This window comes from Arthrobacter sp. P1_B9 (genome assembly GCF_056406495.1).
The window spans coordinates 230,686-287,607 of record NZ_JBFUAA010000003.1; the positions used below are offsets into that span (position 1 = coordinate 230,686).

52 protein-coding genes (2 of these 52 cut by a window edge) are annotated in these 56,922 nt (G+C 67.6%); 24 read left to right on the forward strand and 28 right to left on the reverse strand.

Annotated features, from left to right (window positions below):
- Nucleotides 1-1,013 carry the beginning of a molybdopterin oxidoreductase family protein gene (locus AC1D1A_RS06005; protein ID WP_476947333.1) on the reverse strand. It extends 1,279 nt beyond the left edge of the window, so 1,013 of the gene's 2,292 nt are visible here — the first part of the coding sequence; it begins with the start codon at nt 1,011-1,013; the stop codon falls past the left edge of the window.
- Between the two features lies 1 nt (nt 1,014).
- Complete coding sequence (locus AC1D1A_RS06010) at nt 1,015-2,406, reverse strand: MFS transporter (RefSeq protein ID WP_476849155.1); 1,392 nt, start codon at nt 2,404-2,406, stop codon at nt 1,015-1,017.
- Nucleotides 2,407-2,726: 320 nt separating this feature from the next.
- Here AC1D1A_RS06010 and AC1D1A_RS06015 point away from each other — a divergent pair, with 320 nt between their 5' ends.
- Entirely contained in the window at nt 2,727-4,139 is a 1,413-nt protein-coding gene (locus AC1D1A_RS06015) for an MFS transporter (protein WP_476856529.1), read from the forward strand.
- A 105-nt stretch (nt 4,140-4,244) separates the two neighbouring features.
- Here the strand turns inward: AC1D1A_RS06015 and AC1D1A_RS06020 are convergent, their stop codons facing one another.
- From AC1D1A_RS06020 to AC1D1A_RS06030, 3 genes are all read right to left on the reverse strand, one after another.
- Nucleotides 4,245-4,976, reverse strand: coding sequence for a glutamine amidotransferase (locus tag AC1D1A_RS06020; RefSeq protein ID WP_476851866.1), 732 nt, complete (start codon nt 4,974-4,976; stop codon nt 4,245-4,247).
- A gap of 96 nt (nt 4,977-5,072) precedes the next feature.
- Nucleotides 5,073-6,926, reverse strand: a complete 1,854-nt coding sequence (locus tag AC1D1A_RS06025) for an acetyl/propionyl/methylcrotonyl-CoA carboxylase subunit alpha (RefSeq protein WP_476859105.1) — start codon at nt 6,924-6,926, stop codon at nt 5,073-5,075.
- A gap of 147 nt (nt 6,927-7,073) precedes the next feature.
- A complete protein-coding gene (locus tag AC1D1A_RS06030) occupies nt 7,074-7,778 on the reverse strand; it encodes a Maf family protein (RefSeq protein ID WP_476947334.1) in 705 nt (234 codons plus the stop codon).
- A 134-nt stretch (nt 7,779-7,912) separates the two neighbouring features.
- On the opposite strand from AC1D1A_RS06030, the gene AC1D1A_RS06035 reads away from it, so the two are divergent.
- The 5 genes from AC1D1A_RS06035 (at nt 7,913) to AC1D1A_RS06055 (ending at nt 12,587) form a co-directional block, all read left to right on the forward strand.
- The gene (locus tag AC1D1A_RS06035) at nt 7,913-8,080 is read left to right on the forward strand and encodes a hypothetical protein (RefSeq protein ID WP_223914108.1); all 168 of its coding nucleotides are present in this window, start codon (nt 7,913-7,915) and stop codon (nt 8,078-8,080) included.
- Entirely contained in the window at nt 8,077-8,835 is a 759-nt protein-coding gene (locus tag AC1D1A_RS06040; RefSeq protein WP_476872729.1) for a cytochrome b N-terminal domain-containing protein, read from the forward strand. The genes AC1D1A_RS06035 and AC1D1A_RS06040 overlap by 4 nt, the downstream gene beginning before the upstream one ends.
- Entirely contained in the window at nt 8,832-9,785 is a 954-nt protein-coding gene (locus AC1D1A_RS06045) for a hypothetical protein (RefSeq protein WP_476947335.1), read from the forward strand. Before AC1D1A_RS06040 ends, AC1D1A_RS06045 begins: the two co-directional genes overlap by 4 nt.
- Nucleotides 9,786-9,867: 82 nt before the next feature.
- Nucleotides 9,868-11,514 (forward strand): HNH endonuclease, encoded by a 1,647-nt coding sequence (locus tag AC1D1A_RS06050; protein WP_476947336.1) that lies wholly within the window; start codon nt 9,868-9,870, stop codon nt 11,512-11,514.
- A 455-nt stretch (nt 11,515-11,969) separates the two neighbouring features.
- On the forward strand, nt 11,970-12,587 hold the full coding sequence (locus AC1D1A_RS06055; protein WP_028276890.1) for a uracil-DNA glycosylase family protein: 618 nt from the start codon (nt 11,970-11,972) through the stop codon (nt 12,585-12,587).
- Between the two features lie 61 nt (nt 12,588-12,648).
- Here AC1D1A_RS06055 and AC1D1A_RS06060 read toward each other — a convergent pair whose 3' ends face one another.
- Together AC1D1A_RS06060 and AC1D1A_RS06065 are read right to left on the reverse strand one after the other, a co-directional pair.
- Nucleotides 12,649-13,947 carry a type II toxin-antitoxin system HipA family toxin gene (locus tag AC1D1A_RS06060; RefSeq protein ID WP_476947337.1) on the reverse strand — a complete coding sequence of 433 codons (1,299 nt, stop codon included), beginning with the start codon at nt 13,945-13,947 and terminating at the stop codon, nt 12,649-12,651.
- Nucleotides 13,944-14,240: a type II toxin-antitoxin system Y4mF family antitoxin gene (locus AC1D1A_RS06065; protein ID WP_223914978.1), complete on the reverse strand. Its 297-nt coding sequence runs from the start codon at nt 14,238-14,240 to the stop codon at nt 13,944-13,946. Before AC1D1A_RS06065 ends, AC1D1A_RS06060 begins: the two co-directional genes overlap by 4 nt.
- Nucleotides 14,241-14,637: 397 nt before the next feature.
- Here AC1D1A_RS06065 and AC1D1A_RS06070 point away from each other — a divergent pair, with 397 nt between their 5' ends.
- The 8 genes from AC1D1A_RS06070 (at nt 14,638) to AC1D1A_RS06105 (ending at nt 23,350) form a co-directional block, all read left to right on the forward strand.
- Nucleotides 14,638-15,258 carry a hypothetical protein gene (locus AC1D1A_RS06070; protein WP_476947338.1) on the forward strand — a complete coding sequence of 207 codons (621 nt, stop codon included), beginning with the start codon at nt 14,638-14,640 and terminating at the stop codon, nt 15,256-15,258.
- Between the two features lie 119 nt (nt 15,259-15,377).
- Entirely contained in the window at nt 15,378-16,121 is a 744-nt protein-coding gene (locus AC1D1A_RS06075) for a YcnI family copper-binding membrane protein (protein WP_476851858.1), read from the forward strand.
- Between the two features lie 140 nt (nt 16,122-16,261).
- On the forward strand, nt 16,262-16,957 hold the full coding sequence (locus AC1D1A_RS06080; RefSeq protein ID WP_476851857.1) for a FadR/GntR family transcriptional regulator: 696 nt from the start codon (nt 16,262-16,264) through the stop codon (nt 16,955-16,957).
- 126 nt (nt 16,958-17,083) lie between these two features.
- Nucleotides 17,084-18,145, forward strand: a complete 1,062-nt coding sequence (locus tag AC1D1A_RS06085; RefSeq protein WP_476947339.1) for an asparaginase — start codon at nt 17,084-17,086, stop codon at nt 18,143-18,145.
- A 9-nt stretch (nt 18,146-18,154) separates the two neighbouring features.
- Nucleotides 18,155-19,570, forward strand: a complete 1,416-nt coding sequence (locus tag AC1D1A_RS06090; RefSeq protein WP_476947340.1) for an aspartate ammonia-lyase — start codon at nt 18,155-18,157, stop codon at nt 19,568-19,570.
- 27 nt (nt 19,571-19,597) lie between these two features.
- Nucleotides 19,598-21,181, forward strand: coding sequence for an amino acid permease (locus tag AC1D1A_RS06095; RefSeq protein WP_476857715.1), 1,584 nt, complete (start codon nt 19,598-19,600; stop codon nt 21,179-21,181).
- 121 nt (nt 21,182-21,302) lie between these two features.
- Nucleotides 21,303-22,619: an ATP-binding protein gene (locus tag AC1D1A_RS06100; RefSeq protein ID WP_230008091.1), complete on the forward strand. Its 1,317-nt coding sequence runs from the start codon at nt 21,303-21,305 to the stop codon at nt 22,617-22,619.
- Between the two features lie 107 nt (nt 22,620-22,726).
- Nucleotides 22,727-23,350: a transmembrane-type terpene cyclase gene (locus AC1D1A_RS06105; protein WP_476947341.1), complete on the forward strand. Its 624-nt coding sequence runs from the start codon at nt 22,727-22,729 to the stop codon at nt 23,348-23,350.
- Here the strand turns inward: AC1D1A_RS06105 and AC1D1A_RS06110 are convergent.
- From AC1D1A_RS06110 to gluQRS, 3 genes are read right to left on the reverse strand one after another with little or no spacing between them, the layout of a single operon-like run.
- Nucleotides 23,340-24,341 carry an NADP-dependent oxidoreductase gene (locus AC1D1A_RS06110; RefSeq protein WP_476947342.1) on the reverse strand — a complete coding sequence of 334 codons (1,002 nt, stop codon included), beginning with the start codon at nt 24,339-24,341 and terminating at the stop codon, nt 23,340-23,342. The two genes, AC1D1A_RS06105 and AC1D1A_RS06110, sit on opposite strands and share 11 nt — an antisense overlap.
- 2 nt (nt 24,342-24,343) lie before the next feature.
- The gene (locus AC1D1A_RS06115; protein WP_476947343.1) at nt 24,344-25,039 is read right to left on the reverse strand and encodes an HD domain-containing protein; all 696 of its coding nucleotides are present in this window, start codon (nt 25,037-25,039) and stop codon (nt 24,344-24,346) included.
- A 9-nt stretch (nt 25,040-25,048) separates the two neighbouring features.
- Complete coding sequence (gene gluQRS, locus AC1D1A_RS06120) at nt 25,049-25,996, reverse strand: tRNA glutamyl-Q(34) synthetase GluQRS (RefSeq protein ID WP_476947344.1); 948 nt, start codon at nt 25,994-25,996, stop codon at nt 25,049-25,051.
- A 333-nt stretch (nt 25,997-26,329) separates the two neighbouring features.
- Here gluQRS and AC1D1A_RS06125 point away from each other — a divergent pair, with 333 nt between their 5' ends.
- On the forward strand, nt 26,330-26,788 hold the full coding sequence (locus AC1D1A_RS06125) for an Lrp/AsnC family transcriptional regulator (RefSeq protein WP_176803545.1): 459 nt from the start codon (nt 26,330-26,332) through the stop codon (nt 26,786-26,788).
- A gap of 14 nt (nt 26,789-26,802) precedes the next feature.
- On the opposite strand, the gene AC1D1A_RS06130 is transcribed toward AC1D1A_RS06125, so the two are convergent.
- Nucleotides 26,803-27,258 (reverse strand): Lrp/AsnC family transcriptional regulator, encoded by a 456-nt coding sequence (locus tag AC1D1A_RS06130; RefSeq protein WP_079555658.1) that lies wholly within the window; start codon nt 27,256-27,258, stop codon nt 26,803-26,805.
- A gap of 117 nt (nt 27,259-27,375) precedes the next feature.
- Between AC1D1A_RS06130 and AC1D1A_RS06135 the strand changes: the two genes are divergently transcribed.
- Entirely contained in the window at nt 27,376-28,038 is a 663-nt protein-coding gene (locus AC1D1A_RS06135) for a LysE family translocator (RefSeq protein WP_230007336.1), read from the forward strand.
- 21 nt (nt 28,039-28,059) lie between these two features.
- On the opposite strand, the gene AC1D1A_RS06140 is transcribed toward AC1D1A_RS06135, so the two are convergent.
- The 6 genes from AC1D1A_RS06140 to AC1D1A_RS06165 form a co-directional block, all read right to left on the reverse strand.
- On the reverse strand, nt 28,060-28,416 hold the full coding sequence (locus AC1D1A_RS06140; RefSeq protein ID WP_028277562.1) for a nuclear transport factor 2 family protein: 357 nt from the start codon (nt 28,414-28,416) through the stop codon (nt 28,060-28,062).
- 81 nt (nt 28,417-28,497) lie between these two features.
- A complete protein-coding gene (locus tag AC1D1A_RS06145; protein WP_476947345.1) occupies nt 28,498-29,547 on the reverse strand; it encodes a hypothetical protein in 1,050 nt (349 codons plus the stop codon).
- Nucleotides 29,548-29,580: 33 nt separating this feature from the next.
- On the reverse strand, nt 29,581-30,081 hold the full coding sequence (locus tag AC1D1A_RS06150; RefSeq protein WP_230007333.1) for a DUF456 domain-containing protein: 501 nt from the start codon (nt 30,079-30,081) through the stop codon (nt 29,581-29,583).
- A 178-nt stretch (nt 30,082-30,259) separates the two neighbouring features.
- Nucleotides 30,260-31,453, reverse strand: coding sequence for an NAD(P)-dependent malic enzyme (locus AC1D1A_RS06155; RefSeq protein ID WP_476947419.1), 1,194 nt, complete (start codon nt 31,451-31,453; stop codon nt 30,260-30,262).
- 302 nt (nt 31,454-31,755) lie between these two features.
- A complete protein-coding gene (locus AC1D1A_RS06160) occupies nt 31,756-32,313 on the reverse strand; it encodes a TetR/AcrR family transcriptional regulator (protein ID WP_476857711.1) in 558 nt (185 codons plus the stop codon).
- A 181-nt stretch (nt 32,314-32,494) separates the two neighbouring features.
- Entirely contained in the window at nt 32,495-33,760 is a 1,266-nt protein-coding gene (locus AC1D1A_RS06165; protein WP_476888072.1) for an MFS transporter, read from the reverse strand.
- Between the two features lie 132 nt (nt 33,761-33,892).
- On the opposite strand from AC1D1A_RS06165, the gene AC1D1A_RS06170 reads away from it, so the two are divergent.
- From AC1D1A_RS06170 to AC1D1A_RS06185, 4 genes are all read left to right on the forward strand, one after another.
- Entirely contained in the window at nt 33,893-35,032 is a 1,140-nt protein-coding gene (locus tag AC1D1A_RS06170) for a thermonuclease family protein (protein ID WP_230009036.1), read from the forward strand.
- 51 nt (nt 35,033-35,083) lie between these two features.
- Entirely contained in the window at nt 35,084-35,593 is a 510-nt protein-coding gene (rraA, locus tag AC1D1A_RS06175; protein WP_476947346.1) for a ribonuclease E activity regulator RraA, read from the forward strand.
- A gap of 102 nt (nt 35,594-35,695) precedes the next feature.
- Nucleotides 35,696-37,354 (forward strand): MDR family MFS transporter, encoded by a 1,659-nt coding sequence (locus tag AC1D1A_RS06180; RefSeq protein ID WP_476947347.1) that lies wholly within the window; start codon nt 35,696-35,698, stop codon nt 37,352-37,354.
- A gap of 201 nt (nt 37,355-37,555) precedes the next feature.
- Nucleotides 37,556-39,031, forward strand: a complete 1,476-nt coding sequence (locus AC1D1A_RS06185) for a sugar porter family MFS transporter (protein WP_476947348.1) — start codon at nt 37,556-37,558, stop codon at nt 39,029-39,031.
- A gap of 120 nt (nt 39,032-39,151) precedes the next feature.
- On the opposite strand, the gene AC1D1A_RS06190 is transcribed toward AC1D1A_RS06185, so the two are convergent.
- The 5 genes from AC1D1A_RS06190 to AC1D1A_RS06210 form a co-directional block, all read right to left on the reverse strand.
- Nucleotides 39,152-40,378: an MFS transporter gene (locus AC1D1A_RS06190; protein WP_476872292.1), complete on the reverse strand. Its 1,227-nt coding sequence runs from the start codon at nt 40,376-40,378 to the stop codon at nt 39,152-39,154.
- 38 nt (nt 40,379-40,416) lie between these two features.
- Nucleotides 40,417-40,881, reverse strand: a complete 465-nt coding sequence (locus AC1D1A_RS06195; protein WP_223914957.1) for a MarR family winged helix-turn-helix transcriptional regulator — start codon at nt 40,879-40,881, stop codon at nt 40,417-40,419.
- Between the two features lie 184 nt (nt 40,882-41,065).
- Complete coding sequence (locus AC1D1A_RS06200) at nt 41,066-42,214, reverse strand: mannitol-1-phosphate 5-dehydrogenase (RefSeq protein WP_476857708.1); 1,149 nt, start codon at nt 42,212-42,214, stop codon at nt 41,066-41,068.
- Nucleotides 42,214-44,184, reverse strand: coding sequence for a PTS mannitol transporter subunit IICBA (locus AC1D1A_RS06205; RefSeq protein WP_476947349.1), 1,971 nt, complete (start codon nt 44,182-44,184; stop codon nt 42,214-42,216). The genes AC1D1A_RS06200 and AC1D1A_RS06205 overlap by 1 nt, the downstream gene beginning before the upstream one ends.
- A gap of 58 nt (nt 44,185-44,242) precedes the next feature.
- A complete protein-coding gene (locus tag AC1D1A_RS06210) occupies nt 44,243-44,971 on the reverse strand; it encodes a TetR/AcrR family transcriptional regulator (protein WP_028277575.1) in 729 nt (242 codons plus the stop codon).
- Between the two features lie 184 nt (nt 44,972-45,155).
- Here AC1D1A_RS06210 and ptsP point away from each other — a divergent pair, with 184 nt between their 5' ends.
- From ptsP to AC1D1A_RS06225, 3 genes are all read left to right on the forward strand, one after another.
- Nucleotides 45,156-46,841: a phosphoenolpyruvate--protein phosphotransferase gene (gene ptsP / locus AC1D1A_RS06215; RefSeq protein ID WP_223914954.1), complete on the forward strand. Its 1,686-nt coding sequence runs from the start codon at nt 45,156-45,158 to the stop codon at nt 46,839-46,841.
- 22 nt (nt 46,842-46,863) lie between these two features.
- Nucleotides 46,864-47,286 carry a helix-turn-helix domain-containing protein gene (locus tag AC1D1A_RS06220; protein WP_476947350.1) on the forward strand — a complete coding sequence of 141 codons (423 nt, stop codon included), beginning with the start codon at nt 46,864-46,866 and terminating at the stop codon, nt 47,284-47,286.
- Nucleotides 47,287-47,360: 74 nt separating this feature from the next.
- Nucleotides 47,361-47,630 carry a hypothetical protein gene (locus AC1D1A_RS06225; protein WP_230006918.1) on the forward strand — a complete coding sequence of 90 codons (270 nt, stop codon included), beginning with the start codon at nt 47,361-47,363 and terminating at the stop codon, nt 47,628-47,630.
- A gap of 8 nt (nt 47,631-47,638) precedes the next feature.
- Here AC1D1A_RS06225 and AC1D1A_RS06230 read toward each other — a convergent pair whose 3' ends face one another.
- A complete protein-coding gene (locus AC1D1A_RS06230; protein WP_223914951.1) occupies nt 47,639-48,859 on the reverse strand; it encodes a PucR family transcriptional regulator in 1,221 nt (406 codons plus the stop codon).
- 245 nt (nt 48,860-49,104) lie between these two features.
- Between AC1D1A_RS06230 and ald the strand changes: the two genes are divergently transcribed.
- Nucleotides 49,105-50,223, forward strand: coding sequence for an alanine dehydrogenase (gene ald / locus AC1D1A_RS06235; RefSeq protein ID WP_079555133.1), 1,119 nt, complete (start codon nt 49,105-49,107; stop codon nt 50,221-50,223).
- 171 nt (nt 50,224-50,394) lie between these two features.
- On the opposite strand, the gene AC1D1A_RS06240 is transcribed toward ald, so the two are convergent.
- The 5 genes from AC1D1A_RS06240 to AC1D1A_RS06260 form a co-directional block, all read right to left on the reverse strand.
- Complete coding sequence (locus AC1D1A_RS06240) at nt 50,395-51,450, reverse strand: Gfo/Idh/MocA family protein (RefSeq protein ID WP_476859597.1); 1,056 nt, start codon at nt 51,448-51,450, stop codon at nt 50,395-50,397.
- Between the two features lie 139 nt (nt 51,451-51,589).
- The gene (locus AC1D1A_RS06245; protein WP_476947351.1) at nt 51,590-53,287 is read right to left on the reverse strand and encodes an ABC transporter family substrate-binding protein; all 1,698 of its coding nucleotides are present in this window, start codon (nt 53,285-53,287) and stop codon (nt 51,590-51,592) included.
- 69 nt (nt 53,288-53,356) lie between these two features.
- Entirely contained in the window at nt 53,357-55,525 is a 2,169-nt protein-coding gene (locus AC1D1A_RS06250; RefSeq protein ID WP_476851441.1) for a dipeptide ABC transporter ATP-binding protein, read from the reverse strand.
- Nucleotides 55,522-56,532: an ABC transporter permease gene (locus AC1D1A_RS06255; protein ID WP_230010032.1), complete on the reverse strand. Its 1,011-nt coding sequence runs from the start codon at nt 56,530-56,532 to the stop codon at nt 55,522-55,524. Before AC1D1A_RS06255 ends, AC1D1A_RS06250 begins: the two co-directional genes overlap by 4 nt.
- A 2-nt stretch (nt 56,533-56,534) precedes the next feature.
- Nucleotides 56,535-56,922, reverse strand: partial view of an ABC transporter permease gene (locus tag AC1D1A_RS06260; RefSeq protein WP_028277582.1) — the end only. 599 nt of this gene lie beyond the right edge of the window; 388 of the gene's 987 nt are visible here — the last part of the coding sequence; its start codon lies off the right edge, out of view; it ends in the stop codon at nt 56,535-56,537.

Genomic DNA, 56,922 nt, shown 5'->3' on the forward strand with positions numbered 1-56,922 from the left:
GCCGTGGCGGTGTCAGTGCCGTCCACGTGCTGTTCGACGCCGCGGCCGGTGAGGATGTAGCTGCCGCCCTTGCCGGCGCCGTCGGCCAGCCGCCGGGCGGTTTCACGGATCAGCCCGGCGGGGACGCCGGTGATCGACTGGACCCGTTCGGGCCAGAAGCTGGCGACGCTGCGGACCGCGGCGTCATAACCCGTGGTCCGGTCCGCGATGAATCCCGCGTCGGCGAGGCCCTCGTGGATCACCGCGTGGGAGATGCCCAGGAGCAGGGCGAGGTCGGTGCCGGGCAACGGCTGCAGGTGCAGCCCGCCGCCGTCGGAGGTGAAGGCGGCGGTGGCGGAGCGCCGGGGGTCGACGACGATCAGGCCGCCGGCGTCGCGCGCCCCCTGGAGGTGCTGGACGAAGGGCGGCATGGTCTCGGCAACGTTGGAGCCGAGCATCAGGATGGTGCTGGCGGTGTCGAGGTCCGCGAGCGGGAACGGGAGCCCGCGGTCCAGGCCGAAGGCGCGCATGCCGGCCGCGGCGGCCGAGGACATGCAGAACCGCCCGTTGTAGTCGATCCGTGAGGTGCCCAAAGCCAGCCTGGCGAACTTGCCCAGCTGGTAGGCCTTCTCATTGGTGAGGCCGCCGCCGCCAAACACGCCGACGGCGTCAGCCCCGTGCTCGAGGCGGGCCTGCTTTACGGCGGAGACGATCCGCATGAGGGCCTCGTCCCAGCTGACCGGGTGGTGGACGCCGTCGGCGCCCTTCAGTAGGGGCTCCGTGACGCGGCCCGGGTGGTCCAGCAACGAGGCGGAGGTCCAGCCCTTGCGGCACAAGCCGCCGCGGTTGGTGGGGAAGTCCCGTCCGGCGACTGTCAGGAGCGGCGCGGTCGTTGGGGTAGTGGCGGGGCCCGGTGCAGCGTCTACGGGGTCTGACCCCGGCTGGACAGCCGGGGTCAGAGCCGCTGGAGATGTGAGCGTCATGGCGCACTGCAGAGCGCAGTAAGGGCAGTGCGTGTCGGCGCTTTTGGTCATGTTAGACGTGTCCCATCGCATTTCGGTTGGCGTTGCGGATGTAGCAGAACCAGCAGACCACCAGCATCAGCACGTAGGCCCCCACGAAGCCGTAGAACGCCGAGGTGTAGGAACCGCTGGCGGTGTTGGAGGCGTTGAGGACCTGGGGGATGATGAATCCGCCGTAGGCGCCGATGGCCGAGATCAGGCCGAGGGCCGAGGACGCGAGCCGCTGGGTGGTGTGCGTGCTGGCCCCGGCGCGGGCGGCCCGGCTGGAGGTGGCGAAGATGATCGGGATCATGCGGTAGGTGGCGCCGTTTCCGAAGCCGCTGGCAGTGAAGAGGAGCAGGAACAGGAAGAGGAAGAGCCAGAAGTTCTTCAGCGGCAGGGTCCAGAGCATGGTGAGGGTGATGACGGCCATGGCGGCGAAGGCGGCGACGGTCATGCGGGCCCCGCCCATCCGGTCTGCCATGCGTCCGCCGTACGGGCGGGCCAGGGAGCCGACCAGCGGGCCGAGGAAGGCCAGGGACAGGGCCACGGTGCCGACGGAGATGGAGGAAAATGCCGGGAAGTAGTCCTTGATGAGCTTGGGGAAGACGCCGGCGAAGCCGATGAAGGAGCCGAAGGTGCCGATGTACAGCAGCGCCATGATCCACAGGTGCGGCTCTTTGACCGCGGCCAGCGAACCTGCGACGTCGCCCTTGGCGCTGGTGAGGTTGTTCATGTACTTCCAGGCACCAAAGGCTGCCAGCAGGATCAGCGGAACCCACATGAACCCTGCGACGGGCAGGTTCACGGTGCCGGCTGCCAGCAGGGTGATGGCGATCGGCACGGCCAGCTGTGCGACGGCGGCACCGAGGTTTCCGCCGGCGGCGTTCAGGCCCAGGGCCCAGCCCTTTTCCCGTGCGGGGTAGAAGAAGGTGATGTTCGCCATCGAGCTGGCGAAGTTGCCGCCGCCGAAGCCGGCCAGCGCGGCCACGAACAGCATGACGCCGAACGGGGTGGCCGGGTTGGCGACGCACAGGCCCAGGCCGATCGTGGGGATCAGCAGCAACAGGGCGGACACGATGGTCCAGTTGCGGCCGCCGAAGCGGGGAACCATGAACGTGTAGGGGATCCGGAGCGTGGCGCCGACGAGGCTTGGCATGGAGATCAGCCAGAAGATCTCGTTGGTAGAGAATTTGAAGCCGGCGGAGGGAAGCTGGACCACCACGATCGACCACAGCTGCCAGACCACGAAGCCCAGGAACTCGGCGAAGATGGACCAGTTCAGGTTGCGCCGGGCGATCGAGCGGCCGGCCGACTCCCACTGCTCCTTGTTTTCCGCATCCCAGTTGGCGATCCAGCGGCCGGGCCGGTGGTCGAGGGTAAGGGTGCCGCCGGTACTGGCGGCGCCGACCTCTGCGGTGCCGATTTCGGCGGTGCGTTCAGCAGTCACTTGGGAGACCTCCTTGGGGGGGTGATGTCCTTCAAAGGTAGGGACGCCGCGTTTCCGGGACGGACGCGGTTTATTAACGCGCTGTGACTTTTGCCTATCGGGGCTTTTATGACGGTGTGAGAATAGGTGTGACGACCACCACGTGAGACAACGACACGAAGTCCAAATAGCGGACTATTTGTCCATTGACTGGACGGTGGGAACTATTATCAGACGTATACGAATCCCTAGCCGGCGGTCCCGGGCATCGGGCTCTTGGGGAAATATCCGACCGGTCTTCATGAAAGCGTTACTACATGTCATCCACTGCCACCTCCGCGGAGCATGGGTCCACCAAGCAGGTGAATTCGCGCGGCCGCGTGATTGTCGCCAGTCTGATCGGTACCACCGTCGAGTTCTATGACTTCTACGTTTACGCCACTGCGGCCGTGCTCGTTTTCCCGAAGCTCTTCTTCCCCGGGCAGAACGAGACGACCCAGCTGCTGGCATCCTTCGCCGTGTTCGGCGTCGCCTTCATCGCCCGCCCGCTCGGCTCGGTCATCTTCGGCCACTTCGGTGACAAGTTCGGCCGCAAGGGCACGCTCGTGGCCTCGCTGCTGACCATGGGCATTGCCACCTTCCTGATCGGCTGCCTGCCGACGGCAACCGTCCCTGGCTGGACCTTCCTGGCCCCGGCACTCCTCGTGGTCCTGCGCTTCTGCCAGGGCCTGGCCCTCGGCGGCGAATGGAGCGGTGCGGCGCTGCTGGCGACCGAAAACGCCCCGTCGAACAAGCGGGCCATCTACGGCACGTTCCCGCAACTGGGGGCCCCGATCGGCTTCATCATCGCCAACGTGATCTTCCTGGTCTTCAGCTACACCCTGACGCCGGAGGCCTTCATGGAATGGGGTTGGCGGGTGCCGTTCCTGCTTAGTGCCGTCATGGTCATCATCGGCCTCTATGTTCGGCTCAAGCTGATCGAAACCCCCGCTTTCACCAAGGTCCTCGAATCCAATGAGGTTGCCAAGCTGCCGCTGGCACGGGTCTTCAAGACCAGCTGGCGCCCGCTGATCCTGGGCACGTTCATCATGCTCGCCACCTACGTGCTCTTCTACCTGATGACCACGTTCACGCTGACCTACGGCACCCGGGCGTCCAGCCTGGACACGGCGAAGGCCGCCGCCGAAAAGGCCGGCAAGCCGATGACCGAGGCCGCTGCCGCTGCGTTCGTCCCGGGCCTGGGCTACAGCCGGAACGATTTCCTCTGGATGCTGATCGCCGGTGTCGTATTCTTCGGTATCTTCACGCTGGTCTCCGGCCCGCTGGCCGAAAAATTCGGCCGCCGCAAGATGCTGATTGTTGTAACTTTCGGCATCCTCGCCTTCGGCCTGCTGTTCGTTCCGCTGTTCAGCGCCGGATTCGTGGGCGCCATGGCATTGCTGATCATCGGCTTCTCGCTCATGGGCCTGACGTTCGGTCCCATGGGTGCGCTCCTGCCGGAGTTGTTCCCGGGCAATGTCCGCTACACCGGCTCCGCCATCAGCTACAACGTCTCCAGCATCCTGGGCGCTGCCGTGGCTCCGTTCATCGCCGTCTGGCTCTGGGAACTGGCCGGTGGCAGCACCGTGCTGGTGGGTGTCTACCTCGCCGCCATGGCGGTGCTGACGCTGATCGCCCTGTTCGTGAGCAAGGAAACCCGGGACCTCGACTACACCAACAACGTAGCCTGACGTCCGGCCCTCTTTCCTGACAGAGGAAGCCCGGTGTGTTCATTGAACACACCGGGCTTCTGCGTTTTGCGGGGCTGCGGGGCCAGGCTTCAGCGTTGGCGGGGCTCAGCTCGCGTAGCGCTCCACAAAGTTCCGCAGGATCTTCATCGGTTCTGTCGCAGTGAACTGCCGGGCGTCATCCATGAGCATTTCGGCCGATTCCGGCGGGAAGTAGCCGGCATGGCGGTAGATATCGATCCTGGTGACGAGCCCTTCAGCATCGAGCTCGGGGTGGAACTGCGTCGCGTACAGGTTGGTCTTGATCCGGAACATGTGCACCGGGCAGGCGGCCGAGCTGGCCAGCAGCACCGCATGGGAGGGCAGGACGGTGCAGGCTTCCTTGTGGCCGGTGAACGCCGTAAAGCTCTCCGGCAGCCCGCGCAGGAGGGGATCCTGCAGCCCCTCCGCCGTCAGTTTGATGGTGACGCCGCCGAGCCCTTCACCGTACGTCCGGTCGATCACGGCGCCCTGGTGCAGTCCGAGGGTGCCGACGCCGTAGCAGGCGCCGAGGAACGGGAAGTCCTCGGCCACGATCCTGTCCAGCAGCCCGGCGAGTTCGCGCTCCACCCGGTGCTGGGTGGCGCTCTTGTGCTCGGCCGGGTCGCTGGACGTAAAGGGACTGCCGCCCACAATGACGCCCGAATAGTCGGACAACTCAAGCGTTGGCAGCGGGGCGGCTTCCATCCGGATGCGGTGGAGCTGCTCGGGCCGGAGTCCGCAGTAGCGAAGGTAGGCGCGGTATTCGTCCTCGGCGGCGGTGTCCTCCGCGCGCGAGGCGAGGAGCAGGAATGGCTTCACACTCCAAGTCTCTACTGGCCGGTTGCGGACGCGCCAGAGGCGCGCCCGCAACCGGCAGCGGCGCCGGCCGTCCGCCGTCGCCGTACCGTGTGCCGCTTACTCTGCGGCGCCGTCCTCGATCATGGCGATGATGGCGCCGGCGGACACGGTCTCGCCGGCCGCTGCGGCGAGGCCGATGACGATGCCGGCGCGGTGGGCGGTGAGCGGCTGTTCCATCTTCATCGCCTCGAGCACGACGACGAGATCGCCCTCGGCGACCGTGTCACCCTCGGCGACGGCCACCTTCACGATGGTCCCCTGCATGGGGGAGGTCAGGGCGTTGCCGCTCGCGGCCGCGGGTGCGCCGCCACCCCGGGAGCGCTTCTTGGCCTTGGCCGGCTTTGCGCCTGCGGCGTTGCCGACTGAGCCCAGCGACGCCGGCAGCACGACTTCCAGGCGCTTGCCGCCGACCTCGACGACGACGCGCTGGCGGTCACCGGCGTCGGCCGCTTCAGCCTCGGTGCCGGTCGGGGTCCAGGCCGGAATGTCATTGACGAAGGCCGTCTCGATCCAGCGGGTGTGGACCTTGAAGGGGCCTTCGGCCGGTGCGAAATCGGGATTGGAAACCACCGCGAGGTCGAACGGGATGACGGTGGGGATGCCCTCCACCACCATTTCCTCCAGTGCCCGCCGGGAGCGCTGCAGGGCCTGGGCGCGGGTGGCGCCGGTGACGATCAGCTTCGAGAGCATGGAGTCGAAGTTGCCGCTGATGACATCGCCCTGCTCCACGCCGGAATCGACGCGGATACCGGGACCGGTGGGGTTTTTCAGTACCGTGATGGTGCCGGGGGCGGGCATGAAGTTCCGGCCCGGGTCCTCGCCGGTGATGCGGAATTCGATCGAGTGGCCGCGGACTTCCGGGTCGCCGTAGCCGAGCTCCTCGCCGCGGGCCAGCCGGAACTGTTCGCGGACGAGGTCGATCCCGGTGACTTCCTCGGAGACGCAGTGTTCCACCTGAAGGCGGGTGTTGACCTCGAGGAAGGAGATGGTGCCGTCCTGGCCGACGAGGAATTCGCAGGTGCCTGCGCCGAGGTAGCCCGCCTCCTTGAGGATGGCCTTGGAGGATTCGTAGAGCCGGCGGTTCTGTTCCTCGGTGAGGAACGGGGCCGGGGCTTCCTCGACGAGTTTCTGGTTCCGGCGCTGGAGCGAGCAGTCGCGGGTGGAGACCACCACGACGTTGCCGTGGGCGTCGGCCAGGCACTGGGTCTCGACGTGGCGCGGGGCGTCCAGGAAGCGCTCAATGAAGCACTCGCCGCGGCCGAAGGCGGCGGTGGCCTCGCGCACGGCGGATTCGAAGAGTTCGGGGATTTCTTCGCGGGTGCGGGCCACCTTGATGCCGCGTCCGCCGCCGCCGAAGGCCGCCTTGATGGCGACGGGCAGGCCGAACTTGTCCACGAAGTCGAGGATTTCCTCGGCGGATTCGACCGGGTCGGCGGTGCCGGGGACCTGCGGGGCGCCAACCTTCTCGGCAATGTGGCGGGCCTGGACCTTGTCGCCCAGGGCAGAGATCGCTTCGGGGGAGGGGCCGATCCACGTAATGCCGGCATCGATCACCTTGGCGGCGAACTCGGCGTTCTCGGCCAGGAACCCGTACCCGGGGTGGATGGCGTCCGCGCCGGACTGGCGGGCGACGTCGATGATCTTGTCCATCACCAAGTAGGACTCCGCGGCGGTGTTGCCACCGAGCGCGTAGGCCTCGTCCGCGAGCCGGGCGTGCAGCGCGTCGCGATCGGGGTCCGCGTAGACAGCCACCGAGGCGATGCCTTCATCGCGGGCGGCGCGGATGATGCGCACCGCAATTTCTCCGCGGTTGGCGATCAGCACCTTGGTCAGCCGGCGGATGCCCGCGGCTGTAGATGACTGCGTTGATCCCGGCACGGTGGGTGCGGACTGCTCCGAATTTGCTGACAAGGCGTCTCCTTCTTTCCTTCAGGGAGCCTAGCGCGGTTTTGAGGGTTCCGCCGATATTACTTGCGGATTCCGCGCGTATACGGCCCTTCCTTTGTAGGGTTGCCACAAAGGGCGGCGAATTGGCTCACTCCGCCACGCATTCCGTCGTTACTCGGCGCGGACGTCCGCCGGGTCCACAGCCCCGCCGGTCCAGAGCTCGGTGATGCCCACATTCGCCTGGCCGAGCAGGGCACGCAGGGTGGAGATGGAGAGCCCGACGACGGTGTGGGGATCGCCGTCGACCTTGCGGATGAATGCCCCGCCGTAGCCGTCGATCGTGAAGGAGCCGGCGCACTGCAGCGGCTCGCCGGTGGCGATGTAGGTCTCGATTTCCCCGGCGCTCATCTCCATGAAGTGCACCTCGGCCGAGGACACGGAGCCCAGGGTGGCGCCGGTGCCGCGCGCGCCGTCGTCGCCGTCGGTGTCTGCGTCTGTGTCAGCGTCTGCGACGGCCGTGTCGCGGCAGTCCACGAGCCAGTGGCCGGTGTGCAGGACGCCCATGCTGCCGCTCATGCGGAGCATACGCTCCCGGGCGACGTCGGCCGTGTAGGGCTTTCCGTGGGCCTCGCCGTCGAACTCGAAGACCGAGTCGCAGCCGATCACGATTGCGCCGTCCGCCTCGGGCAGGGACGCGACGGCCTCTGCCTTGGCCCGGGCAAGCAACAGGGCCGTGTCATGCGGATCCGTCACGCCGTAGCGGGCCTGCACGGCGTCCTCATCCACGTCCGAGACGAGGACCTCGTGGGCGATGCCGGCGTTGTGGAGCAGCTTGGTGCGGGCGGGGGACTGGGAGGCAAGAATGAGGCGGGTCACGGCTCCAGCCTAATCCACCGCAGCACAGCAACACGGGGTCCCGGAAGGGCGCCTAAACGGGGCAGAAGACCCTGTCTGCGGATACGTGACAGTGGTGGAGTTGAACCGGCATCCTAAAAAGAATCGAGCAGCTCATGTCTGGATGGCTCGTGGCAAGCGTTGGCATGGTTGGTGATGGAACATATTTTGGCTGGGACGGCTTCACCATCCAATCCGGAAACCTGATCGTGATCGTCGTGATGATCATCTTGTTCATCCTGGCCTTGGTCCTGCCTTTTCCCGGAGGGAAGCGGCGGAAATGACTGCCCCCGCAACACCGGGACACGGTGCGCAGGTCGATGAAACAGACGCCCGCACCTTGACCGGCAGGGCCCGCCGGTGGCTCCTGAGGAAGCTTCCGCCGGACAAACTCTTGCCCGAGGACCAGCCAAGCTTCGTGGCATCCTGGGCGTACGTATTCGGCATGGGGGCCATCGCGTCCCTGCTGTGGATCATCGTTTCCGGGATCGTGCTGGGACTGAACGGACCCCAGTGGTATCACGTGTCCTCGCTGGGGAGTTTCGTCAACAGCACGCATTTGTGGAGCGTGGAGTTCTTCTTCATCTTCATGGTGGTGCACCTGTGGCTGAAATTCTGGATGGCGGCCTGGCGCGGGGGCCGGGTGCTGACCTGGATCACCGGCGTGATCTCCTTTGTCGTTTCCATCGTGGCGGCCTTCACCGGGTATCTGCTCCAGACGAACTTCGATTCGCAGTGGATTGCCTTTGAAGCGAAGGATGCGCTGAACGCAGTCGGCGTAGGCGCTTGGTTCAATGTGGCCAACGTCGGTCAGCTCTTCACCTGGCACGTCACGCTGCTGCCCTTGGCCGTGGGCGCCGTGGTGGTCCTGCACGTCCTGCTGGTCCGGGTCCACGGCGTTGCACCTCCACTGGATGCCGCGGAGTCCGACGCCCAGCTGCTTCACAACCGCCCGGAGGCCACCGAACCTCCGGAGGCCACCGAACCTCCGGAGGCCACCGAACCCAGGGGCACAGAATCCGGGGGCGCAGTGCAATGACCAGAAAAAACAGCAGTACCTCCTGGCGGAAGGCAGACGACGTTGCCAGCCGGCCCTGGACGGGCAGCGTCCGCGAGTATGACCTCATCAAGGAACTGATCATCGGCGTTGTGGTGGTCGGCCTGCTCGTGCTCGGTGTGTCCGCCATCTTCGGGTCCCCTGATGAGCCCAGCGTGAGCCCCAAGGCGTGGGCCACGGCCGCCCCGGCGGATTTCGTTGGCACCGCTGCAAAGGAACTGGCCGGCACCAGCGATACTGCCGGATACGGGCCGCCCTACAACTCGACCCCGGACGCGACGCAGAACATCGGCCCCGTGGACCTTCAAAGCCTCTCCGGCGTCCGCCTCCCGGTTGATACCGCCAATGACTTCGTGATCGCCCCGCTGGCGTCGCTGCCGTCGCCGCCGGCAGAGCTGGCGAGCTGGACGGCCGCCACGGATCAGCAGCGCTCAGCCTGGGCAGCTGCCTATTCGGACGCCCTTGCCGCTGCGCCGGATAACGACCCGGCCCAGGTGGGCGACGGCGACTATGGCCCGGTCCCTGCACTGACCGGAGCGCTGCTGGAGATGGCGCGCCAAGGCAGTCTGGACGGCGTGCTGCAAAGCGGCGGAAACTTCTACAACATGGACTACACGCGCGGCCTCCTCTTTTTGGGCGACGGCGGCTACTTCCCGGATCTTGCGGCCAGCCAACACCTCTCCGGGGATCAGTGGGGCGTGATGAACGAAACCGGCGATACGCCTGGGCAGTCCTGGTTGTGGCTCTTCTCGCTCCTTTACCAAGTGGAACCGTTCAAGTCCGCGCCTAATGCCGATGCCCTCGTAGTCGTCACGATGTTCGTGCTGACGGCGTTGCTGGCCCTGCTGCCGTTCATCCCCGGACTACGGTCGCTGCCGCGGGTGATCCCCCTCCATCGCCTGGTCTGGAAGGACTACTACCGCAACCGCTGAGTCCGCCGGCAATCCGTGACGCCTAGCTTCGGCTGAGGAGTACAGGCGCGTTATTGTCGGGGGTCTCTGAAACACTGGATTCATGGACGGCAATCAGGGGCCCGAAGTGGCTCCGGCAGGATACGGCGACGGTGGCTTCAGTCGCGCCGCGGGCGATTCCGCCGCCATTCCGGGCACCGCAGAGGCGGCCTTGGCGGGCCGAGTGGCCGCCGGACCGATGGGCTTAGGCTGTCCGCCCACGGACAGTGCCGGGATCATTGACCGGCTCCGGGAACTGGAAGACTGGAAATCCGCCGCGTCCGCGGAACAGGCCCGGCTCGCCGTGGCCTTCGACCTGCTCCAGCGCCGCGAACAAGCCCGGCTCGGGGTCCCGGCCGAGAGGCTTGGCGCCGGTGTCGGCGCGCAGATCGCCCTGGCCCGGCACGAATCCCCCGCCAGGGGCGGCCGGCTCCTGGGCCTGGCCAAAGCCCTGATCACCGAGATGCCGCACACCCTCACCGCCCTGGAAACCGGGCAGCTGAACGAATGGCGCGCCACCCTGCTCGTACGCGAAACCGCCTGCCTGACCGCCGCCGACCGGGCCGCCGTCGACGAGGAATTGGCGCCCGACGCCGGGACGTTCGCCGGGGCCGGTGACCGGTCCCTGGTCGCCGCGGCCCGCACCGCCGCGTACCGGCGTGACCCCCGCTCCGTCACCGAACGCGCCGCCCACGCCGCCACCGAGCGGCACGTCAGCCTCCGCCCGGCCCCCGATGCGATGACCTGCCTGACCGCCCTGCTGCCCGTGACCGCCGGCGTCGCCGTCTACAAGGCGCTGAACGGGCACGCCGACACCCTCCGCGCCGCCGGGGACCCGAGGGGCCGCGGGCAGCTCATGGCCGATGCCCTGGTCGAACGCACCACCGGCACCCCGGGCGGGATCACCGGCGTCGAAATCCAGCTCGTCATCACCGACCGCACCCTCTTCCAGGGAGACTCCGAACCGGCCGTCCTGCCCGGCTACGGGACCGTCCCCGCCGGCTGGGCCCGCACCCTCATCAACGGCACAAGGGGTGCACACAGAGGTGAAGGCGGCCGTCCCCCCGGACCCGGCCGTCCCCCGGGATACAGTGGTCCCCCTGCACCCGGCGCCGCGGCCCCAAACACGGACAGAAACACGGACAGAAACGGTGACGGCCAGTCCGGCGGTCCGGGGCACAGTGGTCGCCCTGGACCGGGTGGCACCGGAGGGAGCGGCGATGACCCCGCGTTCAACCTCTGGCTCCGGCGGCTCTACACCCACCCCGGGAGCGGGGAGCTCGTGGGGATGGACTCCCGCGCCCGGCTCTTCCCACCCGGGCACCGCCGCTTCATCAAGGCCCGCGACGACACCTGCCGCACCCCCTACTGCGACGCGCCCATCCGCCACCTGGACCACATCATTCCCTGGCACACCGGCGGCCCGACCACCACGGACAACGCCGCCGGACTTTGCGAAGCCTGCAACCACACCAAGGAAACCCCCGGCTGGAAAGCACGCCCGGCCCCCGGCCCCCGCCACACGCTCCAGCTGACGACACCGACAGGCCACAGCTACTACTCCACGGCGCCACCCCTGCCGGGCACGCCGCTTCGCCTAACGGCCACAGACCAGCCGAGGTCCCAGCCGGGCTCCCGCCATCGGCGCCAGCTCCGGCACCAAGCCAAAACGCTCAGGCGTGGAAAGCCCAAAGTTGGGGCAGCGGCATAGGGACCAGTCCGCTGGCTGCCGTGCAGGCCCGAACGAACATTGGCTCGGCCTCGGGGCACAGTTGCCGGGCGACAGGCCGCTATTCGAAGCACTCGATTCGCGGCTCTTGCCCTCGGCTCCGCCACGCTTCATCGCATCCAGCAGGTCGGCGGCGAAGAAAAGCGCCCGACCACCTGGGCGGCGGCGGACGTCAGGCCTGCAGGTACCTTCGCGATCTCGCTAAGAGACGGCTCGGACACTTCCGTGTCCCGAACAACCCGGAGTCATCAGATGGTTACCTGCAGGCGCTTTAAGCCTACGCCCGCCTCACGGCCGTCACCAGAGGGCGCGTTGACTCAGGGCAAACCCCCGCGCAGCCCCGGCCGAATAGGTCCCGGCCGAAACACCCCCTGCCGCGAAAGCGTAGAGTGGAGGAAGCCGCCTGATTCTGGACGCCAAGTGCTGAGGGAGAAATCGTGACGATTGACTGGGACGAAAAGAAGACCCTGCTGCAGGAGCCGAACATCGCCGCCGTGACGCAGCTGTGTGACGAACTCATGGAAAAGAAGCCTGGATCCGTGGTCCCGTACATCGACCCCATCCACGACGAGGACGAATGCCGGATCGTCAGCCTGCATATCAGCCCGGGCAAGGGCACCGAATCGGGCTTTGTCTCGCACTTCAACGACGATGAAGCCGCCCGCCGCGCCACCTCCATCTACGAGGCCGCAGAGCTGGACCCCCGCTATGTGATGCCGTGGAACGCCTACCCGTGGATCCGCGATCCGGAGGCATCCTCGGCCCTGAACGTCCAGGAGAAGACGGACGGCCTCCGGCCCTTCCGCCAGTTCCTCAAGATCAACAAGCGCGTCTCGGCCGTAATTGCGCACGGCGCGGACGCCCACTCCTTCCTGACGCTTTTCGAGAAGACCTACCATTCCTCGCTGAAGAATCATGGTGTCAAGATCTACAAGGCCACCGCACTTGGCGGCCGCGCCTTCGCGGTATCTCCGGCCAAGCAGGAAGAGCTCCTCGCCAAGAACGTCGAGGTCTACAAAGACGCCATGCAGCGGGCGGGCATCCAGCACCTCTGAGGCTCCACGCAACCCCGTCCGGCAACGGCATCCGGCGCAAGCCGAGCCGGCGCCGGCGGCATCACCCGGCCAGCAGCCTGCGCCGGTGTTTGAGTTCCTTGACCCAGTCGCGGGTGACCATCGCTGAAAACGGCGAGGCGCCGTCGTCGGTCATGGAGCGGAACGCCGTGCCCGCCTGAAGGTCCACCAGCAGCGGTTCCGAGGCCTTCAGCGCCAGTTCCAGCACCTGGACGGCGGCACGTTCAGTCAGCCCCATCCCCGCGGCCCAGCCCAGGAAGTGCTTCCGGGAAATCCCTGTGCGCTTGCCGTCCAGGGTCAGGGCGAGTGTCTTGTCCCCGTAGACGACCGTGGACGGGATGTCGTATACCGGCGCGATGGACCACTCCCCGGCCGGCTGCTGCACCATGGAAACGTTCTTCGCGTGCAGGTCGCCGTTGCCCGTCAGCCACGCAAATGCCGCCTGGAGGGCCAAATTCCGCACCGCGGGCAGCGGTGCCGCGCAATACGCCGCAAGCGCATGGCACACCTGCCCGTATCCCACGTTGTACTTGTCCGCAGGGTAGAGGCCCAGCACCTGCGCACCGTCCTCGACGGCGAGCCGCTGCACGGCCCGCGGCGACCTGGCCGCCGCCTTGGGCCCCGACGCGCCGGCGACAGGCCCACCGGATACAGTGCCACCGGCTACAGTGCCACTGGCTAAAGGCACCCGGTCGAAGCGTTCCACGAGCAACCCGGGCCGCCCGGCGACGTCGCGGATCAGCTGGACCCGGCTCAGAGGGATCCGCAGCCGCGCTGCGTACCGGAACATCGCGTACTCGTTTTCGACGACGTGCGGGAACTCGGGCGCGTTGAGTTTGAGGATGTAGCGCCGGCCGGCGCTGGCCACCGGCATGGAGATCATTCCAGCGGACAGCTTGTCCTGCACCCCCGCCAGGGCCACCGGGTCGATCAGCCCGGAGTCGCCCAGCAGGGCATCGAAATCCACGGGCGTTGCGGGGTCAAGCTCGACGGCGTGCTCGTCCGGGTCCAGCTTCTCGCCATGGCCAACGATTTGCACGTCACCCACCGGGTTGGCACCGGCCGCGATGAGCAAGGACAGCTCATCATCCACGCTGGTCTTGATGGAACGGCGCAACGCATTCAGCCGCCGGCCCTCCGGCAGAAGCCCGGTGAAATACGGCGGGGCTGCCCCCGCCGCGGACAGTACGGGTTCCGGCGTTAGCGGCAGGGAGCTCGCGACGGCGGGGCCCCCGGACGCCAGATAGGCCGGCAGGTAGCTGAACCTGGTGCCGCCGTCGTGCCGCTCCAGCCGGGCCGCCAGCACGCCGGCCTTGTAGATATCCGCGATCCGGTGCCTCATGGCCGGGCTTCCGGCCCGTCCCGCAGTTCACCGTCGGCCCGCAGGCCGGCCACCGGGCCTGCGAGGGCACGGGCTGCGGCGCTGGTCCGGGTCTGGACCCGGAGTTCCAGCCCCAGCGTGTCCAGGAGCGCCAGCAGGGAGTCCAGCTGCACCGTGCGTTTTCCCTGTTCGACGAACCGGACGAAGCGCTCTGAGACTCCGGCCAGTTCGGCCAGCTCACGCTGGCTCAGACGGAGCGACCCGCGCCGGGCCCGGGCCTCGGCAGCGAGTTCGCCCGGAAATGCGTTCCCCATGGCCACCTCCCGTTGATCAAGATACGTCCGAGGGTCCGGCGTTCGTGCGTACGAACCTGCGGGATCGAACCTGTGTGCGTACCAACCTGTGAGATCGAACCCTGCGGGATCGAACCATGGCGGTACGAACGTGCCGCTTTGCAGGCATTTCCAGTATAGGACGGGCCAAGATGCCTGCACAGGGCTATAACGGCACGTACGTACCGGCGCACTGGGCAGGCAGAGGCAACTGCCGGCGACCGAAGGCACCCGCCATCACTGCACGGCTGGCGCAGCCCTGCCTCCACAGATTGGGCGGTTCAGCCGCGCGCGGGCGTGACGGTTCGCAATGGCCCGTAGGATTTAAGGGACTTAAGCGACAACCAGACCCCACGGAATCCGGAAAGGACTGCACACGATGACGCGCGCTTCCTTCCGGCTGTTCCGCACCGGCCTGATCGGATCCATCATCGTGGCGCTGGCAGCCGGTGGCCACCTGGCCGGCGGCGGACGGCTGCCCGAGCCGGCGATCGTGACGGCGTTGTGTGCCGTGGCGATGGTCCCCGTGGCCGTACTGACCCGCGTCCGCCTGTCCTTTCCGGCCCTGGCCGGCCTGCTTGGCGCAGGGCAGCTGTGGCTGCACTGGTCCTTCGGCACCTTGTCCTCAGGGGCGCCCGCGGCCCTCCAGGCCCGGATGGCTGCGGGTCATCCGGGCCATCCGGGCCATTCGGCGGCTGCCATTGCCCCGGCGATGTCCGACCCTTCCATGGCGGTTTCGGCGGCCGACATGGGCGGAGCCATGTTCGCCGCACACGCGGTGGCGACGCTCGGGACGGCACTGTTGCTCGCCCACAGCGAGCGTGCCCTGTCCGGACTTGCTTCCTGGCTGCGCCCGCTCGTGCAGCTGCCCCAGCCCTCCGCCGCCGCGCCCGTGCACGTCCCCCGCCCCCGCGCGGTCAACCTGGTCCTCCCCAAAGCCCGGGCTGGCCTCCGCCTGCCGACCAGGCGCGGACCTCCGGAGCTGTCGCCCGCCGCCTGACATCATTCCCTTTCACATATGGACGGGGACAGCAGGTGGCCACCCCACTGCTACCGCCGGAAGGACAACGCACCGGACGGCTCCCCACCTGATATCCGTTAGTGAAAGGCACCCTTGCCATGAAGTCCCCCCTTCGCCGTACCCTCAAAACCGCCGCTGCCGCCACGATGACCGCGGGCCTGCTCGCCGCCGGCGCAGCAGCCGCCTCCGCCCACGTCCACGTCGACACCGATGATCCGGCCGCGGGCGGCTACAGCCACCTGACGTTCAATGTCCCCAGCGAGTCCGAGTCGGCCAAGACCAGCAAACTCGAAGTCACGCTGCCCACGGACACCCCGTTCACTTCGGTGTCGGTGAAGCCTGTCGAGGGCTGGAAGGCCGTCATCACCACGAGCGACCTGCCGAAGCCGATCACGATCGCCGGCGCCACGGTCACCAAGGCCCCGAGTTCCGTGGTCTGGACCGCGGACGAGGCCCACCAGATCGGACCGGACGAGTACCAGGCCTTCTCACTGTCCGTCGGCGTCCTGCCGGACGCGGGAACCACAGTGACGCTGCCGACGGCCCAGACGTACACCGATGGAACCGTCGTCAAGTGGGACGAGAAGACGGTCGAGGGCCAGGCCGAACCCGGGCACCCGGCACCCTCCTTCGTGACCACGGCCAAGGACGCCGACGCCCACGGCGCAGCCGTCCCCGCCGCAGCCACGACGACCGCACCCTCGGCGCCCCCGGCAGCGGCAGCGGGCATGTCCAGTGACGGCGGATCCGCCGCCGGCTGGATCGGGCTGGCCGCAGGGCTGATCGGACTGGCCGCGGGCGTCACCGCGCTGGTCCGCACCCGCCCGTCCAAGGTCCAGTAGTCCCGGCCAGCAGCCCGGACACAAACCCAGGCAAGTAGGCCGCCGCCGGAACTCCGGCCCGAGCGGCGACGGCGGCCCCGGACCCCCGGGGCCGCCGTCATACTTGACACCCCGGTGTGATCCCTGCCATATTTTAAAGCGTGAACCTGTCAGACAGCCGGACAGCAGGACAGCCATTGGCTCGCCTCAGTGCCGCCGAAGCCGTTTTCAACGTCCTCCGCACCGAGATCGAATCCGGCAGGCTCGGCATCGGCGCCAAGCTGAGCTCCGAGGCCACTCTTGCCCAGCAGTACGGCGTGAGCCGCTCCGTGATCCGGGAGGCCCTGCGCTCCTGCACCGCCCTGGGCTTGACGGTCACCAAGACCGGGCGGGGCACGTTCGTCGTCGCCAACCGCGTGGCAAAGGACCTGGTCCTGGGCCAATACTCGGCCCGCGACCTCACGGAGGCGCGTCCCCATATCGAGGTTCCCGCCGCCGGACTGGCTGCAGAACGCCGTTCGGCCGAGGAGCTGGCAACGCTGCGCGACATCGTCGCCGCGATGAGCGGCGAGGACGACCCCGAAGTCTGGGTGGGCCTGGACTCCAGCTTCCACGCGTTGATCGCGCGGGCCAGCCGCAACAAGGTCTTCGAGAACGTCGTCGCGGACATCCGGGACGCCCTCGCCCACCAGTCCGAGACCCTGAACATGGTGGCGGACCGCCAGCACGCGTCCGACGAGGAGCACCGGCGCATCCTGGCCGCGATCGAAGCCGGCGACGCGGCGACGGCGCGCATCGCCATGAGCCAGCATCTGCACGCCGTTGGCATTGCCCTCGACTCGATCCTCAACGCCTGACGTCAGGCGCCTGGTGCCTGGTTCCGTCAGCAATGCCGGAAGCAATCTGGTCAGCACCGGCAAAACCAGCACCAACACAGTGACCAGCCACCACAACCGCATCAACCGCCACCGCCAAAGGACGCAATGACTTCCCCTGCCCTCGACAACACCCCGACCCCGCTCGCCCCGGAGTGGCTGCCGCAGCACGTCCCGCTTGCGGTCCAGACCCGGGACGGGCTGGTCGAGAGTGTCCACTACGGCTCGGTCATCGCCACCGCAGCGGACGGCCAGATCCTACTCACTGCCGGGGAGCCCCTCGCCCCGTTCTACCCGCGGTCCGCCCTGAAGCCCCTGCAGGCCGTCGCCATGGTCCGCGCCGGGCTGGACCTCCCGGACGAACTGCTCGCCCTCGCCGCCGCCAGCCATTCCGGCGCAGCCAGCCACCGTGACGGCGCCCGGCGCATCCTGGAGCTGCACGGCCTGACGCCAGCGGACCTCGAGAACAGCACCGATCTCCCCTACGGCGCCCGCGAACGCGAAGACTGGCTCGGCGGCGGCGGCCGGGCCACCCAACTGACGCAGAACTGTTCCGGAAAGCATGCCGCCATGGCGGCCACCTGCGTCATCAACGGCTGGCCGGTCCAGGGCTATCTGGACCCGGCGCACCCGCTGCAGCAGCTGGTGGCCCAGACCGTGGCGGACCTCACCGGTGAAGACCCCCAGCGCACCACCACTGACGGCTGCGGCACCCCGCTCTTCGCGCTCACGCTGCGCGGCATGGCCCGCGCCTTTGGCCGCCTGGCCGCGGCTGCCGCGACCGGATCCGGCGAAGCGGACGCCGCCGAAGCGGAAGCCGCCGTCGGCCGCGCCATGCGCCGCCACCCCGAGATGGTTGCGGGCGAGGACCGGGACGTCACCGCGCTGATGCGCCTGGTCCCCGGCCTGCTCGCCAAGGACGGCTTCGAGGGCGTCCAGCTGGTAGGCCTCCCGGACGGCCGCGCCCTCGCCGTGAAGGTTTCCGACGGCGGAGACCGCGCCCGGATGCCCGTCACCGTCCGGGTCCTGGCCGCGCTCGACGTCGACACCTCCCCCTTGGCGCGCCTCGCCGCCACACCTGTGCTGGGCGGCGGCCGGCCCGTAGGGCTGCTGCAGGCCACCGATTTCCTCGCTGACCCCAAGATCTCCCCCGCCCCCAAAGACCTGTAAGGGACCGCCATGACCTCGCTCGACGAACGCGCAGAATTCCGCTCCGAACACGACCTCCTGGGCGACCGGGATGTTCCCGCCGGCGCCTACTGGGGCGTCCACACCCTCCGGGCCGTGGAGAACTTCCCCATCACCGGCCAGCCACTGTCCTCGAACATGCACCTGGTCCGCGGCCTGGCCGCCGTGAAACTCGCCGCCGCCCGCACCAACCACGAGCTCGGACTGCTCGACGCCGGGCGTGCCGCCGCCATCGGGCAAGCCTGCACCGAGGTCATGAACGGCAAACTCAGCGARCAATTCGTCGTCGACGTCATCCAGGGCGGCGCCGGGACCTCCTCGAACATGAACGCCAACGAGGTCATCGCCAACCGGGCCCTGGAAATCCTCGGGCACCCGAAGGGCGACTACGCCCGGCTGCACCCCAACGACCACGTCAACCTCAGCCAGTCCACCAACGACGTCTACCCCACCGCGGTCAAGCTCGGCACGATCTTCGCGGCCCGGGAACTGCTCCAGGCCCTCACCGAGCTCGAAGACGCCTTCGCCGCAAAGGCCCTCGAGTTCCGCACGGTGGTSAARATGGGCCGCACCCAGCTCCAGGACGCCGTCCCCATGACSCTCGGCCAGGAGTTCGGCACCTACGCCGTCACGATCGGCGAGGACCGGCTCCGCCTGGCCGAGGCCGACCTGCTGATCCACGAAATCAACCTCGGYGCCACCGCGATCGGCACCGGCCTGAACGCCCCCGCCGGATAYGCCGAGGCCGCCTGCCGGCACCTGGCCGAAATCACCGGCCTGCCGCTCGTCACGGCCGYGGACCTGATCGAGGCCACCCAGGACGTCGGCGCCTTCGTGCACCTCTCCGGYGTGCTCAARCGGGTCGCYGTGAAACTYTCCAAGATCTGCAACGACCTCCGGCTGCTCTCCTCSGGCCCGCGCGCCGGCTTCGGCGAGATCAACCTCCCCGCSGTGCAGTCCGGCTCCTCGATCATGCCCGGCAAGATCAACCCGGTCATCCCGGAAGTGGTCAGCCAGGTCGCCTACGAGGTGATCGGCAACGACGTCACCATCACCATGGCCGCCGAGGCCGGCCAGCTCCAGCTCAACGCCTTCGAACCCATCATCGTCCACAGCCTCCACAAGAGCATCTCCCACCTCGAAGCCGCGTGCCGCACCCTCACGGCCCGCTGCGTCCGGGGCATCACCGCCAACACCGAACACCTTCGCCTCACCGTGGAACAATCCATCGGCCTCGTCACCGCCCTGAACCCGCAGCTGGGCTACGCCACAGCCACGGCCATCGCCCAGGAAGCCCTCGCCACCGGCAAGGGCGTCGCGGAACTAGTCCTCGAACACGGCCTGCTCACCGACGAGCAGCTCACCGAGCTCCTCAGCCCGCACCGCCTGGCCAACCTGAGCAAGTAGCGCCCCTCCGAACCCCGAAGGACCCCCATGACTTCTCCTGACACTGCCCGCGCCCAAAAACTGCCCGCTCAACAGCAGACCCAGCCACAATCCGCCGTCACCGACCACACCATTCCGGCGCATGCCCACGCCTCGGGGGCTGCGCTCCACGCCGAGGACCAGGGCTACCACAAAGGCCTGAAACCCCGGCAGGTCCAGATGATCGCGATCGGCGGCGCCATCGGCACCGGCCTGTTCATGGGCGCCGGCGGCCGGCTCGCCACCGCCGGTCCGGCCCTGATCATCAGCTATGCCGTCTGCGGGTTCTTCGCCTTCATGATCCTGCGCGCGCTCGGCGAACTCGTGATGCACCGGCCCTCGTCCGGCTCGTTCGTGTCCTACGCCCGCGAATTCTTCGGCGAGAAGGCCGCGTTCGTCACCGGCTGGCTGTACTGGCTGAACTGGGCCATGACCGCGATCGTGGACATCACCGCCGTCGCGCTGTACATGAACTTCTTCAAGAAATACTGGGCGCCCATCGCGGACGTGCCGCAGTGGACCTGGGCGCTGGCGGCCCTGATCCTGGTCCTGGGCCTGAACCTGATCAGCGTCAAGGTGTTCGGCGAGCTGGAATTCTGGTTCGCGCTCATCAAGGTCGTGGCGCTCGTGTCCTTCCTGCTCGTCGGCATCTACTTCGTCATCTTCGGCACGCCCGTGGCCGGGCAGGAGGTCGGCTTCAGCCTCATCGCTGACAACGGCGGCATGTTCCCCAATGGCCTGCTGCCGGCCATCGTGGTGATGCAGGGCGTCGTGTTCGCCTACGCCTCGATCGAACTGATCGGCACCGCCGCCGGCGAGACCGAAAACCCCGAAAAGATCATGCCGCGGGCCATCAACACGGTGATCGTGCGCATCGCTGTGTTTTACGTCGGCTCGCTCGTGCTGCTCTCCCTGCTGCTGCCCTACAGCTCCTACAAGGCCGGCGAAAGCCCCTTCGTGACATTCTTCGGCTCCATCGGGGTCGACGGCGTGGACGCCATCATGAACCTCGTGGTCCTTACCGCGGCGCTGTCCTCGCTCAACGCAGGCCTTTACTCCACCGGCCGGATCATGCGCTCGATGTCCATTTCCGGTTCCGCGCCGAAATTCGCCGGCCGGATGAATAAGTCCGGTGTCCCCTACGGCGGCATCGCCCTCACTGCCGCAGTGGCTGTCCTGGGCGTGATCCTGAACGCCGTGGTCCCGGCCGAGGCCTTCGAGATCGTCCTGAACGTCGCATCGCTCGGCATCATCAGCACCTGGGCCATGATCGTCCTGTGCCAGATGCAGCTCGCCCGGCTCGCAGCCCGCGGAGAACTGCTCCGGCCCGCGTTCCGTATGCCGGGCGCACCCGTCACGGGCTGGATCACCCTGGCCTTCCTCCTGGCGGTGCTGGTCCTCATGGCCTTCGACTCGCCAGTCGGAACGTGGACCATCGCCTCCCTCGCGGTCATCATCCCGTTGCTGATGCTCGGCTGGCGCCTCTGCCGGCACCGCATCCTGGAGATCGCCGCCGTCCGCGACGGGTTCACCGGCCCGTATCCGCTCGTGGCCAACCGACCCGTGCGTGGGACCGGCGGGGATTCGGAGTAACATCCCGGCAGTCCGGGTCCGCGTAACGCAACGTCCCCGCAACCTCTCCTGCACGTGGTTCGCATATGCTCAGCGGACAGACTCAACATGGCTCAGCGACGAACCACCCGGGAGACAGCTCATGACCAATTGGCGGATCAGGGATTTCCATTCGGCCGATCTTGACGGGATCCTGCACCTCTGGGAATCCCTCAAGGCCACCAACGTCGAGCCGGTCTACGCCCTCTCCGAGGTGCTCGCCTCCTGCGAAAAGGACCACGCCGTCGTCGCGGTGCAGGGCGAGCAGGTGGTGGGCGCCGCCGTCGGACGCGCCGCCCACGACCAGGGCTGGATCGTTTTCCTGGCCACCCTGCCCGATTACCGGGGCCGCGGCATCGGCACCTCGCTGCTGGCCTCAGTCGAGAACCGGATGGCCCCGCACGGGCTCAACAAGCTCTCGGCCCTGATGCCCGAATCCGAAACCCGGGTGGAGGCCTTCCTGAGCCGCGGCTTCGCCCTGAAGAAGAACCTGCGCTACTTTGAGCGGAAAATCCCGGTCCAGCGCCAGGAACTCGAGCCGCTCAGCCAGCTCGGCGGCCGGATCCTGGCCCGCGACCTCTGGGAAAACGTGGCGGGCATGCGCAACGAGAAGGAACTGCTGGAACGCCGGCTGGTCCTTCCCCTCGCCGAGGCCGACCTCGCCGACGAATACGGGGTGGTGCCGCCCCGGGCGGTGGTCCTCTTCGGCCCGCCCGGTACGGGCAAGACGACCTTCGCCAAGGCCATCGCCTCCAGGCTGGAGTGGCCGTTCGTGGAGGTCTTCCCCTCCCGGCTGGCCTCAGACCCCAAGGGGCTGGCCGGGGCGCTGCGCGAGACCTTCCTGGAGATCGCCGAACTCGAGCACGCGGTCGTGTTCATCGATGAGGTGGAGGAGATCGCCTCCCAGCGCTCCGGCGAACCGCCGTCGCCCCTGCAGGGCGTCACCAACGAACTGCTCAAGATCATCCCGGCCTTCCGCGAACAGCCCGGCCGGCTTCTGGTCTGCGCCACCAACTTCATCCGCGCCCTGGACTCCGCATTCCTGCGCCACGGCCGCTTCGACTACGTCATCCCGATCGGCCTGCCGGACCGCCAGGCCCGCGAGGCCATGTGGCAGCGCTTCATCCCTGCCACCGTGGTGGACGACGTCGATGTCGAGCTGCTGGTGGACCGCACCGAGGGGTTCTCCCCCGCGGACATTGAGTACGCGGCCCGCAGCGCCTCCCAGCGGGCGCTGGAAAAGGCGGTGTACGACGACGGCGGCGCGGCGTCCGGCGGCAGCGCCTCAGTCCGCGAAGCCGTCCGGAAGGGTCCGGCCACCCAGGACTACCTCGACGCGATCGCCGACACCCGGACCACGGTCAGCGCCGAAGTGCACCAGCAGTTCCTGGAGGACATCGACGACCTAGGCCGGGTGTAGGGGAAGCAACGCGGGGTCAGTTGCGGCCCATGTTGGGGCTCTGCATGGGCGCCAAGTGACCCCGCGTTGCAGTCATTGCCGAGCCGTCATTGCCTAGTGGAGGCAGCGTGATCCTGTTTCTCACAATTGTGAGCGGTCTGGCCTGGACCGTGGTCTACGTCGATGCCATCCGGATCGGCTTCAGGGACCGGAGCTACGCGATCCCGGCCGCCGCGCTGGCCCTGAATTTCGCCTGGGAGGCCATCTACGCCACGCGCTCCATCGCGACGGGAATCACCGCCCAGGGGGTCTTCAATATCGCGTGGGGACTGGCCGACGTCGTGATTGTGTACACCTTCCTGAGGTTCGGCCGCTCCGAGCTGCCGGGCTGGGTGACGCGGCGGCTGTTCATCGGCTGGGCGCTCCTGCTGGGCGTCACGTCCTTCGCGGTCCAGCTGCTGTTCGTCGTCCAGTTTGGCTGGGACGACGCGGCCCGCTACGCGGCGTTCCTGCAGAACCTGCTGATGTCCGGGTTGTTCATCGCCATGTTCGCCGCCCGGGGCGGCACCCGCGGCCAGACCCTGCTGATCGCCGTGGCCAAGTGGGTCGGCACCCTCGCGCCCACGATCGCGCTGGGCTGGTACGGCAACTCGCCCCTGATCCTGGGCGTGGGGGCGCTCTGCAGCGTCTTTGACCTGGTGTACATCGGCCTGCTGTGGCGGGCCCGGCAGCCGGGAGCCGCTAGAGGGTGACGACGATCTTGCCCTTGGCGTGGCCCTGTTCGAGCGCTGCAAAGGCCTCCGCAATCTCAGAGAACGGGTAGGTGCGGTCCATGACCGGCTGCACGTGGCCGGCGTCGACGAGGGCCGCCAGAGTGCGCAAATCATCCCCGCTGGGGTGCATGAACAGGTAACGGTAGCTGGCCTTCGCCTTCCGGGCGCGGCGGCGGATGCCCATGCTCATCAGCCAGAAAGCGGCCGTGATCATCGGCGGCGAGCCCAGGTCTTTCGTCGCGGTGAGCGGCTCGGGAACGCCGGCGATGGATACCACCCTGCCGCCGGACTTAAGAATGCGGAAGGAATCCCTGAGGGTCACGCCGCCGACCAGGTCCAGGACCGCATCGAAATCATGCAGTACCGCGGAGAAGTCCTCCCGGTTGTAGTCGATGACGGCGTCCGCCCCCAGCCGGCGCACCAGCGCCTCGCCGCGGGCCGATGCCGTGGTGGTGACCTGGGCGCCGAGATACTTGGCGAACTGGATGGCGAGTGTTCCCACCCCGCCGGCGCCGCCGGAAATGAAGAGCCGGGTGCCGCGGCCCACGGCAAGTTCATCGCGGAGGGCCTGCAACGCCGTGAGCCCGGCCAGCGGCAGTCCTGCGGCCTCGGCGAATCCGAGCGACGCCGGCATGGCGGCCACCAATTCCTGCTGCACGCACACCAGCTCGGCGAAGGCTCCAAGCCTGGCCTTGTCCACCCGGGCGTAGACGCGGTCGCCGATGGAAAAGCGGTTGGGCCCGGGTCCGATTGCATCCACCGTCCCGGCGAGTTCGCAGCCGGCCACGATCGGCAGGCGGACATGGCTGATGGGCCGGAGCGCGCCCCGGCGGAACTTGAAGTCCACCGGGTTCAGCCCGGCCGCGGCGACCTTGATCCGGACGTCACCCGGGCCGGGCTGCGGAACCGGAACATCCCGGAGTTCCATCGCGTCCGGGCCGCCGTAGCGTGTGAGGACGTAGGCGCGCATGCTCAGTCCCGCGCGGACCCGGTGTCGCCGGCCGGAGCATCGCCCGGCGCAGCTTCCGCGTCTGCTGCAGCGGCCGTTGCCGGGGCGTCTGTTGCCGCGTCTGCTGCCGGGGCGTCATAGGAGAGGAACTCGTAGTCCGTGTCGTCCGCCTCGTCGAGCATGTCGTCGAGTTCGTTCAACAGCCAGGGATTGATCCGGGCCAGGATTTTCCGGGTTTCCTCGACAGGAACGGCGGCGTAGAGCACCGGGCGGGCATCGTCGTAGCGGGTGACCGGGGGCTTGTCCGGCCACTTCTCGGCCAGCGCCTTGACCCGTTCGGGCAGCGAATTGTACGCGTTGTCGGCAATCTTCACGAGCGTGGCGTCGTGGTCCTCGGCGATGTACCGGATGCCGGCCTGGTAGTCGTCCGGGTTCTCATGCAGGCGCTTAGTGACCCGTTCGATGATGTCCGCGGCACGCTCGGAGACCCCCATGTCCAGCAGTGCCTGCCGCGTCATCGGGGTGTCCTCCGCGATGTCGTGGAGGTACCCGGCGATCCGGATGTCGTCGTCGAAGTCCGCCAGGGAGTCCCCGACGGCGAGCACATGTTCCCGGTATGGCCGCTTGAGCTTGTCCTTCTGGCGGTTGTGGGCCACCTCGGCCAGGACCTTGGCTGTCTCGACGGTGAAGCGGGGCTGAGGGTGTGCAGGCTCGGTCATGAATCCAGCCTACGCGCCGCGGCTGTCCGTCCCTGCCCGGAGGCCGGTTCCCGGATGCGCCCCCTTGTGCGCTCCCGGTACCCCGGGCCACACCCAGGGCTCGCGGGGCAGGGCCGCCGGGTCGAAGGCGGCGAGGACTTCGTCGAGGCGGCCCGGCGGGAGGCCAAGGGAGTCCAGCAAAGTGTCCCGGACCTGGTCCGCGCCCACCCCGGCCAACGCCAGGTCGGCCAGCGTGACGGCGCCGTCACGCTTGGCCAGCCGGGCGCCGTCGGCGTTCAGTACCAGCGGCACATGCGCATATTCAGGAACAGGCATATTGAGCAGCGACGCCAAATAGGCCTGCCGCGGCGTGGACGGCAGCAGGTCATCGCCGCGGACCACCTGGTCGATGCCCTGCGCGGAGTCGTCCACCACCACGGCCAGGTTGTAGGCGGTCACGCCGTCGTTGCGCCGGAGCACGAAGTCGTCGACCACCCCGGTGTAACTGCCGTGGAGCACGTCCCGCACCGTCACCTCGGCCACGGTGGAGCGGAGCCGGACAGCCGGCGGCCGGGCGGCCCGCTTGGCCTCGCGCTCGGCGCCGCTGAGGTTCCGGCACGTTCCCGGGTAGGCGCCCAGCGGAGCGTGCGGTGCCGAGGGGGCCTCCTGGATTTCGCGGCGGGTACAGAAGCACTCATAGGTCATGCCGGCCGCCGTCAGCTCCGCGATCGCCCCGTCATACAGGTGCTCACGCTCCGTCTGGCGCACGACGCCGCCGTCCCAGTTCACGCCGATCGCCGCCAGGTCGCGGAGTTGCTCGGCCTCGGCGCCGGCCCGGGCACGGTCCAGGTCCTCCACCCGCAGCAGGAACCGCCGCCCCGTGGACCGGGCGAACAGCCACGCCAGGATGGCCGTCCGGAGGTTGCCGACATGCAGTTCGCCGGAGGGACTGGGGGCGAAGCGGCCAGCTGAGGTCATGGGATAAGCCTATGCGGAGCAGCACAAGAGCCCCTCAGCTACCGATGACTTCGGGAAATCCGGCGTCGGTGGCTCAGGGGCTCTTGCCGCGAGTGCGTTGTGCGGAATGACGATGCGTGAACAAGAGTCAGTCAGCGGCTGGTTCCTTGCGGGAGCCTCGTCCGGGGTCCGGGTGGTGTGCCGGGATGTCCGTAGCCTTCGGGATCGTGGCGGTGGCCTCGTCCCCTTGTTGTCACCATTTGAGCAGAAGCCCTACAGTTGGTGCAACGGACCGGCCCCAGAGTAGTCAATCTGATCAACCACAGCCCGGACCGCCAACAGGAAGTGGTCATTTTGCAGGAGCTCGACGCGACGGACCGGCGGATCCTCGCCGCGCTGGACGAAGATCCCCGCGTGCCGGTCATGGTGCTGGCGCAGAAGCTGGGCCTGGCCCGCGGCACCGTCCAGTCCCGCCTGGAACGGATGTCGGCGTCGGGCGCGCTCCGGCCGAACAGCAGCCGGGTGCTGCCGTCCGCCCTGGGCCGCGGCGTGGCGGCCGCGGTCAGCGCGGAACTGGACCAGAGCCACCTCAACGAGGCAATCGCCGCCCTGCGCAACATCCCTGAGGTGCTCGAATGCCACGCCCCGGCCGGCGACACCGATCTCCTGATCCGGGTGGTGGCCAAGAGCCCGGACGATCTCTACCGCGTGTCAGAGGAAATCCGGCTGTGTCCCGGAATCGTCCGGACCTCAACGAGCATGTTCCTGCGCGAGGTCATTCCCTACCGGACCACGGGACTGCTCGGCGCCTGAGCAGGCGGACGCGTCTAGACCGGCGGCCCGGCGTTGGCCTTCAGGTTCTTCATGACCAGCGTAGACGTCAGTCGCTCGACGCCGGGCAGCGAGGTCAGTTCACTGTCGTAGAAACGCTGGTAGGAGGGCAGGTCCTCCGCGATGACCTTGAGCAGGTAGTCCGGCGACCCGAAGAGCCGCTGGGCCTCGACGATGTTGGGATTGCCGGCCACCCGGCTCTCGAAGATCTCCATGGTGGAACGGTCCACCTGGCGCAGGGTCACGAACACGATCGCCTCGAAACCGAGCCCCACCGCGGCCGGATCAATATCCGCCCGGTAGCCCCGGATGATCCCGGCGGCCTCCAGATCCCGCAGCCGGCGATGGCACGGAGCCACGGTCAACCCCACCTTGGCCGCCAGGGCCGTGGCAGTCATCCGGCCGTCCGATTTGAGGTAACGCAAAATACTTCTGTCAATGGCGTCAATCACGCAATTATCTTACCCAATAGCGGTGATTCTTCAGTAAATAAGCGAGCACTTCCCGGCCGAATTTGCCTAGAGTTTTTCTTGTACCCGCCACGGGGTGCCGCACTCCTGGAGCCCGCCATGAACCCCCAGCTTTTCCTCGCCTTCCTGGTTGTCGCCGTCGCCCTGGCATGCACCCCCGGCGTCGACTGGGCCTATTCGATCGCGGCCGGGCTCCGGCAGCGCAGCTTCGCGCCCGCCGTCGCCGGTCTCTGCGGGGGCTACGCCCTCCACACGGCGTTGCTTGTGCTGGGCCTGGCGGCACTGCTCGCCGGGATGCCCGGCGTGCTGGGCTGGCTGACCGCGGCGGGCGCCCTCTACCTGCTGTGGCTGGGCTTCAGCACCCTGCGGTCCTGGCGCGGGGCCAGCTTCAGCACCGGTACCGCTGCTCCCGGTGCCGCCACACCCGCGAGCCAGTTCCGGGTCTTCCTCCAGGGCATGGGCATCAGCGGGATCAACCCCAAGGGCCTGCTGTTCTTCGTGGCCCTGGTGCCGCAGTTCGTCAGCCCTGACGCCGCGTGGCCGGTTCCGGTCCAGTCGGGTCTGCTCGGGCTGACCTTCATCCTGCTCGTGGGCGTCATCTACAGCTGTGTGGCACTCCTGGCGCGGAAACTGCTGCAGGCCAGGCCGGGCGCAGCGCGCCAAGTGACGCTGGCCAGCGGGATCATCATGCTGGCCCTGGGCGCCTTGCTGCTCGCCGAGCAGATCGTGCCCGCCGTCAGCGCAGCCATGACGCACGGGTGAGGACGCGAATCCGCCCTGGGGCTACTTGCGCTGCATGTACCACTCGGTGAAGGACGACGCGCGGCCGTCCGCGGTCAGTTGGATGACCCACAAGTTGTCATAGCTCCGGCTGTTGCCGCGGTACGTCGTCAGGCCCTGCACAAACGCCCGGCCGCCGTCGACCCCCAGCAGCTTCCATTCAAACATCCAGTCATCCGGCTCATCACGCCCGGCAAGCCAGTGCTCCACGATATCGTCCCGGCCCTGCCACGGTTCGGCTTCCTGGGGGCTGGTCGCATAAATGGCGTCCTCGGTAAACAGCGCCCGGATGTCCTCCGGATCGTTCGTCGTCCACGCTGTGATGTAGTGCTGCATCCAGCGCTCCACCGCATCTCTCATGCCTCGTTTGTACTCCCCGCCCCAGGGGCCCGCAAGAGTAGTGGATACGTGGATTTGGCCGCGATCGGGCGTGGAAGCCCGTCAGTCGTCGTCAGCGCGCCCGTATTCGCGGTCCCAGAGTTCGTGCATTTCGGCGTCTTTGCGGATGGCTTTCACGGCCTCCAGCTGTGCCGGTTTGTGGCGCTGCCAGTCCCGGCCGCCGAGGGTCTTGCGGCCCGCCTCGAGGAGGAGCAGGGCGGTGTCCGTCAGCGCGTCGCTGCGGAGGGTGAAGTCAGTCTTCCTGCGCCGCAGGACTTCCTGCAGGGCCGAACGGGAAGCGGTGTAGGCGCCGAGCCTGCGCAGCGACCGGGCACGCACCAGCAGCAGCGCCGCGGACAGATCGTCCGCGTTCAGCAGGCCCTCGGTCTCTGCCACCACGTCGACGTCGCGTCCCAGCTCGGCCTCCAGCGAACAGCGCGCCAGGGCGAGCGGCAACGACGGCGGCAGGCCGGCCAGCGCCGCCAGCGCCGCCTCCGTCTGGCCGGTCTCGCGCAGGGAATGGGACAACGCCAGGAACACGGCCTCCTCGGAGAAGAGCACCGGAACCTCAATCCGCTCGGCCACCTCCACCCTGGTGACCACGCCGGCCAGGTATTCGCCGGCGTAACGGTTGGCGTCCTCGTCGTTCCGCAGTCTCAGGCCGTGCTGCAGGAGTTCGGACGCGCGCAGGTGCCCGCCGTGGGCGTACGCCAGCAGCCCGGCCATGAGGTAGCACACCCCCGCCCAGCCGGGGTAGGAGCGGGCCAGGGTTATCAGGCGGTCAGGATCGGTGCTGCCGAAGACGGCGGAGTGCACGGCTTTCAACCTCTTGGCGGAGGTCCGGCCCCCTACCCTGCCCAGCCGGGGCACCCCGCCTTCGGCGGCCAGCGTCCCGGGTGCCCGGCCCGCCATGAGTCCGGCCACCGCGCCGCCCACGGTGCCGGCCAGGCCGCGGACGGGTGTCCGGACCACTACCTTGCGGAAGGGCGTCAGGTCGCGGGTGTCCGTGTACGGCCTGCGCTGGCCGTCGGGACTTTCGCCGTCAGCAAGCCGGCCAGCGGGAATGCGGCCGTCAGGAATTTGGGGGGCGGATTCGCCAAGTCCGGCGCTCATTCCCCCATGGTAGTAGGCTCCGGCAGGCCGCTGCTAGGCCGCCGAGGCCACCCAGAGGCCGATCACCCAGGTGCTCGCGGCGAGGCACGCGAGGCCGAATTCCACGATCATGCCCAGGCCCGTGGCCTTCAGCGCGGCCCAGCTCGAGGCCACTGCGGTGCCGAACACGCGGGTGCGCTGCAGCTCGCTGAGCAGGAGCCCGGCGGCGAAGCCCACAAAGAGCCCCACCACGGGGATGACGAACATGCCGGCCACGCCCAGCACGAGGCCCACCACCACGGAACGGCTCGGGATGCTGTGCTGCTTGAGCTTCCGGCCGGTAAGGACGGTGCTCGCGGCCAGGCCGGCCAGAACGAAAAGCATCCCGATCCCGAAGACCACCCAACCGGTGGTCCCGGCGCCGCCCCACAATGCCCAGGCAAGCAGGCTCGCCCCGATCAGGATGCTGCCGGGCAGAACGGGAATGATCGTCCCGGCAACGCCCACCACGATGGCGAGGCCGCAGAGCACTGTCACGACAATCTCGGGGTTCATGGCCCCAGTCTATGGCCGGGCCCGGGGCTGCCGTTGACGGCCCCGGGCCCGGTATGCCGGCGCCTAACTTCCGGACGGAGGGCTGGTTGATTCCCGCCGAACGACAGCGGCGGCGCTCCCCCCTCAGGGAAGCGCCGCCGTCGTCGTCCGGTGTCGGATGCCTTCTGACGCGGTCCTGCTACTCGGCGGCCACCGCCGCGGCGACTGCGGCGGAGACGGCCGGGGCCACGCGCGGATCCAGCGGGCTGGGCACGATGTAGTCCGCGGAAAGGCCATCCTCGGCCAGTTCCGCGATGGCCCGGGCCGCGGCGAGCTTCATGGCCGGCGTGATCCGGCGGGCGCCGGCGTCGAGGGCGCCGCGGAAGATGCCGGGGAAGGCCAGGACATTGTTGATCTGGTTCGGGAAGTCGCTGCGTCCGGTGGCGACGACGGCCGCGTACTTGCTCGCGACCTCCGGCAGGACTTCCGGGTCCGGGTTGGACAGGGCGAACACGATCGAGCTGTGGTTCATCAGCTTGAGGTGCTCCTCGTCCAGCTTCGAAGAGGAGACCCCGACGAACACGTCGGCGCCGAGCAGCGCCTCCCCCGGGCCGCCTGTCACGCCACGAGGGTTGCTGCGGGCGGCGAGCTGGGCCTTCTTGCTGGCCGGATCGGCGGCGATGTCCGCGCGGTCCTTGTTGATGGTGCCGCGGGAGTCCAGGAGGACGACGTCGCCGATTCCGGCCGTCAGCAGGATTTCGGCGACCGCGATCCCGGCGGCCCCGGCGCCGGAGACCACCACACGCAGGCTGTCGAGGGTCCGGCCGGTCACCTTGGCGGCGTTGGTCAGGGCGGCGAGGACGACGACGGCGGTGCCGTGCTGGTCATCGTGCATGACCGGGCAGTCCAGCGCCTCGATGAGTTTCTCCTCTAGTTCGAAGCAGCGGGGCGCGGCGATGTCCTCAAGGTTGACGGCGCCGAAACTGGGGCGCAGCCGGACAAGTGTCTCGATGATTTCGTCGACGTCGGTGGTGTTGAGGACCAGCGGGATGGAGTCGAGTTCGCCGAAGGCCTTGAACAGCGCGGACTTGCCCTCCATCACGGGCAGCGAGGCGCTGGCGCCAATGTTGCCCAGCCCCAGCACGGCCGTGCCGTCGCTGACCACCACCACGAGGCGCTGGGCCCACGTGAGCGTCTTGGCGAGCTCCGGGTTGGCGTGGATGGCGCGGCTGACCTGGGCGACACCGGGCGTGTAGGCGATGGAGAGGTCGCGCTTGCTGGCAAGCGCGACGGTGCTGGAAATCGACAGCTTGCCGCCCTCGTGGGATGCGAAGATTTCCTCGTCGCTGAGCACGGCTACTGGCTCAGCCGGGGAGGTGGAATCGGCGGGAATGATCGTTTCAGTGGACACGTCGTTGTCTCCTGGGGCTCACCGTGGGCGCACGGCTCATGGAAGCTCAAGCAAGGATGCTCAAGTTGGTCTGGCAGGGGCGGCGGCGACCAGAGGTGGCGGTCGCCGGTGTTTCCCCGATTTGCCGGCATCAGCCGGCTCCGGTCCAGCAATGGTAAACAGGGCATCGCGCCCGTTACGCCCGCGGGGAGCGTTACCCACCCGTGGTGAAACGTTTCTTCTCCAGAATATGTGACCCGGATCACGCGCGGGAGGGCATATTCCGGGCCGCTGGTCTAGACCAGTTACGCGGCCTGCGGGGTCCGCTGCAGGAGGGAACAGGCCTTCTTCAGGTCCTCCTCCGCTTCGAAGAGGGACAGCCGGCGGCAGCGGACGGCCTGGACCAGGCCCGTAACCGTCAGCAGCAGGACCCGGGCCACGGCCGGGTCGCCGCACGCCGCCGTGACTGCCTTCTCGGCCGTCGCATCGATCTCGCGCAGCAGCCGCGTTGTGTCGTTGTCCTTGACGTAGACCGCCCGGTTGAGGGACTGCTCCACGGCGGGCTGCATCAGGCGCATGTGGAAGATCTCCATCACCACTCCCGCGAGGGCCTGGGCCGCGACCTTGCCGGCCGCCGGCGAGCTCCCCGCGAGCAGTTCGCCCAGTTGCTTGCGGTACAGCGCCAGGACCAGCTGGGTGGCCGACGGGAAGTAGCGGTACAGCGTCCCCAGTGGCACGTCCGCCTTGGCCGCCACCTCGGACAGGACCACGGAGTCCAGGCCCTTGCGGGCAAACCCCGCGGCGACGTCTAGGATCCGCACGTAACGGAGCCGCTGCCGGGGCAGAGTGGGTGGAGGGGCCATCGGTGGAAGATCTGAGTGAAAATCAGGCATCAGCAGCGTTCCGGGGGTCGTTTTTCTCGGCAGCCGGGCGCGATCCGCCCACCGCGCTGCCGCGGCAATTGCCGTCCACTATACGCCACGAATCCGGGCGCCCGGCGAGGAGACCGGGGCTCCGAGGCCCCCTGCACGGAACGCGGGCGGCTCAGTCCACGCCCTTGATCTTCACCACGAACACGGCCCCCAGAAGCCCAATCACGGCGGCCGCCAAGTACAGCGCCACATAGCCGCCCCAGAAGGCAACAAAGGGGTACGCGATCAGCGGGGCGAGCACTTGCGGCAGCGAGTTGGCAATGTTGATGACGCCAAGATCCCTGCCCCGGTTCAGGGCCGTGGGCAGCACCTGGGTAATGAGGGCAAAATCCACCGCCAGATAGCAGCCGAAGCCGATGCCGAGCACGGACGCGCCGACCAGCGCACCCGGCCAGGTGGGCGCGAACGCAAGAATGAGGGAGGCTGCGGCGATCACGGCGGAAGAGATGATGACCAGCGGCTTCCGGCGGCCCAGGCGGTCGCTCAGCCGGCCGCCGACCACGCTGGTGATGATCACCATGACGGCATACAGGCCTGTGAGGATCAGGACGCCAAACTCGGGCTCGATACCCTGGGTTTCGCGGACGCGGACGGCGTCGTTGAGGAAAAACAGCAGGTAGAGGGTGATCATATGGTTGCCGATGTTCACCAGGAGCCGTGTCAGCCAGGCCCAGGCAAAATCCGGATGGCGGGCCGGGGAAATCCAAAAACCCCGCACAAAGCCGCCCAGACTGAACGGCGGACGGGCCTGCGCAGGCAGCGGAACGTCGTCGTTCTTGAAGTAATAGAGCACGACGCCGGCGAGCAGCGCCACCGCGCAGACAACATACCCCGCGGCGAAGTTTCCGGCGACGGCGGCGGCGATCACCGCCCCTGCCAGGATTCCCGCTGTCTGTCCCATGGCGGCAAGGCCGCCGACGGTGCCGCGCTGGGGTACCGGCACGCGGTCCGGGATGGCCGCCGTGATGGCCGCATAGGCGCCGTTGCAGCCGGCCTGGACGAGGCACCAGAGCAGCGTCATGGCGGCAACGCCCGGGGCGCCGGCCAGCGCGATCAGGGCCGCGGCACCCAGGACCGCACCGAAGAGCACCCACGGCACCCGCCGCCCCCGGCGCGCGGTGGTCCGGTCGCTGAAGGCGCCGAAGAGGGGGTTGGCCACCAGGGACACGGCCGCACCCGCACCCGTCACGAGGGCGAGGATGGCTTCCTTGTCCGGTTCGCTGAAGGCTGCCGCCTGTTGGCCGAGGAGCACCTGGAGCGGGCCGAAGAATGCCGCGTTGATGCCGACGTTGACCAGCACCACCCCTGCCGTCCAGACAGGCCGGACGCGGCGTTCGGGTTCGGCGAGCGCCGGCGCGGTGGTATCGGACATGCTCATGGCTCCCCCTGGAACTGATGATCAGGCATATGTATCAGTGCGCAGCCAGACTACCGGGACTCGGCAGATCTGGGACGACACTGGCGCTCATTGGCGGGCCGGCGCAGTAAGGTCATCGTTGAACCTCCAGCTATGGAGAAAATCATCATCACTCATTCCGTGGGGGAATACATCTTGTTGTCACAAATGTCGGGCTCTGCTGCCCGAACCAAGGCCATAGGGATTGCTATGGCAGCACTGCTTGCCCTCAGCGGCTGCAACTCCGGCGCGGCCGCCGAGACAAAAGCATCCGAGCGCCCGGGTTCCGAGTCGGGACGAGATCAGGCAACTGTCGTACGAATTATCGACGGCGACACATTCAAGGCTTCAATGAACGGTGAAGAAAAGACTATTCGTCTGTTGAATGTCGACACTCCGGAGACCAAAGACCCCAACACGCCTGTGGAATGTATGGGCCCCGAAGCGACCAAAGGCCTCGAAGAACTTCTGCCCGTTGGTGCCAAAGTCACGTTAGAACTGGACCTCGAGCCCTTGGACAAATACGGACGCACCCTAGCTGCGGTCTTCGACTCAGGCGGAAAGCTGGTCAACGCTGAGATCGCCCGGCTCGGACTCGGCGTACCCGTCTTGATCGAGCCCAATAAGAAGTTCTATCCGCCGGTGGTTGAGGCCTTTGATGAGGCCCGCACTCGGGGGGTAGGCCTGAACTCCTCAAACGTCGCATGCCTGCCGTCCCAACAGGTTGCAATTGCGGCGCAAGCTGTTGAAGCTCTGGCCGCCGATCCCCTTTCCGATTCCGTGTCCGACCTGGACCGGGGCCATGCCGGGCTGGTCGCAGCCCTCGCAACTGTAGCTGCGCTCAAGGTAGCGGCAAAGGCCAAAGACGGAATCCAATGGGCCGCATACAAGCCGGCGCAGCTGGCGGCGATGACGAGCAGGTTGGATTCAGCGGCTACGGTCGGGGCCGCCAGGCAGACTGCCATTGGCGCGAAAAAGAAGCAACTCGCGGACGCAGCCTCAGCCGCGGCGGCAGCAGTGTCTGCCCGCCAGGCCGCCGAAGCCGCTGCAGCAGCCGAGGCCGAGCGGATCCGTAACCTGCCCCCCGCACCGGCGCCCTACGTGCCCCCGGCACCTGTCCCGTACGTCCCGCCGGCTTATGTCCCGCCCGTTTATGTGCCGCCCGCTCCGGCACCCAATCCATATCCGGGATACAACGGTCCCCGCTGTTATGCCCCCGGCGGAAAGACGTGGACTCCTTGTAGCAAGAGGTAGTTCTGGTCCCCGGGACTCGGCGGATCCGTTCGGAATGTGCCAGTCTCGGGGATGAGCCCCGCCGTTAACACTCAAGGAGTCACTGTGAACGCTTCCGCCCTGAATACCGCAGACCTTTACGACGAGCGCGGCGGGGAGCTGGAATCCGTGTCGGTGCAGTTCCAGTCCCTGGGCGGGCACACGCATTTCAGCGGGCCGGTCCGGACTATCCGCTGCTTTGAGGACAACGCGCTGGTCAAGTCCGTGCTGGCCGCTCCCGGCCACGGCTCCGTCCTGGTGGTCGACGGCGCCGGCTCCCTTCGCACCGCACTGATGGGGGACATGATCGCGGCGAGCGCCGTCGCGAACGGCTGGGCCGGCGTCGTTATCAACGGTGCCATCCGGGACCGGCTCGCCATCGCGGGGCTGCCGCTCGGGGTCAAGGCACTGGGCAGCAACCCGCGCAAGAGCGCCAAGGACGGCGCCGGGGCAATCGACGTGCCCCTGGAAATCGACGGCGTGGCCATCCGCCCCGGCGTGATGATCTGGTGCGATCCGGACGGGATCCTGGTCGAACGCTAAGGACTTTCTTCTCCCCGAGGTAGTGGCGGGAACAATTCAGCCAGTAACATAGTTACTGAAAGCAACTATCCGCTTAATCCCCCACTTCACCTTGGAGCAGTCATGTCCAAAACCACCTCCGTGCGCGCCGCGGGAGAGGTCCTGACCCACCGTCAGACCATCACCGTCATGGTGGGACTCATGCTCGGCATGTTCCTGTCTTCGCTGGACCAGACGATCGTGTCCACCTCGATCTACACGATCGCCAACGACCTCGACGGCCTCTCCCTGCAGGCCTGGGCCACCACCGCCTACCTCATCACCTCCACGGTGAGCACGCCGCTCTACGGCAAGCTCAGTGACATCTTCGGGCGCCGCCCGCTGTATCTCATCGCCATCGTGATCTTCCTCGCCGGTTCGCTCTACGCCGGCTCGGTCCACTCAATGACCGAGCTCGCCATTGCCCGCGGCATCCAGGGCATGGGCGCCGGCGGCCTCCTGGCCCTCGCCCTGACCATCATCGGCGACATCGTGCCGCTCAAGGACCGGGCCAAGTACCAGGGCTACTTCATGTCGGTCTTCGGCATCTCCTCCGTCCTGGGCCCGGTTATCGGCGGCGCCTTCGCGGGCACCGAAACCATCCTCGGGATCGACGGCTGGCGCTGGGTGTTCCTGATCAACATCCCGATCGGTCTCGCGGCCCTCACGGTGGTGTTCATGTACCTGCACCTCCCCGCCAAGCACGTGAAGCAGAAGATCGACTACTGGGGCGCCGCGGCCATCACGCTGGCCATTGTGCCGCTCCTCCTCGTGGCCGAACAGGGCCGCACCTGGGGCTGGAGCTCCGCGAACTCCTACCTCTGCTACGGCCTCGGCGTCGTGGGCATCATCGCGTTCCTGCTGGCCGAACGGCACGCCGCCGACTACGCGCTGATCCCGCTCCGGCTGTTCCAGAACATCACCTTCGGCCTGTCCTCGCTGCTGAACTTCATCATCGGCATCGGCATGTTCGGCGCCATCGCGATGCTGCCCATGTACCTGCAGCTGGTCAAGGGCCTGACCCCCACCGAGGCCGGCCTCATGATGATCACTTTCACCGTGGGCATCCTCACCGGCTCCATCACAGCGGGCCGGACCATCTCGGCCTCGGGCACCTACCGGATCTTCCCGATCCTTGGCACCGCAACGCTGACGGCGGCCGCCGTCGTCATGGGCCTCTCCCTCGGCGTGGACACCCCGCTGTGGGTCCCCGGCGCCATCGCCGTGTTCTTCGGCCTGGGACTGGGCTTCTGCATGCAGCCCCTGACGCTGGCCATGCAGGTCTCCGTGCCCTCGAAGGACATGGGCGTGGGCACTTCCTCCGCCGCGTTCTTCCGTTCCATGGGCGGCGCGGTTGGCACGGCAGTGTTCATCTCGATGCTTTTCAGCCTCGCGGCGGACAAGATCGCCACGGGCATGAAGGACGCCGCGCAGAATGCTGACTACCTCAAGGTGCTCAAGGATCCGGCCGTGGCCGCCGACCCGGCCAACGCCCAGCTCTACGACTTCTTCAAGAACGGCGCCAGCAACGACTCGCTCAACGACACCAGCTGGCTGCACACGGCCAACTCGACGCTCACCCGTCCCATCGTCGAGGGCTTCGCGCAGTCGATCGACGCGGTCATGCTCACGGCCGCCGTGCTCACCGGCATCGCCTTCCTGATCACGTTCGCCCTGCCGAACAAGAAACTCACGGACCCGAAGGCGGTTGCCCGGGAGGGCGCCGTGGCCGCCGCCCACTAGGCGGTCCCGAGGTCTGGAACACGACGACGGCCGGCAGTCTTGTGGACTGCCGGCCGTCGTCGTCTGTCCTCAGCCGCAGCAGCGGCAAAGTGTATGTTTCGTCTCACTTTCCAGTGGTTGTGACAGGGGGCACGCGGGGGCGGGTGTAAGACTGGGTAGTTGCGGCGAAGGCCGTGGACCGCGAACTGCCAAGGGAGCCGTATGACCACCACCCATGACCAGACCGCCGCCAAGATCCCAAAAAGGGTCATTTGGCTGGCCGTAGCGGGCGCCGTCGGCGGCTTCCTCTTCGGCTTTGACTCCTCCGTCGTCAACGGCGCCGTCGACGCGATCAAGGACGAGTTCGCCCTCAGCGAGACCGTGACCGGCTTCGCCGTCGCCGTGGCCCTCCTCGGCTGCGCGGCAGGGGCCTACCTGGCCGGCAAGATCGCCGACCGCTACGGCCGGATCCCGGCCATGAAGCTGGGCGCGCTGCTGTTCCTCGTCAGCGCCATCGGCACCGGGTTCGCGTTCGGCGTCTGGGACCTGATCTTCTGGCGTCTGGTGGGCGGGCTCGGCATCGGCCTGGCCTCGGTGATCGCGCCGGCCTACATTTCCGAAATTTCCCCCCGCCACGTCCGGGGCCGCCTGGCCTCGCTGCAGCAGCTGGCGATCACCACCGGCATCTTCGCCGCCCTGCTCTCCGACGCCGTGTTCGCGACGTCGGCCGGCGGCGCGGACCAGGCCCTGTGGCTTGGTTTGGAAGCGTGGCGCTGGATGTTCATGGCCGCCGCCGTTCCCGCGGTCGTCTACGGCTGGATCGCCTTCACCCTGCCCGAATCGCCGCGGTTCCTGGTGTTCCAGGGCAAGGACGATGAGGCCCTCAGGGTCTTCAAGTCGATCGCCCCGGACGAGGACTCGGACCGGCACCTGCGCGACATCAAGAAGGCCATCGACGAGGACAAGCTTGCCGGCCAGAAGGGATCCCTGCGCGGCAAGGCCCTGGGCCTGCAGCCGGTGGTCTGGATCGGCATCATCCTGTCCGTGCTGCAGCAGTTCGTCGGCATCAACGTGATCTTCTACTACTCCACCACGCTGTGGAAGGCCGTGGGTTTCCAGGAAAAGGATTCGCTCACCATCTCCGTGGCCACCGCCGTCACCAACATCCTGGTCACGCTCGTGGCAATCGCCCTGGTGGACCGGATCGGGCGTCGTCCGATCATGCTGGCCGGCTCCATCGGCATGGCCCTCTCGCTGGGCACCATGGCGCTGGCCTTCGGCTCGGCCACCGGGTCCGGCGACGCGATCTCGCTGCCCGGGGCGTGGGGTCCGGCGGCGCTGGTCGCCGCCAACGTGTTCGTCATCAGCTTCGGCGCCTCCTGGGGCCCGCTGGTATGGGTGCTGCTGGGGGAGATCTTCCCGTCCCGGATCCGCGCCCGGGCCCTGGGCCTGGCCGCGGCCGCGCAGTGGATCGCCAACTTCGCCATCACCCTGAGCTTCCCGGTCATGGCCGCGGCCTCCCTGCCGCTGACGTACGCCATGTACGCGCTGTTCGCGGCGGCGTCGTTCTTCTTCGTCATGTTCAAGGTCCCGGAGACCAACGGCATGTCCCTGGAGCAGGCCGAAACCCTGTTCGTGCCCAAGGGATCCGCAAAGGAAGCCGCCAAGGAATCCGCGAAAGAGTCCGCCAGGGCCTGAGCCGGCGCTTCTGTGAGGGCCGCCGCGCCTTCAGCGTTCCGACAAAAGAACGCCCATGCTTGCGAGGAAGCATGGGCGTTCTTTGTCACCTCAGCGGGTTCTGCGCAACACCGGGTGTTGCTACACCACGTGCGGCTCGTGCGCCGCCAGGTAGCGGCGTCCGCCGAAGACGACGGCAATGGCGGCCACCATGGCCAGCGCGCCGGCGAAGAAGGGCACCTGCGGGCCGAAGTGCTCGCCCAGCTGCGCGGCGGCAAACGGTGCCAGGGCGCCGCCCATCCAGCGTACAAAGTTGTAGCCGGCCGAGGCCACCGGCCGCGGCGAGTCGGACACGCCCATGGCCAGCTCCGTGTAGATGGTGTTGTTGATGCCCAGGAGCGCCCCGGAAATGACCACGAGGACGACGACGGCCGGCACCGAGTGCCCGGCGGCCAGGCCCAGTCCCACAAGGTCGAGCATCAGCAGGACGAGCGTGCCGGTGAGGATCCGGACCGCTCCGAAGCGGTTCTGCAGCACGGGGGCGGCAAACACTGAGAAGACCGCGACGGCCACACCCCAGCCGAAGAACACCCCGCCGATCCCGTAGGCGTCCATGCCGAGGATGAAGGGCGTGAAGGCGAGGACGGTGAAGAAGCCGTAGTTGTAGAACAGGCCGCTGGCCGCCGTCGTCCGCAGCCCCTTGTGCCCCAGGGCCAGCAGCGGATCCCGGAGCCGGACTTTCCGTTCGGGCAGCGGCGTCTTGGGCAGCAGGGCAATGAGCGCGATGAACGCGGAGGCCATCAGCACGGCCGTACCGAAGAACGGGGCGCGCCACTGCCAGCCGCCCAGCAGTGCGCCCAGGAGCGGGCCGAGGGAAATGCCCAGGCCGAGTGCGGCCTCGTAAAGGATGATCGCAGTGCCGGCGCCGCCGCTTGCGACGCCGACAATCACGGCCAGCGCCGTGGCCACGAACAGGGCGTTGCCCAGCCCCCAGCCGGCGCGGAAGCCGATGAGCTCGGCCACGCTGCCGGACGTGCCGGACAGGGAGGCGAACACGACGATGACCGCCAGCCCGATCAGCAGCGTCCGCTTCCCGCCGATCCGGGAGGAGACGTAGCCGGTGATCAGCATGGCGACTGCGGTCACCAGGAAATAGCTTGTGAAGAGCAGCGACACCTGGCTCGGCGAGGCGTCCAGGTTCTTGGCGATCGCCGGCAGGATGGGGTCCACCAGCCCGATCCCCATGAAGGCGAACACCGCCGCGAGGGCCGTGGCCCACACCGCCTTGGGCTGTTTGAGCAGTGAGGCCTTCTCGGCCTCGAGGGTTACTTCCGCTGCCGGCAGGGTGTCGGCGGGCTGGCCGTGCATGGGGGCACTCCTAAGTGATTGGAATTGTTGGGTGAAGATCAGGCCAGGAGCGTCGCGTTGATCCTGCCGATGACCGGGAGGGCGGCCGCGAGGGCGGCGCGGTCTTCGCCCGAAAGGGACGAGAGGACGCCGGCCATGACGGTGTTGCGGCGCTCGTTGGCGGATGCGACGGCGGCGAGGCCGGCGTCCGTGAGGGTGACCCGGACGGCGCGGGAATCGTCGGGGTCCGGCTCGCGCCGGGCGAGGCCGGCGCGCTCGAGCTTGATGATCTGCTCGGTGGCACTGGGCACCTTGACGCCCAGGTTCCGGGCGATTTCGCCTACCCGCACGCCGCCTGCGGCGGGCCCGGCGTCCAACAGCATCTTGAGCATGCTGAGTTGGGCGGCGCTGAGTTCGCCGTCGGCGTCCAGGCGGCGGACGAGGTAGATGCTGTGGCGGAGGGCCTCGCGGAAGTCCTCGGCGAGAGCGAGGAGGCCGGGGTCAGCCGGTTCACTGGCGTTCATAGTTAGGTAGCCTAACAGTTAGGCAACCTAATGGTCAACAGTCAGTCCCTCCCTCACTTTTCGCGTCAAAAACACAGACCCTCCCTCACCAGAAGTGAGGGAGGGTCTGTGTATCGGACAATCATCTGAGGGAGCGTCGTCCAAAACCCGCGCGATCTGAGGGAGCGTCGTTGGGCTGGGGCGGCTAGACGACCGCCTTGGCCTCCTCGATGAGGGAGGAGACGGCGGCAAAAAGCGGGTGGTCCGCCGGCAGGCCAGTGATCTTCTCCGTGGCCTCGTCCGGCGTGGACGCGGAGAGGATTTTCGCCAGCTCCACGGCCTCGGCGTCGGCCGGATCATTGAAACGCAGGGCGGCGGCGATGGCCCCGAGCAGCGCCTCGGGGACAATTCCGCGTTCGGCCAGCTCGGCAGCGGGACCGATGAAGCGCTCATGCCGGCTGAGTTTGCGCAGCGGCGCACGGCCCACCCGGGTGACGGTGTCCGGCAGGTGCGGGTTCGAGAAGCGGCCCAGGATTTTTTCCACGTACGCCTCCTGCTCGGCCCGGTTGAAGCCGTGCTTGGCCACCAGCAGCTCCTTGGTTTCGTCCAGGACGGCGCGCACATCGGCCGCGACATCCTGGTCGGCCATGGCCTCGGAAATCTTGCCCAGGCCGGCCTCGAATCCGAAGTAGGCCGCCGCCGCGTGCCCCGTGTTGACGGTGAACAGCTTTCGCTCGATGTACGGTGCGAGATCGTCCACGAACGTCGCGCCCGGGACCACCGGCTCCTTCCCGGCGAACGGGGTACGGTCGATTACCCACTCATAGAACGTCTCCACCGTGACGTCCAGGCCCTGCCCGGCCTCCTGGTTCGGCACAATCCGGTCCACCGCCGTGTTGGCAAACACGGCGGCCGCGTCCAGGGCGCCCGCGGCCGGATCCCACTGGGCAACGACCTCGGACTTCAGGATGTCCGTGGCGTTGATCGCGTTCTCGCACGCCATCACCTGCAGCGGCGCCAGCCCGGCGGCACGGGCGGCAATCCCCTTGGCGATCACGGGCGCCACGAACTTCAGGATGTGCGGCCCCACGGCGGTGGTGACGATGTCCGCCGTCGCGATTTCCGCGACGACGTCGGCTTCCTGGGTGCCGGAGTTCAGCGCCCGGAAGTTGTTGACGGTACGGACGGCGGGGTTCTCTCCGACTTCGTGGACCTCGTAGCTGTCCGCGGCGGCCAGCTCGGTGATGAGGGCGTCCGCGACGTCGGCGAACACCACCTCATACCCTGCGTCGTGCAGCAGCAGGCCCACGAAGCCGCGCCCGATGTTTCCGGCTCCGAAATGAACAGCCTTCACTAGGAGTTGACCTTTCCGAGCAGGGCCAGCACTTCGTCAACCGTGGTGGCCGCCTCGAGCTGGGCCACCTGGGCCTTGTTGGTGAAGACCTTGGCGATTGAGGACAGGATGTGCAGGTGTTCGTTGTTGACGCCGGCCACACCGACGACGAACTTCACTTCCTTGCCGTTCCAGTCGATGCCGTTCGGGTAGCGGATAACGGAGACCGCCGACTTCATGATGTGGTCCTTCGCGGCGTTGGTGCCGTGCGGGATGGCCAGGAAGCTGCCCATGTACGTGGAGACGGATTCCTCGCGTTCGTGCATGGCGTCCACGTAGCCGGAGTCGACGGCGCCGCGGTCCAGCAGAAGCTGCCCGGCCTCGTCGATCGCGGCGTCCCGCGTAGTCGCATGGCCGTTGAGGACGACGCTTTCGGCCACCAGGATGCCGGCGGGACCCTGCTCGGCTTCTGCCTCGGCAGCCGCGGGGGCGGTGCCGGCGGCGGCCGTGGCAGGGGTCGTTTCCGTGGTGCCGGCTTCCGTGTTGCTGGCCTCGACCAGTTCCACGATCTCGTCGTACCGCGGGCTGTTCATGAAGTTGTCCACAGAGACATGCACGGCGCTGGCGGTCGCGGGCTTGGCCCGTTCGGTCAGGTCCTGGTGGGTGATGACGACGTCGTACGTGTCGGTGAGGTTGGCGATCGCGGAGTTGGTGACCTTGACGTCCGAGAAGCCGGCGGCCTTGATCTTGTTGCGGAGCACCGAGGCGCCCATCGCGCTGGAACCCATGCCGGCGTCGCAGGCAAAGACGATGTTCTTGATCGGGGTGGCGAGGACGGCGACGCCGCTGGCACCCACGCCCTCACCGATCAGGGCTGCGGACACCGAGCTCTTCTTGCCCTTCAGGGCCTCCATCCGGTGGGTGGCCTGATCGAGGTCGTCTTCGGCGGGCGCCTTGCTGGCTTTCAGGACCACCGAGGCGATCAGGAAGGACACCGTGGTGGCAAAGAGGACGGAGAGCGTCACGCCGACGTAGCTGTCGCGTGCCGTTGAGGCGTAGACCGCAATGATGCTGCCCGGGGCTGCCGGGGACCGGAGTCCGGCGCCGGTGACCACGAGCGTGAAGATGCCGGTCATGCCGCCGCCGATTGCGGCGAAGATCGTCATCGGCTTCATCAGGACGTACGGGAAGTAGATCTCATGGATACCGCCGACGAACTGGATCACGGCTGCGCCCGGCGCGGACGCCTTGGCCAGACCCTTGCCGAAGAATGAAAAGGCGAGCAGGATGCCGAAGCCCGGACCGGGGTTGGCTTCGAGCAGGAACAGGATGGACTTGCCCTGCTCGAGCGCCTGCTGCGTGCCCAGCGGGGTGAGGATGCCGTGGTTAACGGCGTTGTTGAGGAACAGGACCTTTGCGGGCTCGATGAAGATGCTGGTGAAGGGCAGCAGGCCGTTGGTGACCAGGAATTCGACCACGGCGCTGGCGCCATTGCTGAAGGCCTTCACGATCGGGCCGACCACCAGCATGCCCACGACCGCCATGGCAGCGGCAACGATGCCTGCCGAGAAGTTGTCGATCAGCATTTCGAAGCCGGGCTTGACGCGGCCTTCCCAGATCTTGTCCAGCTTCATCATGATCCAGGCAGTGAGCGGGCCAAGGATCATGGCGCCGATGAACATGGGGATGTCGGTACCGACGATGACGCCCATGGTGGCCACCGCGCCCACCACGCCGCCGCGCACGCCGTAGACCATCCGGCCGCCGGTGTAGCCGATCAGCAGCGGGAGCATGTACGTGATCATGGGCCCGACAAGCTTGCCGAGCTCCGCATTGGGGAAGAAGCCGGCCGGGATGAAGAGCGCCGTGATGAAGCCCCAGGCGATGAAGGCGCCGATGTTGGGCATGATCATTCCGGACAGGAACGTCCCGAATTTCTGGACGTGTACGCGCATGCTGGTGCGTGGTTTCGCAACTGTCTCTGTTGCCATGTGAGTTCCTAACCGTCGTTCCCGCTGCATTGCAGGATGGTCCGATAATTTCGCCGAGCTAGCTGGTGGAGCTGTTGGAGATCCGGTGGAGCCATTCGAGGAAGAGCTTGAGTTCCGAGCTGGAGAGCTGGTCCGAGTGGGACGCCTGGAGTGCTGCATTCAATGCGATGGCCGCCACAACCACTGAGGACTTTCCGCTGTCCACAGAACCGTTGTCCCGGGCCTGCTCGGTGGAAACCGCAAAGATCATGGCGTCGCGGGTCATGGCGGAGAGCTCGAGGTTCCGCTCCGGCACCTTTTCCGCGATCAGCATGAGGGTCATGCCCACATTGGCCGCCAGGATGGACCTGGCCGCCTCCTTGGGCGGGACGTTGAGCTGGCCGGAGACAGCCGCCTTGTTCAGCATTTCCTCCATGAGGGCCTCGGCATCGGCGACGATGGCCGGGCGGCTCTCAGGGCGGATATTGCCGAACATGACGAGGTACAGTTCCGGCTGTTTCAGCCCGAACTGGACATGGTTGTCCCACATCCTCCGGATGTCCTCCAGAGGTTGGCCAGAGGGCGCGAAGTCACGTTCGCCCGCGACATATTCGTCGAAACCTGCTGCGACGACGGCGTCGAACAGCCCTTCCTTGTCACCAAAGTGGTGGTAGAGGGTCGGTGCCGTGACACCGGCCAGCTGCGTGATCTGGCGGGTCGAGACTGCGGATCCGCCGGAGTTGGCCAGCAGCTCGGCGGCCGCACGCAGCAGCCGGGCCTTGGGTGGTAGCTGGCCATCGATACTCATAACCGCTACCCTAGCACCTATAGCAACGCTATATGAACTGCATCACATACAATTTTTCCAGGTGCCGTGACCCGCCCGCTGCCGCAGCCGTCAGCCGCAGGCGCAGATGATCAGCAGGGTCGCTGCGGCACCTGGTTTACCGGCTTAGTGGCCACTGGCCTACGACAGAATATGAGGACCTTCAGTGCAGAACTTCCCAGGAGTAGGCGTTAGCCCCGGCCGCATCATCGGTACCGTCCGGCAGATGCCCAAACCGATCAGCGAACCGCCTGCCGGAGAGCAGCTTCCCGCCGGCGTCACGGCGGAGGACGCGACGGCGGCGCTGAAGGCCGCAGCGAAATCCGTCCACGACGAACTGAAGGCCCGGTCCGAGACCGTCTCGGGCGACGGCAAGGCCGTCCTCGAGGCCACGGCCCTCATGGCCACTGACACCATGCTGCTCAAATCCGCCGCCAAACTGATCGGCCGCGGCACCTCCGGGCAGCGTGCAATCTGGGAAGCCGGCGCCTCGGTCTCGGAGATGCTGCACAACCTGGGCGGCTACATGGCCGAGCGCGCCACGGACGTCCTGGATGTCCGCTCCCGGATCGTGGCGGAACTGCGCGGAGTCCCCGCGCCGGGCATTCCCGTGTCCCCCACCCCGTTCATCCTCATCGCCGAGGACCTGGCCCCGGCCGATACCGCCACTCTGGATCCGGAAAAGGTCCTGGCGCTGGTCACCGCCGGTGGCGGCCCGCAGTCCCACACCGCGATCATCGCCCGCTCGCTGGGCCTGCCGGCCGTGGTCGCCGCCGTCGGGGTCGACGAGCTCGCCGACGGCACCGAGGTGTACGTGGACGGCGCAGCCGGCCTCATCACCGCGAACCCGGACGAGTCCCAGCGCGCGGCCGCAGCCCACTGGGCCGCCACGGCGTCGCTGCTTGCCGCTTTCGACGGGACCGGCACGACGGCGGACGGCCACCTCGTGCCGCTCCTGGCCAACGTCGGCGGCGCCAAGGACGCCGTGGCCGCGGCCGGCCTGAACGCCCAGGGCGTGGGACTGTTCCGGACCGAGTTCTGCTTCCTGGAGCGGGACACCGAACCGACCGTGGAGGAACAGGCCGCCGCCTACCAGGGCGTCTTCGACGCCTTCCCGGGCAAGAAAGTGGTGCTCCGCACGCTCGACGCCGGCGCGGACAAGCCGCTGCCGTTCCTGACCGACGCCACCGAGCCCAACCCGGCCCTTGGCGTCCGCGGCTACCGGACCGATTTCACCACGCCGGGGGTCCTGGAGCGCCAGCTGCAGGCCATTGCCCTGGCGGAGAAGGCATCCGAGGCGGACGTCTGGGTGATGGCCCCGATGATTTCCACCGCTGAGGAGGCGGCCCGCTTTGCCTCGCTGTGCACCGCGGCAGGGATCAAGACGCCCGGCGTCATGGTGGAGGTCCCGTCGGCGGCGCTGACGGCCGAGGCCATCCTCCGCGAGGTCGGCTTCGCCAGCCTGGGCACCAATGACCTCACCCAGTACGCCATGGCGGCGGACCGCCAGCTCGGCCCGCTGGCCGCCCTGAACACCCCCTGGCAGCCGGCCGTACTGCGGCTCGTGGGCCTGACCGTGGAAGGTTCCGCGGCCGAGGGCCACAACAAGCCAGTGGGCGTGTGCGGCGAGGCCGCGGCGGACCCTGCCCTCGCCGTCGTCCTCACGGGGCTGGGCGTCACCACGCTGTCCATGACGGCGCGTTCCATCGCGGCCGTCGCCGCCGTGCTGAAGACCGTCACCCTGGCTGAAGCCCGGGAGCTTGCCAAGCTGGCCTTGTCCGCGCCGAGCGCTACCGAGGCCCGGGCCTGGGTGCGGGCAAAACTGCCGGTCCTGGAGGACCTTGGGCTGTAGCTGCTGCCGCTAGGATGCACTCATGGCACTGATAGCCCCCCGGGTGACGGCCGGCCTCCCGGCCGAGGATGCGCAGAACCTCAGGTACGCCCTCGACGGCAGCCACGACATCACGGTGTTCGTGGACGGCACCGTCCACCGGCTGCCGCCCGCGGCGCGGGACGCCGTCGTCGATCTGCTGGGCCGCTTCAGCCGCGGCGAGGCCGTGACGGTCAGCAGCGTCGAGGAAATGCTGACGACGTCCCGGGCCGCGGAGCTTGCGGGGATCTCGCACACGTATCTGCGGAACATGACCGACCGCGGCGAGATCCCGGTGGAATACCGCGGAACGCACCGCCGGATCCGGCTGGCCGACATCATGGCGTGGCTCGAAACGCAGAAGAAGAACGGTGCGGACGCCGGGACGCCGGCCGGCCAGGATGACGAGGCTGCCAGTGCTTCATGAAGCAGTGATAAGGATCAAGCAACGATCCCGGTCCGGCGCGGAAGCACTGATATCCCGCGGGTTAAGCTTGGAATGTGGGTAAATTCAGAGGGTGGCACATCGTGGCAGGGATCGCCGCCATGCTGCTCGCTGGCATCTTCGGAACCGCCATGGGCCTGAACAACACCGCCACGTATCTGGCAAGCGGCGTCGCTTTCGTAGCGGTGTCGCTCTGGGTGGACAGCCGGATTTCCCGCCGCCGCAGTGCCGCCGGCATCGCCCGCCCCGGCCAGGACCTTGGCCAGGACGCTGGCCACGACGCGAAGCCGGCCCTCGACGCCGACCCCTCCAAGCGCGAGGGCTAAGCGCGCCGCTAGATTCTGGGCCGGCCAGCCCAGCGCCGCGCCTTGAGCCCGGCATGCAGTTCCAGCCGCACCATTCCCTTCAACGGGTCCACGCCCAGCAGCTGGCGGATCCGGCCGAGCCGGTTGTAGATGCTGCTCCGGTGCAGGTGCAGTTTGGCCGCGACTTCCTGGACCGAGCCGTCGTTGTCGTAGAACAGCTCCAGCACGGGCAGCAGCTCGTGGTTGCGGTCATGGTCCTCGAGGAGGCGGAAATACACGGAACCCGCGTCTGCCCAGGCTCCCGCGCCGCCGCCGGCCGAGGCCAGGAGCTGGTAGACGCCGGTGGCCCGGCAGTCGACGAGCTCGCCCAACTGGGGATCCACCGCCGCGGCCTGGGCCGCCTGCCGTGACTGCCGGTAGGCCTCGGCCAGTTCCCGAGGCTTGGCGAATCCCTCGGACGTGCCCAGGATGATCCGCCGGACCGTGCGCCCGGAGCGTTTGGCGAGTTCGAGTTGGTAGTGGACCAGCACCTGGGCGTGGTCGGCGCGTCCCGTGGATTCCTTGAAGAGCACCACCGCGTGGGTCTCCGTGCCGGCGCTGAACAGTGCGGCATCCACCCCGATGGTCGCCTGCAGCGCCGCGGAGCGGTGAATGAGCGTGTCGGCGATGGGATCCGAGCCACCGGCCCAGCCATCCGCGTCCAGGACGGTCACCAGCTGCCAGGGTCCCTTGCCCTGGACCTCTTTCCAGCCCGCGACGGCCGCCGCCGCGTTGGCCTCGCCGGCGCACGCGGCCAGGAACTCCTGTTCGCGCCGGCGCCGGAACTCGGACTCGGCCGTATTGGAATCCAGCAGCAGGGTGGACAGTTGTTCCAGCTCCGGGGCCACGTCCGGCAGCTGGGCGAGGACGGTCGCGGCGCTGGGTTCCTCAGCGTCGAGCTGGACCCACAGGTACCCCACCCGGAAGCCCCGCACCAGCAGCGGCACGCACACGCGCCCGAGCATGCCGAGGTCCGCGTTGGCCGGCACGACGACCGGCCGGACCGCCGTCGCGATCCCGTGGGAGAGCTGCCACGCGATGACGTCCACGGGGACACGCTTACTGAGCAGGAAGTTCACCCGGACGCGGTCCGCATGGGATTGGTTGGAACTGTAGGCGAGGAGCAGACCGTCGAGGTCCTCGAGGGAGAGGCCGCGGCCCAGCCGCTGCGCCACCTGCTCCACGAGCTGCTCCACGTCCTGCTGCTGCATCCTGCCAGACTACTGCCCCCGCCCGCCGCACTGCGAATGCAGCCGGGACGGACACGAGCCGACACCTGACGCCCGCTCCATCGACAAATGTCTATCCCATGTTTTGAAAAACCCCGGAATGACGCGGCGGGCGCCCAATGCCCGGCGGCGGCACCTGTCGCGTGCCTCACAGCGGGATTTATTCTGGAAGTACGAATCCCCCGCTCATCCAGGCCCACGAGGCCACCACCTACTGGAGCTAACAAATGATCATCGGCGTACCCAAAGAGATCAAGAACAACGAGTTCCGCGTCGCCATCACGGCGGCCGGCGTCCATGAATTCCGGACCCACGGCCACGAGGTCCTCGTCGAGCGCGGCGCGGGCCTGGGCTCCGGCATCACGGATGAGGAATACGCGATCGCCGGTGCCGAGATCGTCGCCGAAGCCGACGACGTCTGGGGCCGCGCCGACATGGTGCTGAAGGTCAAGGAGCCGGTCAAGGCCGAATACCACCGCTTCCGCAAGGGCCTGATCCTCTTCACCTACCTGCACCTGGCCGCCGAACCGGAACTGACCCAGGCCCTGATCAACTCCGGCGTCACCGCCATCGCCTACGAGACCGTCCAGGAGGGCAGGTCCCTGCCGCTGCTGGCCCCGATGTCCGAGGTTGCCGGCCGGCTGTCCGTTCAGGTCGGCGCCACGTCCCTGATGGCGCCGGCTGGCGGCAAGGGCGTGCTGCTCGGCGGCGTCCCGGGCGTCCGTCCGGCCAAGGTCGTTGTCCTCGGCGCCGGTGTTGCCGGCACCAACGCTGCCGCCATGGCCCTGGGCCTGGGTGCCGACGTCACCATCCTGGACATCAACATCAACCGCCTGCGCGAACTGGACGCCCAGTACCAAGGCCGCCTGAAGACTGTCGCGTCCAACAAGTACGAGATCGAGAAGTCCGTGGTCGACGCCGACCTCGTGATCGGTTCGGTCCTGATCCCCGGCGCCAAGGCACCGAAGCTCGTCACCAACGAGCTCGTGTCCCGGATGAAGCCCGGCTCCGTGCTGGTGGACATCGCCGTGGACCAGGGCGGCTGCTTCGAGGACACGCACCCCACCACGCACCAGGAACCGACGTACAAGGTCCACAACACGATCTTCTACTGCGTCGCCAATATGCCCGGCGCCGTCCCGAACACCTCCACGTACGCGCTGACCAACGTCACCCTGCGCTACGCCGTCTCACTGGCGAACCTGGGCGTCAAGGCTGCGTTTGAGCGCGACGCCGCCCTGGCCGCCGGCCTGAACATCGCCGGCGGCAAGGTTGCGCACCGCTCGGTCTCCGAGGCGCACAACCTGCCCCTCGTCGCCGACTGGCACGAGCTGGTCTCCGCGTAGCCAACACCGCGTAGCCAACACTTCATCGGCTGCTCCTCCCCACCGGCCCCCTCGCCTCGCAAGCTCGGCCAGGGAACCCTGCCGGTGTGGGTCCAAACCGCCCCTTTTTGGACACCCAGAAGGGCGTTTTCGGAGCAGCCGATGGCTGTTTAAGCCCGCACCGTGCCGGGCTCAGGCCAGGGACCGGGCCTGCTCGATCAGCTGCAACACCTGGAGCGGGCCCGCGGGGTCGACGGGGACGGGCAGCGCCGAGCTTGCGCCGCCGTCGGCGATCTTGGCGGCCAGGATCCGGTAAAACTCCGGGTAGGCGCCGCGCTCGGTGGGCAGCCGGTCCAGGTGCCCGTCGCGCCCCAGCAGCCCGGCCCAGTCCGGATCTTCCACGCCGTAGTCGGCATCCAGCGGGCTTCCGCCGGCCAGGATGTACGGCTCCTGCGGGTCCACGCCGTGCTTGGTGAAACCGCCCTCGCTGCCCAGGATGCGGTAGCGCGGGCCCTGCTGGGCGCACAGCATGTTCATCCACAGGTGGCTGGTCACCCCGGAGCTGTGCCGCAGGACCAGGAAGACGTCGTCGTCCGCCTTGGCTCCGGGCCGCCGGGCCGCCAGTTCCGCGTGAATGAGCGTGGCCGGCCCAAAAAGCTGCACGGCCTGGTCCAGCAGGTGGGTGCCGAGGTCAAACAGCACCCCGCCGCCGTCGTCCGCCGTTGCGGCCGCCTTCCATGCTTTGGGGACGTCGGGCGACCACCGCTCGAAGCGGGACTCAAAGCGGCTCACGGTGCCGAAGGCTCCGGTGTCCATGAGGGCCTTAACGGTGAGGAAGTCGCCGTCCCAGCGCCGGTTCTGGAACACCGTGAGCACCCGGCCCAGCCGCCCGGCCAGGTCGATGAGCTCCTGCCCCTCGGCGCTGCTGACAGCGAAGGGCTTGTCGACGACGACGTCGAGGCCGGCTTCCAGCGCCGCTTTCGCGAGTGGGTAGTGGGTGGCGGGCGGCGTGCCGAGCACCAGCAGGTCCAGTTCGCCGGCGAGCTCCAGGATATCGGCCGGGGTGTCGACGATCCTGGCCGCCGGATAGCTGTGTGCGGCGGCAGATCTCCTGGCGGCGTCGGAGGTGGCAATGGCATCGAGCGAATAGGCCGGGTTTGCGGCGATGAACGGGGCGTGGAAGACGCTGCCCGAAAGGCCGAAACCGGCAACGGCGGTGCGGATGGGCCGGGTTGAATCGTTGCTCATGGTGCCAAGGCTACCGGCTGGGCATGCACCGGGGCGCCTGTCCGGCAGGGCTTAATCGAACGAGGCCGGCGCCGCCCGGAAGCTTCCAGGGGCACCGGCCTCGGCCGTGCTGCTTGTTAGTGCGTGGTGCTTGCCGGGACTAGCTCTTCTGCCAGCCGACGACGCTCCAGTCCGGGGTCTGGAACAGGGCCGCACCGTAGTTGGCCAGGCCCGTGCGGGCGAAGTAGATCTGCGGGCCGTTCATGATCACGCCCATGGAGAAGTACTTCTCCATGTGCTTCTTCTCGACGTCCATGGCGGCCTTGTTGCGCTGGGCGTCATCCTGGATGGAGGCAAGGTCCTTGATGGCCTCGTCCAGTTCGGCGTCGCCGAGTTCGTTCTCGTTGGTCTTGGAATCGTAGAACTGCTTCACGCCGGAGGTGGCGTCGGCGCCTACCGTGTAGCCGCTGATGGTGAGCTGGAAGTCGCGGCTGCCAACCACCTTGCCGAAGTCGGCGTCACCGCGCTGGTCGATGCCAACGTCCATGCCGGCCGCCTGAAGCTGCTTCTGCAGCGTCTGAACGGTGGCGAGGCCGGTGGGGTCGTCACCGAAGTTGGTGATCTTGAACGACGCCGGGACGCCGTCCTTTTCCATGATGCCCTTGGCGTTGGCCTTGTAGCCGGCCTCGGTCAGGACCTTCTTGGCCGCGTCGGCGCCGGTTTCCTTGACCGGGTAGTTGTCCTGGTAGTACTTCGAGAACGGCATCAGCATCATGGAGCCCGAGCTGTTCTCTTCCCAGTTCAGTCCGCCAAAGCGGACGGCGCGGATGGCGGGGCGGTCCACGGCGGTGAAGATTGCCTTGCGGACTGCGACGTCGGTGAGCGGGGCCTTGAGGGCGTTGAGGTTCAGGCCGCCGGCGAAGAGGCGCTGGCCGCGGCGGACCTCGGAGTTCTTGGAGCCTTCAAGCTGCTTGTACTTCGTCAGCGTGCGGCCGTCGGCCATGTCGATTTCGCCGTTCTTGAAGGCGGCGATCTCGGCGCTGGCCTCCAGCTGGCGGAAGATCACCTTGTCCAGGACCGGCTTCTCGCCCCACCACTTGTCATTCGGCACGAGGGAGACAGTCTTCGCGGCGGAGTCAAACTTGTCGACCTTGAACGGGCCCGCCATCCACTCGGGGTGCAGTTCGCCCGTGAAGCCGGTGTTGAAGATTTCGGGAGTGTTCACGGTCTGCGGGATGAAGCCGCCGAACATGTCACTGAGCGGGTACACCGGCTGTGTGGTGGTGACAACGACTTCCTTGTCGCTGCTTCCCGCCTTGACGGAGTCGATGAACTCGTAGGCCCCGGAGCTGACGATGTCGATGTCCTTGTTCTGGCCATTGAGCATCTTCCACGTGTTCTCGAACGTGGCGGCGTTGATCGGGGTGCCGTCGTTGTAGGCGGCCTTCGGGTTGATCTTGATGGTGATGGTCTGCTTGCCGTCTTTGACCTCGCTCTTGAAGTCTTCGCAGAAGTTCTTGTTGAGGTTGGCGGTGCCGTCGAAGTCCAGCTTCCAGCAGCCCACGTAGCCGGCCTCGTCGATCGGGTAGTGCAGTTCGGTGTTGTCCGCCGAGTTGCCCGCGTTGGAGAAGCCGTTGAAGTCCGGTCCGATGTTGCCCAGCGGCAGCGTCACGGTACCGCCCTGCTGCAGGTCGGCGGCCTTCTTGGCGTTGACGCTGACCAGCTTGCTCAGGTCGCCGGAGGCATCCTGTGCCTTGGCGCTCTGGGCGGTGGTTGAGGCGCCACCGCTGCCGCAAGCGGTCAGCGCGAGGGCAGCCACGACGGCGGTGAGGCCGCCGATCCTGGTCCGATTTTTCATGTGATCCCCTTCATTTTTTTCATGCGAGTGTGATGCGTGGGTTCTCGGGTGGTGTGCTGGTCCGGTGATTCAGTGGTTTTCGTGGACAACCAGCATGTCCGCGTCCAGTTCGCCGTCCGGGTAGAAGCAGGCGAACTGCTGGTCGGTGGCGGACGCTTCGAGGGCCGGCTCCAGGGTCAGGCACTTCTCCTGCCTGGCCGGCGGCAGGGCCGCGAACACGGGACAGCGGGTGGCGAAGTTGCAGCCTGCCGGCGCTTCCAGCGGCGAGGGCAGGTCGCCCTGGAGGATGATCCGCTCGCGGGTGCGCTCCAGCTCCGGATCCGGTACCGGGATCGCGGAGAGCAGGGCACGGGTATAGGGGTGGCGGGGGTTGTCGAAGACGGCGTCGACGTCGCCGATCTCCACGATCTTGCCCAGGTACATGACGGCAACGCGGTTGGAGATGTGCCGGACCACGGAGAGGTCATGGGCCACCATGAGGTAGCTGAGGCCGAGTTCGGCACGGAGCTTGTCCAGGAGGTTGATGACGCCGGCCTGCACCGATACGTCGAGGGCGGAGACGGGCTCATCCAGGACCACCAGCCGGGGGTTCACCGCGAGGGCGCGGGCAATGCCGATGCGCTGGCGCTGGCCGCCGGAGAACTGGTTGGGGAACCGGTTGACGTGGTCCGCCTGCAGGCCCACCAGCTCCATGAGCTCCATGATCCGCTTCCGGATGGCAGCCTTGGGCATGCCCAGGTTTTCCATCGGCTCGGCCAGGACCTCGTAGACGGTGAAGCGCGGATCCAGTGCCCCGGTGGGATCCTGGAACACCATCTGCAGTTCCTTGCGCATGGCGCTCTTGGCCCGGGCGTCCGCGGCCTGCTTGTTGCTCAGCCCGCCGATCACCACCTCGCCGTCCTGGTCCTTGTGGAACTCCATGATTTCCAGCAGGGTGGTGGTCTTTCCGCAGCCCGACTCCCCCACGATCGAGAAGCACTCGCCCTCACGGATATCGAAGCTCAGCCCGTCCACGGCCTTCACCGTGCCGATCCTGCGCTTGATCAGGGCGCCCTTCATCAGCGGAAAGTGCTTCCTGACGTCGCGGAGTTCCAGGACAGTCTTGCGTTCGTGCCGGGGAAGGCTGTCAAAGCGGGATACCGGCACGGCCGGGACGGCGAAAACAGTGTGGACATCGACGTCGGCGAGGGCCTCGCTCTTGATGCACGCGGCGCTGTGCCCGGTGCCGGGCGCCACCGCCCGAAGGTCAGGTTCGCCGTCGAGGCAGGCCTCGCTGGCCAGCGGGCACCGCGGCGCGAACGAACAGCCGGTGGGCGGCTGGGTGAGGTTCGGGGGGATGCCGTCGATCGGCACCAGCGACGATTTTTCCGCGACGTCCACGCGCGGGACCGCACCGAGCAGGCCCATCGTGTAGGGCATCCGCGGGCTGTAGTAGATGTCATCGACGCTGCCGGTCTCCACCGGCCTGCCCGCGTACATCACCATGATGTCGTCCGCCATGCCGGCGACCACGCCGAGGTCGTGCGTGATCATGACGACCGCGGCGCCGGTCTCCTCCTGGGCGGCGTGGAGCACCTCGAGGACCTGCGCCTGGATGGTGACGTCCAGCGCCGTCGTCGGCTCATCGGCGATCAGAACCCGCGGGTTGTTGGCGATCGCGATGGCGATCATGACGCGCTGGCGCATGCCGCCGGAGAACTCGTGCGGGAAGGCCTTGAGCCGGTCCTTCGGGCTGGGGATGCCGACCAACCCCAGGAGTTCGACGGCGCGTGCCTCCTTGGCCTGCTTGCTCATGGTCGGGTTGTGGACGGTCAGGGCCTCGATGATCTGGGTGCCGACGGTGTAGACCGGGGTCAGGGAGGACAGCGGGTCCTGGAACACCATGGCGAGGTCGCTGCCGCGGTGGCGGCACATGGCCTTGTCGCTGAGCCCCAGGAGCTCCTTGCCCTGCAGCCGGACCGAACCGGTGATTTCCGCCGTCGCGGGCAGCAGGCCCATGATCGCCATGGACGTGACGGATTTGCCGGAGCCGGACTCGCCCACAATGCCCAGCGTCTTGCCGGGCATCACGTCGAAGTCGACGCCGCGGACCGCGTGCACCACGCCGTTTTCCGTGTTGAAGCGGACGTTGAGGTCCCGGACGGAGAGGACCGCGCTCGTGGGGGCGTGCAGCCCGGCGGCGTGGAGGCGCTCGGCGGTCCCTTGCGCGGTGTCCCGTGCGGTGGTGTTGCTGGTCATTTGCTCTTCTTCTGTGTCTTGCCGGTGGCGCCGCCGGTGGCGTGGCCAGTGGCCTTGCTCCTCTTGGCGCGGCCAACGGAGCTGGAGCTGGGGTCGAACGCGTCGCGGAGGCCGTCGTTCATCATGGCGAGCGAGCCGGTCAGCAGGAACATCACGATCAGGGGCGCCCAGAACATCCACGGAAAGGTGGAAACCTGGGAGGTCGACTGGCCGATCAGGACGCCCAGGCTCACGTCGGGGACCTTGATGCCGATGCCGATGAAGGAGAACGCGACCTCGGCGAGGATGGCGCCGGTGACGCCGCGGGTGACTTCCAGGACCAGCAGGGAGCCGATGTTCGGCACGAGGTGGCGCCAGACGATCCGGCGCGGCGGGATGCCCATGTACTGGGAGGCTTTGACGAAGTCACGCTGCATGAGGGAGAGCGACAGGGACCTGATGAGGCGTGCGGTCCCCATCCAGCTGAAGACCAGCAGCACGATGATGAGCAGCAGCCAGCTCGGGACGGTGTTCTTCAGGCCGTTGGCGCCGCCGCTCGTGGCCACCGCGACTACCAGCAGGGCCGGCATCATGATCAGGGCTTCGAGGATGAACAGCATGACCTTGTCCACCTTGCGGCCGAAGAACGCCATGGTGCAGCCGTAGACGGCGGCGATCAGCACCGAGACGAGGCCGACGACGACGCCGATCAGGATGGAGACCCTGGTGCCCTCGACGGTCAGGGCGTAGAGGTCGATCCCGGCCTGGGAGGTGCCCAGGAGGTGCTCCGCGGAGGGCGGCATGCCGATGTTGAAGGGGTCGATGGTCTCCTTGTCCCAGCTGCCGAAGAAGCCGCCGATGAAGGAGAAGAGGGTCAGGGCCAGGAAGATGGCGAGGCCGGCGACGGCTGTCCGGTTGCGCAGGAAGCGCCGCAGGATGATCCGCGACTTGCCGATCACGACCTCGTCGTCGCCGAACTTTCCTTCGTCCAGGACGGCGGCTGGGTCAATCGTGTTGAGGTTGGTCATGATTACTGCACCCGCACTCTCGGGTCCACGAGCGTGGTGGCGAAGTCGGCGAGGATCGCTCCAACCGCGAAGATGACGGAGCCGTAGGCGAGGGTCGCGGTGGCCGCGTTGACGTCCTGCAGGGCAATTGAATCGATGGACCAGGACCCGACGCCGTGCCAGGCGAAGATTTTCTCGGCGAAGAAGCCGCCGGCGAAGATGGCCGGGATGGTGAACGCAATGCTCTGCGCCACGGGGATGAAGGACACCCGCAGGGCGTGCCGGCTGATGGCCTGGTTGCGGGTCAGGCCCTTGGCCCGCGCCGTCCTGACGAAGTCGGCGTTGACGTTGTCAAGCAGATACTGGCGCTGGGCGATCTGGTATGCGCCCCAGCCCACAATCGTGATGGCG

Excerpts from the sequence above, each read along its gene's own strand:
- AC1D1A_RS06015 (WP_476856529.1), top strand. The coding sequence starts at position 2,727 with ATGTCATCCACTGCCACCTCCGCGGAGCATGGGTCCACCAAGCAGGTG.
- AC1D1A_RS06035 (WP_223914108.1), top strand. The coding sequence starts at position 7,913 with ATGTCTGGATGGCTCGTGGCAAGCGTTGGCATGGTTGGTGATGGAACA.
- AC1D1A_RS06040 (WP_476872729.1), top strand. The coding sequence starts at position 8,077 with ATGACTGCCCCCGCAACACCGGGACACGGTGCGCAGGTCGATGAAACA.
- AC1D1A_RS06045 (WP_476947335.1), top strand. The coding sequence starts at position 8,832 with ATGACCAGAAAAAACAGCAGTACCTCCTGGCGGAAGGCAGACGACGTT.
- AC1D1A_RS06050 (WP_476947336.1), top strand. The coding sequence starts at position 9,868 with ATGGACGGCAATCAGGGGCCCGAAGTGGCTCCGGCAGGATACGGCGAC.
- AC1D1A_RS06060 (WP_476947337.1), bottom strand. The coding sequence starts at position 13,947 with ATGAGGCACCGGATCGCGGATATCTACAAGGCCGGCGTGCTGGCGGCC.
- AC1D1A_RS06065 (WP_223914978.1), bottom strand. The coding sequence starts at position 14,240 with ATGGGGAACGCATTTCCGGGCGAACTCGCTGCCGAGGCCCGGGCCCGG.
- AC1D1A_RS06070 (WP_476947338.1), top strand. The coding sequence starts at position 14,638 with ATGACGCGCGCTTCCTTCCGGCTGTTCCGCACCGGCCTGATCGGATCC.
- AC1D1A_RS06075 (WP_476851858.1), top strand. The coding sequence starts at position 15,378 with ATGAAGTCCCCCCTTCGCCGTACCCTCAAAACCGCCGCTGCCGCCACG.
- AC1D1A_RS06085 (WP_476947339.1), top strand. The coding sequence starts at position 17,084 with ATGACTTCCCCTGCCCTCGACAACACCCCGACCCCGCTCGCCCCGGAG.
- AC1D1A_RS06095 (WP_476857715.1), top strand. The coding sequence starts at position 19,598 with ATGACTTCTCCTGACACTGCCCGCGCCCAAAAACTGCCCGCTCAACAG.
- AC1D1A_RS06100 (WP_230008091.1), top strand. The coding sequence starts at position 21,303 with ATGACCAATTGGCGGATCAGGGATTTCCATTCGGCCGATCTTGACGGG.
- AC1D1A_RS06110 (WP_476947342.1), bottom strand. The coding sequence starts at position 24,341 with ATGCGCGCCTACGTCCTCACACGCTACGGCGGCCCGGACGCGATGGAA.
- AC1D1A_RS06115 (WP_476947343.1), bottom strand. The coding sequence starts at position 25,039 with ATGACCGAGCCTGCACACCCTCAGCCCCGCTTCACCGTCGAGACAGCC.
- gluQRS (WP_476947344.1), bottom strand. The coding sequence starts at position 25,996 with ATGACCTCAGCTGGCCGCTTCGCCCCCAGTCCCTCCGGCGAACTGCAT.
- AC1D1A_RS06135 (WP_230007336.1), top strand. The coding sequence starts at position 27,376 with ATGAACCCCCAGCTTTTCCTCGCCTTCCTGGTTGTCGCCGTCGCCCTG.
- AC1D1A_RS06140 (WP_028277562.1), bottom strand. The coding sequence starts at position 28,416 with ATGAGAGATGCGGTGGAGCGCTGGATGCAGCACTACATCACAGCGTGG.
- AC1D1A_RS06145 (WP_476947345.1), bottom strand. The coding sequence starts at position 29,547 with ATGAGCGCCGGACTTGGCGAATCCGCCCCCCAAATTCCTGACGGCCGC.
- AC1D1A_RS06150 (WP_230007333.1), bottom strand. The coding sequence starts at position 30,081 with ATGAACCCCGAGATTGTCGTGACAGTGCTCTGCGGCCTCGCCATCGTG.
- AC1D1A_RS06160 (WP_476857711.1), bottom strand. The coding sequence starts at position 32,313 with ATGGCCCCTCCACCCACTCTGCCCCGGCAGCGGCTCCGTTACGTGCGG.
- AC1D1A_RS06165 (WP_476888072.1), bottom strand. The coding sequence starts at position 33,760 with ATGAGCATGTCCGATACCACCGCGCCGGCGCTCGCCGAACCCGAACGC.
- AC1D1A_RS06170 (WP_230009036.1), top strand. The coding sequence starts at position 33,893 with ATGGAGAAAATCATCATCACTCATTCCGTGGGGGAATACATCTTGTTG.
- rraA (WP_476947346.1), top strand. The coding sequence starts at position 35,084 with ATGAGCCCCGCCGTTAACACTCAAGGAGTCACTGTGAACGCTTCCGCC.
- AC1D1A_RS06180 (WP_476947347.1), top strand. The coding sequence starts at position 35,696 with ATGTCCAAAACCACCTCCGTGCGCGCCGCGGGAGAGGTCCTGACCCAC.
- AC1D1A_RS06185 (WP_476947348.1), top strand. The coding sequence starts at position 37,556 with ATGACCACCACCCATGACCAGACCGCCGCCAAGATCCCAAAAAGGGTC.
- AC1D1A_RS06190 (WP_476872292.1), bottom strand. The coding sequence starts at position 40,378 with ATGCACGGCCAGCCCGCCGACACCCTGCCGGCAGCGGAAGTAACCCTC.
- AC1D1A_RS06195 (WP_223914957.1), bottom strand. The coding sequence starts at position 40,881 with ATGAACGCCAGTGAACCGGCTGACCCCGGCCTCCTCGCTCTCGCCGAG.
- AC1D1A_RS06205 (WP_476947349.1), bottom strand. The coding sequence starts at position 44,184 with ATGGCAACAGAGACAGTTGCGAAACCACGCACCAGCATGCGCGTACAC.
- AC1D1A_RS06210 (WP_028277575.1), bottom strand. The coding sequence starts at position 44,971 with ATGAGTATCGATGGCCAGCTACCACCCAAGGCCCGGCTGCTGCGTGCG.
- AC1D1A_RS06220 (WP_476947350.1), top strand. The coding sequence starts at position 46,864 with ATGGCACTGATAGCCCCCCGGGTGACGGCCGGCCTCCCGGCCGAGGAT.
- AC1D1A_RS06230 (WP_223914951.1), bottom strand. The coding sequence starts at position 48,859 with ATGCAGCAGCAGGACGTGGAGCAGCTCGTGGAGCAGGTGGCGCAGCGG.
- ald (WP_079555133.1), top strand. The coding sequence starts at position 49,105 with ATGATCATCGGCGTACCCAAAGAGATCAAGAACAACGAGTTCCGCGTC.
- AC1D1A_RS06240 (WP_476859597.1), bottom strand. The coding sequence starts at position 51,450 with ATGAGCAACGATTCAACCCGGCCCATCCGCACCGCCGTTGCCGGTTTC.
- AC1D1A_RS06245 (WP_476947351.1), bottom strand. The coding sequence starts at position 53,287 with ATGAAAAATCGGACCAGGATCGGCGGCCTCACCGCCGTCGTGGCTGCC.
- AC1D1A_RS06250 (WP_476851441.1), bottom strand. The coding sequence starts at position 55,525 with ATGACCAGCAACACCACCGCACGGGACACCGCGCAAGGGACCGCCGAG.
- AC1D1A_RS06255 (WP_230010032.1), bottom strand. The coding sequence starts at position 56,532 with ATGACCAACCTCAACACGATTGACCCAGCCGCCGTCCTGGACGAAGGA.